This is a genomic window from Pseudoalteromonas sp. C2R02 (assembly GCF_018860845.1).
In the GTDB taxonomy this organism is placed as follows: Bacteria; Pseudomonadota; Gammaproteobacteria; order Enterobacterales; family Alteromonadaceae; genus Pseudoalteromonas.
Window position 1 is genome coordinate 239518 of the sequence record NZ_JAHKQC010000040.1, and the last position, 57671, is coordinate 297188.

General features: G+C 35.7%; 45 protein-coding genes and 2 pseudogenes (1 of these 47 running past the window's edge). 25 read left to right on the top strand and 22 right to left on the bottom strand.

The window, feature by feature from the left end:
- Nucleotides 1-127 precede the first annotated feature (127 nt).
- On the bottom strand, nt 128-742 hold the full coding sequence (locus KO527_RS19135; protein ID WP_216041859.1) for a LysE/ArgO family amino acid transporter: 615 nt from the start codon (nt 740-742) through the stop codon (nt 128-130).
- Nucleotides 743-848: 106 nt separating this feature from the next.
- Here KO527_RS19135 and KO527_RS19140 point away from each other — a divergent pair, with 106 nt between their 5' ends.
- The 5 genes from KO527_RS19140 (at nt 849) to KO527_RS19160 (ending at nt 9315) form a co-directional block, all read left to right on the top strand.
- Complete coding sequence (locus KO527_RS19140; RefSeq protein WP_216041860.1) at nt 849-1745, top strand: LysR family transcriptional regulator ArgP; 897 nt, start codon at nt 849-851, stop codon at nt 1743-1745.
- A 186-nt stretch (nt 1746-1931) separates the two neighbouring features.
- Entirely contained in the window at nt 1932-2519 is a 588-nt protein-coding gene (locus tag KO527_RS19145; protein WP_216041861.1) for a TetR/AcrR family transcriptional regulator, read from the top strand.
- A 307-nt stretch (nt 2520-2826) separates the two neighbouring features.
- Nucleotides 2827-3972: an efflux RND transporter periplasmic adaptor subunit gene (locus KO527_RS19150; RefSeq protein WP_216041862.1), complete on the top strand. Its 1146-nt coding sequence runs from the start codon at nt 2827-2829 to the stop codon at nt 3970-3972.
- Nucleotides 3972-7304, top strand: a complete 3333-nt coding sequence (locus KO527_RS19155) for an efflux RND transporter permease subunit (protein WP_216041863.1) — start codon at nt 3972-3974, stop codon at nt 7302-7304. Before KO527_RS19150 ends, KO527_RS19155 begins: the two co-directional genes overlap by 1 nt.
- A gap of 136 nt (nt 7305-7440) precedes the next feature.
- Nucleotides 7441-9315, top strand: coding sequence for a DUF885 domain-containing protein (locus KO527_RS19160; protein ID WP_252733878.1), 1875 nt, complete (start codon nt 7441-7443; stop codon nt 9313-9315).
- An 82-nt stretch (nt 9316-9397) separates the two neighbouring features.
- Here KO527_RS19160 and KO527_RS19165 read toward each other — a convergent pair whose 3' ends face one another.
- Nucleotides 9398-10327: a hypothetical protein gene (locus KO527_RS19165; RefSeq protein WP_216041865.1), complete on the bottom strand. Its 930-nt coding sequence runs from the start codon at nt 10325-10327 to the stop codon at nt 9398-9400.
- A gap of 202 nt (nt 10328-10529) precedes the next feature.
- Between KO527_RS19165 and KO527_RS19170 the strand changes: the two genes are divergently transcribed.
- Genes KO527_RS19170 through KO527_RS19180 form a run of 3 tightly spaced genes read left to right on the top strand, consistent with a single transcriptional unit; the run spans nt 10530 to nt 13829 of the window.
- Entirely contained in the window at nt 10530-11285 is a 756-nt protein-coding gene (locus KO527_RS19170; RefSeq protein ID WP_216041866.1) for a flagellar basal body L-ring protein FlgH, read from the top strand.
- 10 nt (nt 11286-11295) lie between these two features.
- On the top strand, nt 11296-12480 hold the full coding sequence (locus KO527_RS19175) for a flagella assembly protein FlgT middle domain-containing protein (protein ID WP_216041867.1): 1185 nt from the start codon (nt 11296-11298) through the stop codon (nt 12478-12480).
- Between the two features lie 32 nt (nt 12481-12512).
- Nucleotides 12513-13829 (top strand): hypothetical protein, encoded by a 1317-nt coding sequence (locus tag KO527_RS19180; RefSeq protein WP_216041868.1) that lies wholly within the window; start codon nt 12513-12515, stop codon nt 13827-13829.
- A gap of 48 nt (nt 13830-13877) precedes the next feature.
- Here the strand turns inward: KO527_RS19180 and KO527_RS19185 are convergent, their stop codons facing one another.
- Both KO527_RS19185 and KO527_RS26460 read right to left on the bottom strand, forming a co-directional pair.
- Nucleotides 13878-15107 carry a hybrid sensor histidine kinase/response regulator gene (locus tag KO527_RS19185; RefSeq protein ID WP_216041869.1) on the bottom strand — a complete coding sequence of 410 codons (1230 nt, stop codon included), beginning with the start codon at nt 15105-15107 and terminating at the stop codon, nt 13878-13880.
- Nucleotides 15100-17478, bottom strand: a complete 2379-nt coding sequence (locus KO527_RS26460; RefSeq protein WP_216041870.1) for a response regulator — start codon at nt 17476-17478, stop codon at nt 15100-15102. The genes KO527_RS19185 and KO527_RS26460 overlap by 8 nt, the downstream gene beginning before the upstream one ends.
- A 205-nt stretch (nt 17479-17683) precedes the next feature.
- Between KO527_RS26460 and KO527_RS19195 the strand changes: the two genes are divergently transcribed.
- Together KO527_RS19195 and KO527_RS19200 are read left to right on the top strand one after the other, a co-directional pair.
- Nucleotides 17684-18427, top strand: a complete 744-nt coding sequence (locus KO527_RS19195; protein ID WP_216041871.1) for a transporter substrate-binding domain-containing protein — start codon at nt 17684-17686, stop codon at nt 18425-18427.
- Between the two features lie 68 nt (nt 18428-18495).
- Nucleotides 18496-19113, top strand: a complete 618-nt coding sequence (locus KO527_RS19200) for a LysE family translocator (RefSeq protein ID WP_216041933.1) — start codon at nt 18496-18498, stop codon at nt 19111-19113.
- Between the two features lie 403 nt (nt 19114-19516).
- On the opposite strand, the gene KO527_RS19205 is transcribed toward KO527_RS19200, so the two are convergent.
- The gene (locus KO527_RS19205; protein WP_252733899.1) at nt 19517-21277 is read right to left on the bottom strand and encodes a DUF885 domain-containing protein; all 1761 of its coding nucleotides are present in this window, start codon (nt 21275-21277) and stop codon (nt 19517-19519) included.
- A gap of 196 nt (nt 21278-21473) precedes the next feature.
- Between KO527_RS19205 and KO527_RS19210 the strand changes: the two genes are divergently transcribed.
- Nucleotides 21474-22310 (top strand): mechanosensitive ion channel family protein, encoded by an 837-nt coding sequence (locus tag KO527_RS19210; RefSeq protein WP_216041873.1) that lies wholly within the window; start codon nt 21474-21476, stop codon nt 22308-22310.
- A gap of 216 nt (nt 22311-22526) precedes the next feature.
- Here the strand turns inward: KO527_RS19210 and KO527_RS19215 are convergent, their stop codons facing one another.
- Nucleotides 22527-23786: an outer membrane protein transport protein gene (locus tag KO527_RS19215; RefSeq protein WP_216041874.1), complete on the bottom strand. Its 1260-nt coding sequence runs from the start codon at nt 23784-23786 to the stop codon at nt 22527-22529.
- A 220-nt stretch (nt 23787-24006) separates the two neighbouring features.
- Between KO527_RS19215 and KO527_RS19220 the strand changes: the two genes are divergently transcribed.
- Entirely contained in the window at nt 24007-24357 is a 351-nt protein-coding gene (locus KO527_RS19220) for a hypothetical protein (protein ID WP_216041875.1), read from the top strand.
- Here the strand turns inward: KO527_RS19220 and KO527_RS19225 are convergent.
- The 9 genes from KO527_RS19225 to KO527_RS19265 form a co-directional block, all read right to left on the bottom strand.
- A complete protein-coding gene (locus KO527_RS19225; protein ID WP_216041876.1) occupies nt 24296-25528 on the bottom strand; it encodes an HD-GYP domain-containing protein in 1233 nt (410 codons plus the stop codon). The genes KO527_RS19220 and KO527_RS19225 overlap by 62 nt on opposite strands.
- 250 nt (nt 25529-25778) lie before the next feature.
- On the bottom strand, nt 25779-26114 hold the full coding sequence (gene rraB, locus KO527_RS19230; protein ID WP_042146478.1) for a ribonuclease E inhibitor RraB: 336 nt from the start codon (nt 26112-26114) through the stop codon (nt 25779-25781).
- A gap of 41 nt (nt 26115-26155) precedes the next feature.
- On the bottom strand, nt 26156-26857 hold the full coding sequence (locus tag KO527_RS19235; RefSeq protein WP_216041877.1) for a 1-acylglycerol-3-phosphate O-acyltransferase: 702 nt from the start codon (nt 26855-26857) through the stop codon (nt 26156-26158).
- A 168-nt stretch (nt 26858-27025) separates the two neighbouring features.
- Complete coding sequence (gene parC / locus KO527_RS19240) at nt 27026-29320, bottom strand: DNA topoisomerase IV subunit A (protein ID WP_216041878.1); 2295 nt, start codon at nt 29318-29320, stop codon at nt 27026-27028.
- A gap of 87 nt (nt 29321-29407) precedes the next feature.
- Complete coding sequence (gene parE / locus KO527_RS19245) at nt 29408-31297, bottom strand: DNA topoisomerase IV subunit B (RefSeq protein ID WP_216041879.1); 1890 nt, start codon at nt 31295-31297, stop codon at nt 29408-29410.
- An 85-nt stretch (nt 31298-31382) separates the two neighbouring features.
- Nucleotides 31383-31955 carry a YqiA/YcfP family alpha/beta fold hydrolase gene (locus KO527_RS19250; protein WP_216041880.1) on the bottom strand — a complete coding sequence of 191 codons (573 nt, stop codon included), beginning with the start codon at nt 31953-31955 and terminating at the stop codon, nt 31383-31385.
- Complete coding sequence (locus KO527_RS19255; protein ID WP_216041881.1) at nt 31948-32736, bottom strand: metallophosphoesterase; 789 nt, start codon at nt 32734-32736, stop codon at nt 31948-31950. The genes KO527_RS19250 and KO527_RS19255 overlap by 8 nt, the downstream gene beginning before the upstream one ends.
- A complete protein-coding gene (locus KO527_RS19260) occupies nt 32723-33181 on the bottom strand; it encodes a DUF1249 domain-containing protein (protein ID WP_216041882.1) in 459 nt (152 codons plus the stop codon). The genes KO527_RS19255 and KO527_RS19260 overlap by 14 nt, the downstream gene beginning before the upstream one ends.
- Nucleotides 33178-33792, bottom strand: coding sequence for an NUDIX domain-containing protein (locus KO527_RS19265; RefSeq protein ID WP_216041883.1), 615 nt, complete (start codon nt 33790-33792; stop codon nt 33178-33180). Before KO527_RS19265 ends, KO527_RS19260 begins: the two co-directional genes overlap by 4 nt.
- A gap of 191 nt (nt 33793-33983) precedes the next feature.
- Between KO527_RS19265 and tolC the strand changes: the two genes are divergently transcribed.
- The 3 genes from tolC (at nt 33984) to KO527_RS19280 (ending at nt 37024) form a co-directional block, all read left to right on the top strand.
- Nucleotides 33984-35309 carry an outer membrane channel protein TolC gene (tolC, locus tag KO527_RS19270; protein ID WP_216041884.1) on the top strand — a complete coding sequence of 442 codons (1326 nt, stop codon included), beginning with the start codon at nt 33984-33986 and terminating at the stop codon, nt 35307-35309.
- 117 nt (nt 35310-35426) lie between these two features.
- Nucleotides 35427-36353, top strand: a complete 927-nt coding sequence (gene lpxL / locus KO527_RS19275; RefSeq protein ID WP_216041885.1) for an LpxL/LpxP family Kdo(2)-lipid IV(A) lauroyl/palmitoleoyl acyltransferase — start codon at nt 35427-35429, stop codon at nt 36351-36353.
- A 92-nt stretch (nt 36354-36445) separates the two neighbouring features.
- Entirely contained in the window at nt 36446-37024 is a 579-nt protein-coding gene (locus KO527_RS19280; protein ID WP_216041886.1) for a TcpQ domain-containing protein, read from the top strand.
- A gap of 64 nt (nt 37025-37088) precedes the next feature.
- Here KO527_RS19280 and glnE read toward each other — a convergent pair whose 3' ends face one another.
- Nucleotides 37089-39953 carry a bifunctional [glutamate--ammonia ligase]-adenylyl-L-tyrosine phosphorylase/[glutamate--ammonia-ligase] adenylyltransferase gene (gene glnE, locus KO527_RS19285; protein ID WP_216041887.1) on the bottom strand — a complete coding sequence of 955 codons (2865 nt, stop codon included), beginning with the start codon at nt 39951-39953 and terminating at the stop codon, nt 37089-37091.
- A 58-nt stretch (nt 39954-40011) separates the two neighbouring features.
- Between glnE and KO527_RS19290 the strand changes: the two genes are divergently transcribed.
- The 5 genes from KO527_RS19290 to KO527_RS19310 all read left to right on the top strand — a co-directional run bounded on the left by KO527_RS19290 (nt 40012) and on the right by KO527_RS19310 (nt 46371).
- Entirely contained in the window at nt 40012-40899 is an 888-nt protein-coding gene (locus tag KO527_RS19290; RefSeq protein WP_216041888.1) for a hypothetical protein, read from the top strand.
- A gap of 63 nt (nt 40900-40962) precedes the next feature.
- The gene (locus KO527_RS19295) at nt 40963-41565 is read left to right on the top strand and encodes an XTP/dITP diphosphatase (RefSeq protein WP_216041889.1); all 603 of its coding nucleotides are present in this window, start codon (nt 40963-40965) and stop codon (nt 41563-41565) included.
- A gap of 2 nt (nt 41566-41567) precedes the next feature.
- The gene (gene hemW / locus KO527_RS19300) at nt 41568-42734 is read left to right on the top strand and encodes a radical SAM family heme chaperone HemW (protein WP_216041890.1); all 1167 of its coding nucleotides are present in this window, start codon (nt 41568-41570) and stop codon (nt 42732-42734) included.
- Between the two features lie 189 nt (nt 42735-42923).
- Nucleotides 42924-44753 (top strand): DUF885 domain-containing protein, encoded by a 1830-nt coding sequence (locus KO527_RS19305; RefSeq protein WP_216041891.1) that lies wholly within the window; start codon nt 42924-42926, stop codon nt 44751-44753.
- 103 nt (nt 44754-44856) lie between these two features.
- The gene (locus KO527_RS19310; protein ID WP_216041892.1) at nt 44857-46371 is read left to right on the top strand and encodes a diguanylate cyclase; all 1515 of its coding nucleotides are present in this window, start codon (nt 44857-44859) and stop codon (nt 46369-46371) included.
- A 9-nt stretch (nt 46372-46380) separates the two neighbouring features.
- On the opposite strand, the gene KO527_RS19315 is transcribed toward KO527_RS19310, so the two are convergent.
- Genes KO527_RS19315 through KO527_RS19325 form a run of 3 tightly spaced genes read right to left on the bottom strand, consistent with a single transcriptional unit; the run spans nt 46381 to nt 48402 of the window.
- Nucleotides 46381-47247 carry a DUF1835 domain-containing protein gene (locus KO527_RS19315; protein ID WP_216041893.1) on the bottom strand — a complete coding sequence of 289 codons (867 nt, stop codon included), beginning with the start codon at nt 47245-47247 and terminating at the stop codon, nt 46381-46383.
- Between the two features lie 40 nt (nt 47248-47287).
- Nucleotides 47288-48007, bottom strand: coding sequence for an SIMPL domain-containing protein (locus KO527_RS19320; RefSeq protein ID WP_252733880.1), 720 nt, complete (start codon nt 48005-48007; stop codon nt 47288-47290).
- A gap of 20 nt (nt 48008-48027) precedes the next feature.
- Entirely contained in the window at nt 48028-48402 is a 375-nt protein-coding gene (locus KO527_RS19325) for a cupin domain-containing protein (protein ID WP_216041894.1), read from the bottom strand.
- Nucleotides 48403-48592: 190 nt separating this feature from the next.
- Between KO527_RS19325 and KO527_RS19330 the strand changes: the two genes are divergently transcribed.
- The 4 genes and pseudogenes from KO527_RS19330 to KO527_RS26465 all read left to right on the top strand — a co-directional run.
- Entirely contained in the window at nt 48593-51265 is a 2673-nt protein-coding gene (locus tag KO527_RS19330; protein WP_216041895.1) for a bifunctional acetate--CoA ligase family protein/GNAT family N-acetyltransferase, read from the top strand.
- A 90-nt stretch (nt 51266-51355) separates the two neighbouring features.
- Entirely contained in the window at nt 51356-52189 is an 834-nt protein-coding gene (gene purU, locus KO527_RS19335; RefSeq protein WP_216041896.1) for a formyltetrahydrofolate deformylase, read from the top strand.
- A 20-nt stretch (nt 52190-52209) separates the two neighbouring features.
- Nucleotides 52210-52305: pseudogene (locus tag KO527_RS26070) on the top strand (formyltetrahydrofolate deformylase); the annotation flags it as partial.
- Between the two features lie 20 nt (nt 52306-52325).
- Nucleotides 52326-52421: pseudogene (locus tag KO527_RS26465) on the top strand (formyltetrahydrofolate deformylase); the annotation flags it as partial.
- A 175-nt stretch (nt 52422-52596) separates the two neighbouring features.
- On the opposite strand, the gene KO527_RS19340 reads toward KO527_RS26465, so the two are convergent.
- Together KO527_RS19340 and acs are read right to left on the bottom strand one after the other, a co-directional pair.
- Nucleotides 52597-53247, bottom strand: coding sequence for a response regulator transcription factor (locus KO527_RS19340; protein ID WP_216041897.1), 651 nt, complete (start codon nt 53245-53247; stop codon nt 52597-52599).
- Between the two features lie 83 nt (nt 53248-53330).
- A complete protein-coding gene (gene acs / locus KO527_RS19345; protein WP_216041898.1) occupies nt 53331-55271 on the bottom strand; it encodes an acetate--CoA ligase in 1941 nt (646 codons plus the stop codon).
- Nucleotides 55272-55587: 316 nt separating this feature from the next.
- On the opposite strand from acs, the gene KO527_RS19350 reads away from it, so the two are divergent.
- A complete protein-coding gene (locus KO527_RS19350; protein WP_289847719.1) occupies nt 55588-56781 on the top strand; it encodes a DcaP family trimeric outer membrane transporter in 1194 nt (397 codons plus the stop codon).
- Nucleotides 56782-56844: 63 nt separating this feature from the next.
- Here the strand turns inward: KO527_RS19350 and KO527_RS19355 are convergent, their stop codons facing one another.
- Nucleotides 56845-57671, bottom strand: the 3' portion of a protein-coding gene (locus KO527_RS19355; RefSeq protein ID WP_216041900.1) for an ABC transporter substrate-binding protein. The gene runs 289 nt beyond the window's last position; only the last 827 of its 1116 coding nucleotides appear in the window; the start codon falls outside the window, past its right edge; its stop codon occupies nt 56845-56847.

A 57671-nucleotide genomic window follows, 5' to 3' on the forward strand; every position in this document is an offset into this window, starting at 1 on the left:
TCAAACTCAATCATTTTTTTATTATCAGATAAGGCAAAGCACATTAGTATGCAAAGTCTTAAAATTGATGGTTACCCCGAAATTGAAAGTATTTAGGTCGATATATTAAAACCATTTGAAGTCAGTCTTAAAATTGATGATTAAATAAAGAATAAGCCACTAACCACATTATGCTACCAACTAAGATATCTATCACTCTTTGCACTTTAGGTTGTGCTAACCAAGGAGCCATTTTTGAAGCGCTAGTTGCTAAACTATAAAACCATAAGATAGACGCTAACATAGTACCTACTGCAAAAGCGATTTTCTCATTACCATCAAACTGCCCGCCTACACTGCCTAAAATCATAACCGTATCTAAATAAACATGTGGATTTAATAAAGTCACCGCAAAGGTAGTGCCAACAACAGCTGCTTTGGTTTTAATACCCTTTTGACTGCCAAAACCTTGATATTTATTTTGCCAAGCAGTTTTAAAAGACATTGAACCATAAATTAATAAAAATGAAATGCCCCCCCAAGTGATAGCTAATAATAGCCATTCACTACTGGCTATCAATTGTCCTCCACCAAATACTCCTAAGCCAATTAATAATACATCACACACCATGCAAATTGTTGCAGCTAAGATATGGTGATTACGCTTAATGCCCTGTCCTAATATATGAGAATTCTGTGCGCCTATCGGAATGATCATGCTAGCGCCTAAAACCAAACCTTGAAACATTGCTGAAATAGCCATTTACTACTGCTCATTGAAAATTGATGGAGTAAATTTAATACTTAAATTAAAATAAATAAAATTAATAGTTTTTATACTTGATAAGTTTTACTTATATTGAGGTGACATGAATCAGCTAGATTATAAATTATTGCACGCTTTAAGTGTTGTGATTAAACAGCAAAGTTTTGAAAAAGCAGCTGATGTTTTATGTATAACACAACCAGCGGTTTCACAAAGAATCAAACAATTAGAGCAACTCGTTGCCCACCCTGTTTTAATACGTGCCCAACCTATTGTCGCAACTGAACTAGGTAAAAAATTATTAAGCCATTATCATCAAGTACAACAACTTGAGGCTGAACTATTACCGAAAATTTTATTAGACCAACCGGAATCCACTTTAACAGTTAATTTAGCAACCAATGCCGATAGCTTAGCGACTTGGTTGATTGCTGCATTAACGCCTTTAATAAACCAACACCCAATTGAGCTTAATTTAATTGTTGCCGATGAATCCCGTACATTAGATAAATTAAAAGATGGCGAAGTATTTGGTGCAATCAGCTTAATTGATAAAGCGGTATCAGGCTGTGAAGTAACGCAACTGGGGACTATGGAGTATATCTTAGTTGCTTCACCTGAATTCAAACAAAGATATTTTGCCAATGGCATTAATCAACAAAGCTTAAAATATGCGCCAGGTGCCGCTTTTGATCAGAAAGACGATATGCATATTAAATTCATTGAACAACACTTTGGCTTAAAAGGTGGCAGTTATCCATGTCATACAGTGCGCTCATCAGAAGCTTTTGTCGAATTAGTAAAACAAGGGGCAGCTTACTCTTTGATCCCACAATTACAAATAAAAAATGAGCTTGCCTCTGGTGAAATCATTAATATTTTACCGAGTATAACACTCACACAAACCTTATATTGGCATAGGTGGGCTTTAGTAAAAGGTGTTTATAAACAAATATCTGAAACAATTATTTCAACAGGAAAAAGTATTTTAAACGCATAAAGTTACTTTTTTGAAAATTAATTATTGTCTCATAATTAAGTTTTAATTGACTTTAGAGACCCCTAGAATCTAATCCAGCAATACAGCTCAAGAGCAATTTAACTTGAGTTTTAATTGACTTTAGAGACGACTGGTCCAATAATATTCAACGGATAAACTTAAATAACCCAATCCGAGACAGTTAAAATGATTAAACAAGATACCAAAGAGATGATCTTGGCGGCTGGCCATTCTCTGATAATTGAAAAGAGCTATAACGGATGTGGCCTTAAAGAAATACTCGATACAGCAGGCGTACCTAAAGGGTCTTTCTATCATTACTTTAAGTCTAAGGAAGACTTTGGTATGGCACTTATAGAACGTGCTTCAGATGAAAATAGTGAATTTATGCGTGATATTTTCCGCGATAGAAAATTCACTCCATTAACCAGAATTAAAAACTTTTTTGCCCGTATTCAACAATATCATGATGAGGAAGGCATTGATTGCCAATGTTTAATTCCAAAATTAGCACTTGAGCAATCTAAATTAAGCGAAACCATGCGTGGTGCCTTAAAGTGCTCGCAAGATTCGATGAATGCCCAAATGGCTCAAGTTATCACGCAAGCACAAGCTGAAAATGAATTAGCTGATAATATTCACCCGCAAAAAATGGCTGGATTCTTATTTAGTGCTAGCCACGGCGCATCAATACAAATGCAAGTTGAGAATAGCGCTCAGCCATATAATGACTTTGTAGAAATTGTTTTCCAAAACTTACTGATTAAGCCTTAAAGCTAAGATCTCAAAATACAAAAACATCGTAGGCGTGACTTCAGTCGCGCTTTTTTATGCCTTAAACTAAAGCAATCCCAATAGACTGCAATCAATATACATTTCACACACGCATAAAAACCCATTTTAGAAACATCCCGTTGCAAAATTTATTAATCAAACCCCTTATATAACTGAAAATTTAAAATAGAATAAAAAAAACATAAATTCGAACTTGCATCTGATCGTAAAATAATCAAAAATACACACCTAGACGACTGGTCTAATAATTTACAAATATTCAACAACAATATTGTCGGGGGATGATATGCGCCAAAATTCATTTTCAAATTTATTAAAAGAATCTATTTTAAGTATTCTTTTAATTATGAGTGTTGCTTCACTCTTTTTCTCATATAACGTGTCAGCCAATCAAGTTGTACGTTTTTCTAGTGTTGCACTGCAAGACTTACAATCACATAAACGTGTAACCGGTACTTTAAAAGCATTAACACAAACTCATATTGCATCTGCAGAAGCGGGTGTTGTGATAAAAGTTTTTGTAAATGAAGGCGACTCAGTAAAACTTGGTCAAGTATTGTTGCAAATAGATAACCGTAAAATGTTAGCTGAAAAGTCACGATTAGAGGCCGAATTAGCACTTGCACAAGCAAAGCATGCTTTAGCGCAAGCTGAGTTTGATTTAGCTGAAGACGATTATATTGCTTACAAACATTCTGCAAATAAAAATGCGATTTCAGAACAAAGGCTTCGCCAAAGTAAAACTGCCGCTTTATCTGGTCAAGCCAATGTGATTGCTGCCCATGAAGCTATTAAGGCATTACAAGCACAATTAAATATTGCTGAAGTACGCTTAGATGATATGGCAATTAAAGCCCCTTTTAATGGACAAATTACCCAAAGATTCGCGGAACCTGGTCAATGGTTAGGCGCAGGGGATAATGCACTTACTTTGACTTCTCAAGGAAAGTTAGAGGCTTGGTTAGATGTGCCTGAGCGTTTTGCTCATACCATGACATCAATTCCAACTAAAGTAGGTCTCAGTGTAGGCGATAAAATGCTAAGTGGTTTTAACATTAAAGTCTTACGTAATGTAGATGCCAGAGCCCGTACATTCAAAGTTGTTAGCCAAGTTGAGTCTCAAGGTTTAATGCCTGGTATGTCAGTAGAGGCTTGGTTACCTGAGGGCGCTAAAACGCAATACTTAACAGTACCAAAAGATGCAATAGTACAACGTGGTACAAGTACTTTAGTTTATAAAGTAAATCAAAAAGATGAAAAACAAATGGCTGAAGCAATTCCTGTATCTGTTGTATTTCATCAAGGCAATATCGCAGCTGTATTGAGCCCGATGCTAAAAGCAGATGACAAGGTAATCACTGAAGGTAACGAAAGATTAATGCCTGGTCCTGTTATGGCTGTTGCTGATGAAACAAATACAAAGGCATTATAATGAAAATTGTTGAAACGGCTGTAAAGCAGCCCATTAGCGTCATTGTAGGTGTTTTACTTTCTATCATGGCGGGGATCTTAGCGTTTAATCAAGTACCAGTACAAATGACACCTACTGTTGACTCTGTTGTTGTAAGTGTTCGCACATTCTGGGAAAACGCTTCACCTGAAGAGATTGAATCCGATGTGGTTGCTGAACAAGAAAAAGTACTTAGCGATGTGACCGGTCTAATTTCAATGACTAGTATTAGTCAAACATCAGCTGCCCAGTTACGTTTAGAGTTTGAAACAGGCACTGATATCGCACAAGCGCAAGCTGAAGTAGTGCAAAAGCTAAATGAAGTTCCTGCCTATCCTAACGGTGTAAGCGAACCAACCGTTGAGGGCATAGATCCTATGTCGGTTGATTATATTGCTTGGGTTGGTTTGGCAGCAACAGATCCAACATTTGATAATACAACTTTATATGACTTTATGGAGCGTCGTTTACGTCCTAGATTAGAGAATATTGAAGGTGTATCAAAAGTAGGTATTTTAGGTGCCCGTGAACGTGAATTACAAATACGTTTTGATTCTACTCGATTAGCTAACTATGGCATCAGTTATAGTGAACTTGTTGATGCAATACAGCTAACTAATAGTAATTATTCTGGTGGTAAATTACCTGACGGTAAAAATGATATTCGAGTACGTGCTATGGGTCGTTTTAGCGATGCACAAACTGTTGCCAATACAGTTATTCGCCGTGATGTTAATGGCCCTGTTTATTTAAAAGATGTTGCCGAGGTTGTAGAAACTTACAAAGAAATGACTGACTGGGTACGTGCACGTGGCGTGCAAATGCCATTTTTCAATTTCCAACTTGCTAATGGTGCCAATCTACTGGATACCATGAATAAGCTAAAAGCTGAGTTTGCTGAGCTAAATGCGCCTGGTGGTTTATTAGAACAACACGCTAAAAAACTGGGTTTAACAGGTACATTTGAAATGGTACTGACTTGGGATTCGTCAAGTTATGTTGAAAATGCGATTTCATTAGTACAAAGCAATATATTAATAGGCGGATTACTTGCTGTATTAACCTTATTATTATTCTTAAGATCATTAAGAACTATCGGCGTAATTGCTATCGCAATACCTATTTCTATGGTGGGTTCTATTGTTGTTTTAGTGGCTTTAGGTCGCTCTATTAATATCGTATCACTGGCGGGCATGGCCTTTGCTGTTGGTATGGTCGTTGATAATGCAATTGTAGTAATCGAAAATATATTCCGTCATTTAGAAATGGGTAAAAAACCATTAAAAGCTAGCGTTGAAGGTACGCAAGAAGTAGCCGGTGCTGTATTTGCATCAACTTTAACAACGCTTGTAGTATTCATTCCAATTTTAACAATCCAAGATAGTGCAGGTCAGCTATTTAGAGATATCTCTTTAGCGATTATGGCTGCGGTTTCTATCAGCTTTATTGTTTCAGTATTAGTAATACCCGTTGCCGGTGCGCACTTATTAAGAGCGCGCTCTGAGAGCAAACAAGTTCAAATTAATAATCCGATTTTAAATAAACTATCTGCAAAAGCGCAAAAAGTACCATCGCAAATTGGTGACTTTGTTTATAAAATTTCTGGCAGCACTAAAAAACGATTAACTGTTATTGGCAGCTTTGCAGTAGTTACCTTAGTGGGTATCGCCATATTAATTCCACCTATGGATTATTTACCTAAAGGTAACCGTAACTTTGCTTTTGGCTTTATGGTGCCACCACCTGGCTATAACTTAGATCAAATATCAGAAATTGGTGATCGTATCGAAGAGAAACTTCGCCCTGCTTGGGAGATATCTGGTGATAGATTTTCAGCTGAAGCTAATTTACGTAACGGCCCTTTATCAACTGTCGATAACCGTCCTGATGTACATTTAATGGATGGCTCTGTCATTAAAGCGCCTAAAATCGATCATTACTTTTTAGTCGCTATGGGTGGTCAGGTATTACATGGCATGATCCCTATGAATGCTAAAGAAACAGTTGATGCCGTTGATTTATTAAATCAAACATTAATGGGCGTAAATGCACCAGATGTAATCGGTTTTGCTTTCCAATTCCCACTATTTAATACAGGTGGCACAACAGGTTCAGCGATTCAAATTGACTTGGTAGGTGATGATTTACCACAAATCACTCAAGGTGCCATGGCGTTACTATTTAAGTTAATTGGTAATTATGGCCCTTATGCCACTTTACCAGAACCTGCTAACTTTTTATTACCAACACCTGAGCTTGCAATCAAACCAATTGATGAAAGATTAGCTGAATTAAATATGTCGCGTCGTGATTTAGGCTTAGCAGTACAAGCAAATGGCGATGGCATTATTTTAATGAATGGCTTTGAAATTGGCGGTGAGCTAAAAGATATTAAAATTGTGAGCAATGCACAGCAAACTGATTTTCCGATTGATGAGTTGTTGCAAACGCCTTTAGCCACACCTGAAGGGCAAGTAGTTGATTTACAATCTTTAGCTGTATTAGAGCGCAGTCAAAGTGCAGATCAAATCAAACATGTTGCGCGTCAACGTGCTGTTACTTTGCAGTTTACGCCACCAGCTGGCATGCCGCTAGAGCAAGCAATTGCTTCTATCAATAGCATGGTTGAAGAGCTAAGAACACAAGGCGCAATCTCGCCTTTAGTTGAAGTTAATCTTGCTGGTAGCGCGGGTAAATTAAATGATATTAAAGCCGCGTTATTAGGTGATGGTACTTTTACTGGCATGTTAGGTTCTAGCTTTTTCTTAGCTATGTTGGTTATCTATCTCGTTATGGTCGTATTATTCCAAAACTGGAAATACCCATTAGTGATATTAGTAACAGTACCACTGGCAACATTAGGCGGCTTTATGGGTCTTTCTGGTGTGCATTGGGCTAGTGTTATGGATAGATATACACCAATTCAAAACTTAGATGTACTGACTATTTTAGGTTTTGTGATACTTGCGGGTGTTGTGGTAAATAACGCTATTTTGATTGTTCATCAAACTTTAAATATTTTGAAACAAAAAACAATCAGCCCACGTCTGGCAATAAAGCAGTCTGTTGAGAGCCGAGTTCGCCCTATTATGATGTCGACTTTAACCTCTGTAGGCGGCATGTTACCTCTAGTTCTGATGCCTGGTGCCGGTAGTGAGCTTTACCGAGGTTTAGGTGCCGTAGTTGTTGGTGGCTTAGTTGTCTCAACCGTATTTACTTTAATTCTAGTGCCTATCATATTAAGCTTTATGATAACTGAGAAAGATTATCAAGACCGCAAACTTGATGATCCGCAGTTAAAGGAAGCCGCATAGTGTAAAAACTTTGCATGATATGGATATCATTTGATGACTGACAAAATCCCAGCTTATGCTGGGATTTTTATTTTAGACTGAATTTATATATAAAGTTGTATACAATCTTACTTCATCTTTAAAGGTTGGAATGCAAATGCAACACTCATTACTAAAAAAAAGCTTGCTCGCTTTAGCTATCGCAACAACATTAGTTGCCTGTGATAAGCCGACAAATCAAAAAACAAATCAAATACAAGTCGAAGAAAAAGCACCTATTACTCGCGCTCAAATTGATAAAACTATCAATACTTATACCCAAGACTTTATGACCTTACAGCCAGGCTTGGCAACATCATTAAAATTACCGAATGAAATTGCTGGTAACTATCAAAACAAATGGCCTGATTATTCAGCTAAAGGCATGACTCAATTACAGTCAACAATGAAAAATTCTTTAAATGCACTAAATGCTTATGATCTCGCATCTTTAAGTGATGCTGATAGATTGCATTTAGAAGTAAACCAAGTGATTGCGCAATATTACTTAGGCGATGAAAACTTTAAAGGCGGATATGTTGATACTTGGGGCGGCCACTTACCTTATATCGTAAGTCAAATTGCAGGCCCTTTAATTGATATCCCGAACCTGTTAAAAGATCAACATAGTATTGAATCAGTAAAAGATATTGAAGATTATTTAATACGTCTTGCCGGATTAGTTGATTTAGTTGGGGCAGTTAAAAATAAAGTTTTAGCTGACGCTGATAATGGTATTATTTTACCTAAAGCGTTATTTCCAAATACTTTAGGCTATTTAACAAATTACACTGCAATGCCTGCAGGTGAGCACGCTTTAGTGACTAGCTTATCAGCTAAAATGAACTCAGTGAAAACCCTAACAGAGCAACAAAAACAAGGTTTTATAAATACAGCTATCAGCATTATTGGTGAAAAGCTTTACCCTGCCTTTGCTGATATTAAACAGACTATGGTTAAGCTTGAAGCCAAAGCGCCAACAGAAGATGGTATTTGGGCACAACCAAATGGCGCTGAGTTTTATAAACATGAAATTTTATATTTAGCAGATTCAACTTTAAGCCCAGATAAAATCCATGATATTGGCTTAGCTGAAGTGGCACGTATTTCAAAAGAAATGGATGCGATTTTAAAAGCACAAGGCATGAGTGAAGGCACTATCGGTGAACGTATGGCTAAACTTGGCAATATGCCTGAGTTTATCTATGAAGATTCAGATGAAGGTCGTGCTAAGTTATTAGCCGATTTAAATACTGAAATCGACAATATTATGGTTAAAGCCCCTAGCCTATTTAGTACGATTCCTAAATTTGAAGTATTAGTACAACGTATTCCTGTGGTATCTCAAGATGGTGCCGCTGGCGGTTTTTACATGCCTCCAGCACTTGATGGCTCTCGCCCTGGTGTATTTGCTATCAATCTAAAAGATATGAAAGCACAACCTAAATTTAGTTTAAAAAGCTTAACTTACCATGAAGCCGTACCAGGTCACCATTTTCAAATATCATTAAACATGGAACAAACTGATATTGGCATTATGCGTCAAAATGGTCAGTTTAATGCTTATGTAGAAGGTTGGGCACTATATTCAGAGCAAGTTGCTTATGAAATGGGCATGTATGACAATGATCCTTGGGGAAACTTAGGTCGCTTACAAGCTGAAGTATACCGTGCAGGTCGTTTAGTTGTAGATACTGGTTTGCATCATAAACGCTGGACACGTGAGCAAGCGATTGAATATTTCCATAATGCCACAGGTACTGCGATGAGCGATGTAGAAAGTGCAATTGACCGCTATATGGCATGGCCAGGTCAAGCATTAGGCTACAAACTCGGTATGCTTAAAATATTAGAATTAAGAGATGAAGCGAAATTACAACTAGGTGATAAATTCGATATCAAAGCATTTCATGATTTAGTATTGTTACCAGGCGCTCGCCCACTAACTATACTTGAAGCTGATGTAAAACGTTGGGTTGCACAAGTTAAGTAAACTCATTATTAAAGTAATATAAAAAAGGCTTGTTATGAACTTTCATTTCAAGCCTTTATCATTTATAAAGTAATATAAATTTTTAGCGGAATGGGCTTAACGGCTGGCTTACTTTAGGAGCAGGAGCCTGTGCTACAACATCTACATCTTTTGGTACGCTGCTTTTAGCTGCTGCGTCTTGAGCCACTTTATCTTCAATCATTTTGTCTTCGGTAAAATCAAACATTTTAGAATATTCAAAATTTGCGATCTTTTCATTTATCGATGAGCCAGAATAACTATCCACAGCTAAATCTAAACCCGCAAATGCCATACCTAACGCGCCGCCATATAAAAAGCCACCCGCTAATTTTGATAAAGCACTGACTTGCTCTTGTCCTGACGCTTCTTGATATACGGCTGACACACCGGGTATATGATTTAAAACATTAATAATGTCAAAACCATCGTTTAACTCTAGGCCATTATCTCCAAATGTCAGTCTCTCTAAACTTTTAGCGTCTGAGTTAACTGGAATATTAACATTACATGCTGTGACAGTATTATCATGTGTATGTGATTCATTTACATGTGAATGGGTATGACTGCCATTATGAACATGGGTGCCATTAGTTCCAGTACCAGCACCATTCGTTGCGTTACTTTGTGGTGTCGGTTTAGGTGACAATAAACTCATTTGTAATGCAGTTAATAAGGTCGCTTGTAAAGCTTCTATAGATGAATCACTTGTCAGTTTCTCTAGCATATCCCCACCACTTTCGCCGCCAGCAAGACCGAGTGAAGAAAACAAACTTTGTTGAGGGTTTGAAATATTATTAACACTATTGGTAGCGGCTACTGGATGGGCATTTTTCCCAGTGAGTTGCTGAGCGTTAAGAACAGATGTAAAAGTATCACTTGAGCCTGACTGACTACCAGAAGCTTGCTGCCTAGCATTCGCTGAGTGACTTTTATTTATGTTGCTTGTTAACAATTGTGACGTCGAACTTAAATTAGATTCTGAAATAGCCATAACTTTGATACTTTATACAATATTAATTCTATTTTCTGATTAAATTTTGACTAATTCAAGCGGGATTACAAACAGTTACACCGATAACAAGTTACTACAATTAATTCATACTTCGCCCGTTACATTTTACGATCTTTTACAGTAGTTATTACCTATCACTGGCAAAATAATGACCAATTAATTTATTAGATATAAAAATAGTATGCGTCCTATAAATTTCACATTATTAATTTTAAGCTTTTTTTTAACGGCCTGTAGCACTACAGCTCCTATAGATGAAGAAGTTGTAGCCAATGCGCCTACTCACCCAAAAGTCAGTCAACGACCTGTTTATAAAGAAAGTAAAAAAGATAAAGATATTGAACCTGGCGACCCTAGGTTTAGCCCGGTAAGAAATGCATCTGTAGAAACAGTTCAAATGCCTTCAGGTTCATTATTTAATCCTTATAACGCTGTCGATATTTATCAAGCAAGTAGCCAATATCGCGTTGGTGATATGGTATTAGTTCAGGTAGAAGAAAGCACTTCAGCCGATAAATCAATCAATTATAAATCAGATAAAAAAGGCAGCTTTGAATTAAAACCCGTTGCGCTCAATATCGGTCCTATTGGCCTAGGTGAGAATGATTTAAATGCGGATTATGAACAAACAAAAGACTTTAACAGCGAAGCAAAGGCAAAACAGAAAAACTCTTTAAAAGGTGATATTACTGTTTATGTCACTGAAGTACGTAAAAATGGTAACTTATTGGTTGCAGGTGAAAAGTGGATCACACTAAATACAGGTGAAGAGTTCATTCGTTTTTCAGGTGAAATCAGATCAACCGATATTAGCTTACATAATACTATCAGCTCTGTAAAAGTTGGTAATGCCCACATTGAATATAGTGGTGTAGGCGAAATGCAAGATAATCAAAACCCTTCATTAATTGGTAAAATTTTTAGCATTCTTGATTAATAGGGACTTTATGATCTTTTCACTCAGATCAATACTTAAAAGCGCAATTGTATTTTTAGTACTATTTAGCAATCAAAGTTTTGCAACTTGGTATCAAGGAAGTGCCCAGCAATCTATAGGCACTTTTAACTTTGAAACCATACGAACAGAAACAATAAAACATGCCATCGCTAATGCTGCTATGCAAAGTAATAGCTACATTCAAGTTGAAGATATTGTTTTAGATGGTTTATTAGAAAGTAGTAAAACTGTGCTGCGAAGCGAAGGAAATATTCGACGCGTCAAAATATTAAGCGAATCGATTAACAACGATATTCTCTCTATTATTGTAAATGTCGATATCAAACCCATATTTGGCTGTCAAAACGATCCTTACGCAAAGTCACTTTTATTGACTCAGTTTCCCCTGTTAAAACCTAATCAAGCAGTTCAAGGTGCGATTTTCGATATTGGTATTCAAGCAAGTCGACGCTTTGAAATGCAGCTTAATACACAAGAAAGTGTTTATGTCAGCTCACTACTTAATAAAGCATTTATGCCTGATGGCTCACTTGGCACTATTAATACACGATATTTAAAAGATGTCGGCAGCTATTTGGCAACAGAGCACGATAGCCAGTTTATTTTATTTGGCGCTATCAGAGATATCAGCTTATTTGAACAAGTAAAAGATCAACTGTTAATTGATGATGTTTTATTAAGACGTAACTTTACCTTTCAAATATATTTATATGATGCAATTAAAGGCAAGCTGATAATCCAAAAAAGCTATCATGGAGAATCAAATTGGCAATATAAAGAAAACCATATGGTCGATACCGATAATAGTGTTTTTTGGCGCTCAGATTATGGCCGCACCGTATTACATACAATTAATAGTGCCGTAATTGATATTAATGACGAGTTAAGTTGCCAACAAAGCCTGCCACAAATTATTCACAGTGATAATGGTAAATTAGTCATTAACATAGGTGAAGCGCAAGGCGTAAAAGTAGGTGACAAATTTGAACTGGTGAAACAACAATTTATGCAAGGTATTAAGGGTAAATCGTTTGTGCTTAGTTCAGTTGATACATCAAAAGCACTAAAAGTAATTCAAGTAAATAATCAAACGGCTGTATTAACAAGTGATTGGTTAAGTACGCTAGACGGTAGTCTAATTCAGAATTTGGTTCGCCCCAAATCATCATTTTAAATATATACATTACCCCATTTTAAGGCTGTTAAATGTTAAAGCATTCCCCAATAATTTTAGTACCTTTATTGCTTATCCAAGCGTGTGGCTCAAGTTCTAGCTCAGATAAAACACCAGAACCTGCTGAATACCAATTTAACTTATCAGCAAAATTAACTAATACATGTGGGCTAGAATCTTCTTTTGATAAATATGAAGTACATTTACAAGATGATAATTGGGAGCTAATTGCTAAATATTCTGCAAATGTGGATGGCCTAGTTAGCTTCACAACAGATCAAAAAGAAATTAACTATACGATTGTAGCTAAAACACAGCAAGATGAAGCTGCTGAAGGTTTAGATATTGTAAGTTATTATCAAGTGCAAACTACTACACCAGCAAGTTATAGCGCTACTTACGATAGCTTACAAGATGATGCGAGTTGTGAGTGTAATACTCAAGATATTCAGCTGGCACACAGATATTTTAATGAAATAAAATCTGTAGCAACCTCTTTTAGTTATGATGATTGGCAAATTATAGACCCTAAAACAACTTACTTTTCTGGTGTTGAAGTTTGTAGAAAAAGTGAAGACCTATGGCCTGTACAATCAATCGCAGTGAGAGGCTTAGATATAAACAATAATACAAGTGTTGCTGCAAGCTTATTAAATGACTTTACCGATAATGAAGAGCAATTATGGCAAGCTTCAGCACTTGAAGATTATTATATTGCTGACTTACCTTTAGAGCATGCAAGTTTTGAAATGAATCAAATGTTCTCTGACGGTGAGCATTTTCATGTAGCAGTAGATGTAAATGATGAGAGATTACCTGTTTTTAGTAGCCATGAATATATCTCTGAATCTCGATACCACTCAAATTCAAATCATATCTTTGAAATTATAGATTCAATGTTCCGCTACTCTGTTTTTGGTAGCTACCATCAAATACATTCAACTATGTTTAATGATGCATTTACTGTATCTGCAGAATTAGAAGAACCTGACATAGATAATGAAAATTTTTCGGAGTTAGCAGCTGATGGTACTTATGATTACAGCGCAGTTTCTGGCTATCCATTAATAGAAGTCGGTTTCGATTATGATACTGAAGCAACAACTGACGCCCCTGCAGTATTTTGGACCTTATATGGTCCAACTAAAGGAAAACTACCTTCTTCTGTTCAACTTGAAGGCTATGAAGAAATAGTAACGCCTGATAGTGATATTAAAACCACAGATATTAGAATAATTAAAAGCGGAAGTACCAATAAATATGATGATTATATTGAATATTATCAAGGAAATTTGGATGATGAATTCTCGGATAATTTAAAGTATTTTCACCTAAAACTGAAACTATAAAATACAGATTAAAAGCACATAACTGTTTAAGCTTTAACGCTTAAACAGTTATTGTTTTTTATAAGGTAAGTAAATATAAAAACACGCTCCTTGTGGTTTATTACGCTCGTATTTAATTTCACCATGAAGTTTTTGCTCAACTAGCTTTTGAGTAATAAACAAACCCAAACCACTACCACCTTCCCCCATCCTTGTAGAAAAATATTTATCAAATATTTTATCTTGGTTTTCATCATTAATGCCTTTGCCATTATCGCTCACTTTAATAATTACAGTATCTAATTTAATTGATACATTAATGTGAATAATACCTCTCACTTCATCACTAAATGCATGATTAAGCGCATTATTAATCAAGTTAATTAATACTTGAGATAAAGCGCCGCCTTGGGTATCTAAAATAATATTACTCGGGCTATTTATTTCAATATTATGAGGGCTGCGCTTTATTTTTGGCATCATCAAAAAGAAGATATCTTCTAAAAAATGTTTTAATTCAAACTTTATTTTTGCTTCACTGAATTCACCAACAACAATCTCTTTAAAGCTTGTGACTAACTGATTGGCATACCTGACATTTGATAAAGAAATATCAAAGCTTTCACGTGATAGTAATAAGTATTTTTCAAGTGCAGATTTAGATAGTTTTTGTTGTTTAACATCATTTTCTAATTCTGAGTTTTTTTCTATTACTGTGGTTACAGCTGTGTTGATTATACCTAAAGGCGTACCAAGTTCATGAGTTAGCTCACCTACAAGCTCGCCTAAGTGACTCATTTTTTCAGTCTCTTCTAGCTTTTTATCTTTAGCAGTCGCAAGCTCTTTTAACTCTATAGTCTTATCTCGTAATTGGCCAATCAAGTCATCTCTAATGGTAAAAAGTCGGCGTAACTTTATATGCGTTGCAACACGAACCACTATCTCTTCATGCCTAATAGGTTTAGTGACATAATCTATCGCACCAAGTTTAAATCCTTCCACGATATCGCTAATATCTGCTTTGGCAGTTACAAAAATAACGGGAATATCTCTTAAATCAGTAATTAATTTCATTCTCTGGCAGGTTTCAAAACCATCTATTCCAGGCATCATCACATCTAACAATATTAAATCTGGTAAAAATAAAGTGGCTATTTCAAGGGCTTTTAAGCCATCTTGCGCAAATGCAATATCATAGCCCTGCGCTTCTAAAATTTCAGTTAATAATTCTAAATTTTCTTTTTTATCATCCACAATTAAAATCTTAGCGCCTGATATATCAATATCCGTTTCAGTCATGATTTAGCTCCTTTATCGCACTAATAAGTCCATCCATATCATAATTATCAATATAACTAAGTAAATGCACTGCTAACGGCTTTTTATCTGGTTCGTCTTTTACTAAATCAGCTAATAAGTTTTTAACGAGTGATAAACGATTTATTTCAGCGGCTGTTTTGAGTTCATTAAAAAATGCTTCAGTTAAAGCGTAATCCGTTAATTTAAAATCAATTGCAGTAACATTAGATAATTCGTCTTCTGGGAATTCATAAATTGAATCAAAGTCACTGGGGAAGTATTGTAATATGCATTTAAAAAGCTCTGAGAAATGATAGGGTTTTGCAATAAACTGATTAAAACCAATATCGTGAAAATGTTTTATTTCATGGCTCAAACTAAATGCTGATATCGCAATGCAAATTAAATTTGTGAGCTTTAGCTCTTTACGAATGACTTCAATTGCTTCATCACCACGCATAACAGGCATTAACAAGTCTATAAAAGCCATATCAAACACTTGGTTTTTTAATTTTTCAACAGCCTCTTTACCATCACATGCTTCAACAACTTCAATATTACAAGAGTGTAATAATTTAGCTAAAACCTCTCGATTATTTGGGTTATCATCAACAGACAACACCCGAAGTTGCCTTTGAGGTTTACATATAATTTTAACAAGCTTGCGCTCCATTTCTGGTATTAATTTTACATCAGATTGCTCTAATTGAGTGGTAAAGGTGAACTTAGAACCCTCTCCTAAAGTTGATTCTACTTCTAAGTTGCCTCCCATTAGTTTTGCTTGTTTGAGAGAAATCACTAAACCTAAACCTGACCCGCCTTTATCTTCCCCTGCTTTACCTTGTGTGAATATAGTAAAAAGTGTTTTTAACTCAGAATCTGATATGCCAGGCCCAGTATCTATTACTTCAAATTTATAAATGCCTTGCTCATGGCTCAGCTGTAATTTAATTTCACCAATTTCAGTGAACTTAACCGCATTACTTAATAAATTGATTAATATTTGCCGTATTTTACCTTGGTCACCAACTACATATTCAGCTTGTTTTAACTGGTTTTCGAAATTCCAAATTAAGTTTTGTTGCTCACATCTCAAAGCAAACATTTGATTAATATCATTCACCAAAGCAATCAATTCAAAAGGCTGTTTTTTGAGTGTCATTGCACCGGCTTCAATTTTTGAAATTTCTAAAATATCATTAATAATTTCAAGTAAATGCTGTCCTGCTCGCATTATTTTATCAAGCGTATCGGCTTGATCTGAGTTGACGGTTTCAGATAATTTCATTAATTGGGTAAAACCTAAAATTGCATTCATAGGAGTGCGAATCTCATGGCTCATATTCGATAAAAATTGGCTTTTTGCTAAATTGGCTTGTTCTGCTTTTTTAGTTGCCTGCATTAACTCAAAGGTACGTTCTGATACTTTAGATTCAAGATCAGAGTTAATGACAGCTAATGATTCTTTAAGGCACACATTACTGCATAAAATGCTAATATCGTGCGAGAAGCTCATTAACATATTCTGCTCTTCAATATCACTCAACTCCTTATAACTCAACAAAAGTAAAATTTTCTCAGCTTCTTTTGAACTAAAAATATAATGAATTGAGTGTTCGTTTATAAATAAATTTTTATGAGTTTCATCAACTTGATTAATAAAATTTGAAAAATGACTAAAACAATGAGCTTCAAAATTGTCACTCTGTGCTAAAAAATGATCTTCATGTTGATTTACAACTAAAATAGCAAATTCAATATTATCTTTGGGGTATAGCTCTAATAGAGGTAACGCTGTAGGCAATGAAAGTGCTAAGACTTCAAAAAACTTATTACTAGATGCGACTGGTAATAAAGCATCCATGCAAAGTTTCATTTTAGCTAATCCACAATGAATACTTTCAGAGTCTAATAACTCATGATAAGAGCGTAAAGCAGATATAATACTGGTTTGTAATTTACTATAGGTGAGCTCAGTTTTGTTTTTATAGTCGTTAATATCGTAATTACGAATAACATCGGACTCTGGCGCAGTACCGGGCTGTCCCGTTCGTAAAATAATTCTAACTAGTTTTAAGTTAAGTTCTTCTCTTAAGTACTTTGCGACTTCAAGTCCTGCATGATTAGACTCCATAACAACATCTAATAAAATGACAGCAATATTGTCGACTTCAGATAATAGTTTTTTTGCCTCTAAGCCTGAAAAGCAATGTAAAAAAATGATGCCTTTATCTTTATATTGCAAACCACTTAGAGCTAACTTTGTCATTTCATGAATGTCAGGTTCATCATCAACAATTAGAACCTGCCAAGGTTCACCATCCGGAGCTTCCTCTTCAGGTTCATCTGTGAATAAAAAAGTATCAGTCACTATTTTTACCCAGTGCTATTTTATATCCCTAAAGTGTAGTAAAAATACTCAAGAATTCACTTGCGGAAAACAAATATTGACTGCTAGGATGAGTGGGTAACAATTACCCAAACGCTATTTCAACCTGTTTATACTAAAAATTTAAATAGAGAAACATAACAATTTGAGAGCTATCAATATTTTGCTAAAAATCTATAAATATCTTTTGTTATTACTTCCCTTTCTAGCAGTTGCCGGATCTCAAAAACATACTATTAATATTTATACTTATCATTTAAAACCCCCGTTTATTATTGACCAAAATAAACAAACTGGTCTGTATTATGATTTTTCTAACTTCTTAAATCAGATACAAAATGAGTACCAATTTAAAACTTTTTTAATGCCTAAAAAGCGTGTAGATAAATACTTAAAAACAAATCAATTTAATGGTGTTTTAATAGGGGTGAACCCAGCCTGGTTCAATGATAAAAATGAACAAAAATACAACTGGACCAAAAGCATATTGCACGATCAAGATGAGATAGTCTCTTTAAGTACGGCACCCATTACTTTTAAAGGTCCTCATTCATTAATAGGTTTATCATTAGGTGGTGTATTTGGTTTTAAATATGTAGGTTTAGATCAATTAACTGACGCAAAAAAAATTAAACGAATTAATACGATAGGAGATCAACAAGTATTGGAACTCATAGAAAAAAATAGAGTTGATGTCGGTATTGTAAGCAGCTCAACCATGCAATATTTAATCTCAGTTAATCCAGAATTAAAGTATAAGTTTTACATTTCGTATAATCCGCATTATGAATTTGAAAGACGGGTTTTATTTCCACAATCTTTCAGCAAGGTTTTTAAAAAAATAAACCCTCTTTTAATGCAACCCGAAAATCAAAAGCTTTGGTCAAAGTTTTTACAGAAATACAATTTAAAAAGCCCAGTACTCCAATAATTCTTTTTCTAGTAGATGCATTGATATCAATTCGTTACTATAGCTTTTTTATTACCGTTAATATCGATATGTTTGATTTAGCTATCTTAGGGGTTTTTATCCCGACTTTCTTTTTTGTTTCTATCACACCGGGCATGTGCATGACGCTTGCTATGACCTTAGGTATGAGTATCGGGGTGCGTCGTACTATGTGGATGATGATAGGAGAGCTCATTGGCGTAGCGCTGGTTGCCATTGCTGCTGTGTTAGGGGTTGCTAGCGTGATGCTCAATTACCCTGACATTTTTGAAATATTAAAATGGCTAGGTGGCGCCTATTTAGCTTATATTGGCATCAATATGTGGTTATCAAAAGGTAAGATGGCGATAGATGAGAATCAACAACATGATGTCAGCCGACAGTCCTTATTTACTCAAGGTCTAGTAACAGCTATCGCCAATCCTAAAGGATGGGCATTTATGATTTCTTTATTGCCGCCTTTTATAAACGTAGAACGAGAAGTTGCACCACAGTTAATCGTGCTACTTAGCGTTATTATGATCACTGAATTTACCAGTATGATGGCCTATGCCACTGGCGGAAAAAGCTTAAGACTATTTTTAAGCCGCGGTGATAATATCAAATGGATGAACCGTATAGCTGGCAGTTTAATGGTAGGAGTTGGTATTTGGTTAGCATTAGGCTAATACCAATCCCAATAAATATGTGATCAATCTAAATTGTCTCAATATACAATAGCTGCGTTGCCTGCATGGATGCAGGTACTTAGGTTTAGTCTGGAGCTATAAACCTGTACTTTCAATCCCAATAGCCTGCTATTGCTCAATTAAGCGCCTTGCCTATATGGATATAGGTACTTAGGTTTAGTCGGGAACTATAAACCTGTGCTCTTGAAAATTTATCCTAATTTATATTAGATCACTAACTTAATAGAATTGGTATAATACTTCCTTATCAAAAATAATCTATAAAAAACACCTCACTATCATCAATGACAATGAGGTGTTTTTTATTAGAACAATAACTTATTTTTCTAATTATTACGCTGCTACCAAGTAGCCTTAATAAATCCGCGAAGCAGGTTTATCTTTATACTTTTTGGCTTGCGACCCAACGTTTGATCTTCGCTTCTAAAATTGGCATAGGTAAAGCGCCATCAATTAGAATTTGAGTATGGAACTGTTTAACATCAAACTTATCACCAAGCTCTTTAGCACTATATTCTCTTAATTCGCGAATTTTGAACTGCCCAAGCTTGTAAGATAAAGCCTGACCTGGCCATGCAATATAACGCTCAACTTCAGATTCAATATCACTGGCAGCCATAGATGAATTTGCTTTCATATATTCAATGCCTTGCTCACGGGTCCAGCCTTTTGCATGAAAACCTGTATCTAGTACTAAGCGCATTGCACGTAATTGCTCATCAACTAAACGGCCGTACCACATATATGGATCAGTGAATAAACCTAGCTCTTTACCTAAGCTTTCGGCATATAACGCCCAACCTTCAGCAAATACGGTATAGCCACCAAATTTACGAATGCGTGGTAAGGCTTCAACTTCTTGCTGTAATGCGATTTGGAAGTGATGCCCAGGTGCTGCTTCATGAATCGATAAGGTTTCTAATAAAAACTTAGGTTGTGCTTTTAAGTTATGGGTATTGATGTAAAAGATACCTGGGCGAGAACCGTCTGGCGCAGGACCTTGGTAAGAAGCACCGGCAGCCGATGCTGCTCTGAAGTCTTCTACCGCTTTTACAACATAATCAGCTTTTGGCGCTATATCAAATAACTGGGGTAAGCTTGCATCTATTTTTTGTTTTACTTGTTCATAAGCTGCAATGAGCTCTTCGGGTGTATCATAATAAAACTCATCACTTTCTCTTAAATGAACAAAAAATGCAGCTAAGTCACCTTTAAAGTTTACTTGCTCTTTTACTTTTTTCATTTCACCTAAAATACGTGATACTTCACTTAAACCAATTTCATGAATTTCATTAGCTGATAAGTCTAGAGTCGTATTGGTTTTTATTTGGTATTCATACCAAGCTTTACCATTTGGTAATTCACTATAACCCACACTAGCACGTGTTTTTGGAATGTAGTCTTGCTCTAAAAATGTCACCATTTCTTGATATGCAGGCACTAAAGAGTTTAAGATCATATCTTGATAGTCAGACTTGATTTTTACTTGCTCTGACTCAGTTAAACTATCTGGCATAGCCGCAACAGGCATCCAAAAAACAGATTTAGTATGATCGGTTACAACATGCGCTTTAAATTGTGGTAATAACTTAAGCGCTAATACATTAGGCAATACCACGCCTTGCTCAGTGCCTTGTTTCATTGCTTCTTGAACGCTTTTAAGCCAAATAACAAAACCATCAGCTCTTAAAGTAAAATCTTTAAAGTCTTGCGCGGTTGTAAATGGCTGTGCACTTTGACCTGAACCTAACCCTGCAAATGTATTATGTGCGCCACCCATTTGATCAATTGGTAAAAGGTGGTCTAAAAATTTATCACCTTCAACTGCTAACGCTAAATCTCGAGAAAAAATCTCGTAAGTCAGTAATGCCTGACCTGTTAATTTATTAATATTTATTTTAGTAATTTTATCTTGATATTTCTTAACAAAAGCCAATTCTTTTGCGCGATTTTCAGCACTGATCGGTGGAGAGAATTGATCGTTATATTGAGGTTGGCCAACAAAAGTGCCTGATATTGGACTAAAGGCTAAACCCTCATCAAAGTATGCTTCAACGATGTTTTCTATTTTTTTATTTTCAGATAATTGAATTTTTTGTTCTACTGCCGCTGTTTCTTGAAGTTTTGACTCAACACAACCCATTAATGATGTGCATATAGCCAAAGAAAGTAAGGTTTTATTTTTCATGAGAGGCACTTTTTTAAAAGACTAATTTTGTACCAGAAATTTCTGGTATTCGTTTTTTGTCAGTGTATATTCTGTGTTAATAAAACGAAACCTATATAACCAATTAATTTGGATATATTTTCACTTGTGAATTAATAATTAAGAATGAAAAATGATTGAATCTGAAATAAAAGAATTTGAGCGCATGTATGCAATGGTTATGGAGTATTTAGTCACTTACAGCTTTCAAGTTGTTGCAGCGCTATTTATTTTATTAATTGGTATTTGGATAGCCCAAAAACTGTCTAAATTCATTTTTAAATTAATGCAAAAACATAAAATAGATATCACTCTAAGTACATTTGTAAGCAATGTTGTTAAAGCATTATTCATTACTATGGTAGTGATTATTGCCTTAGGAAAATTAGGTGTAAGTGTTACACCATTCGTTGCAGCCATAGGTGCTGCATCTTTAGGTGCGGGTTTAGCGCTACAAGGCATGCTATCAAATTATGGTGCTGGTTTGGCTATTATCGCAACTCGCCCTTTTAAAGTGGGCGATACCATACAAGTAAATGATGTATCTGGCTTAGTTAAATCGATTGAACTAGGTGTCACTATTTTATGTAACGAAGATAATGTAGAGATCACTGTGCCTAATAAGCATTTAGTGGGTGAAGTGATCAATAATTCATTTGAATATTCTTTAGTAGAAGGCGAAGTTGGCATTGCTTATGATAATGACCCACATAAAGCCATTAGTGTCATTGCACAAGTATTAGGAAATATCACTGCAGTTACACAAACACCAAGAGCACAAGTGGGTGTTGATAACTTTGCTGATAGCAGCATATCAATCAGCTATCGCTATTGGGTGCCAACGACAGATTTAATTGCCACTAAATTACAGGTTAATTTAGCAGTTTTTGATGCGTTAAAAGTTGAGAAAATTGAAATTCCTTTCCCTCAAAGAATCGTGACAATTAATAAAAATGAGCAAGAAGACTAGCTTCTAGCTTCTAGCTTCTAGCTTCTAGCTTCTAGCTTCTAGCTTCTAGCTTCTAGCTTCTAGCTTCTAGCTTCTAGCTTCTAGCTTCTAGCTTCTAGCTTCTAGCTTCTACAACCATAAAAATAATAAAAAGCCCTCTAAACAATCATGTTTAAGGGCTTTTTTGTCAAAATATCAACTCGCGTTTTTGATACTTTGACGACTATTTTTTTATGCTTAAAAAGCGTAGTTATACTGGGCTGCAAATATATAAGCGCCGCCTGATGTTTCAAAGCCCCATTCTTGGCCTAAATCATCAGTTTCAGTGAAGTTTTCTGTTCCGCCTTTAACGATAGTTACACCTAAATCTACAGATGAATTATCATCTAATAGGTAGTTCATACCACCACTCAACCAAATACGGTTAGTATCTGGAATTGAAATCGTTAAATGATTTGGATCTGTTGGTGTTTCATCGTAAGCAATACCAGTACGTAAAGTGATTTTTTCATTGTAATCATATGTTGCACCAATTGCATAACGCATCGCATTTGAAAAGTTTTCTTCTTTAGCAAATACAGGAGTATCAGAACCTTCAACAAAACCTTCTAGTTTTTCTACACTGCTCCAGCCTGTCCACATAATGCTGTAGTGTACCGCTACGTCTTTTTTCACTTGATGGAAACCTGAGAACTCCATAATTGCAGGTAATGTTAAATCTAAAGCGCCAGGTACGACTTCTCCACCTAAACCGCCTAAGCTTGGCGGTAAACCATTGCTATAATCGCCTTCAAAGCCCAAATCTACTTCACTACGGTAACTAAAGCCATAACGATTCTCATCGTTGATTTCATAGGCCATGCCAATATTCCAACCAAAAGACGTATCATCTCCTGATAAATCAGCTGCCACTGCCTCTCTAGGTAATGGAAGCACTGTTTCACCAAAGTTTCTAATTAACTCAGCTTCTGCGTACACTAAGTTAAGACCGCCAGCAACAGTAAAGTTTTCATTTACACGGTAAGATGCATTGGCATTAAAGTTAACTGTTGTGATTGATGTTTCACCACCGACTTGGCCTGCGGCATAATCTTCATCAAACTCTGTTGCTAAACCAAAATTAGAGAAAAGACCAAAACCAACACCAACATCATCGTTAATAGGCGCAATAAAATATGCAGCTGGAATAACAGCTTCAGGACCGATGTTGTCACTGTCTAACTCGCTTGGATCAGTATGTGCTGGTGCACTAGTGCCTTCTAATTGAACGTCAGGGCTAATGTAACTACCAGCAACAGTTAGTACCATTTTATCAAATTGAGCCATTAGCGCAGGGTTACGCGCTACAACAGAAGCATCTTCGGCTATTGCAGCTTCACCAGCAAATGCACGACCTAAACCTGCAGCACTGTGCTCAGCAAGCTGAAAAGCTGCACCAAAACTATTGAAAGATAAACAAGCTAAGCTTGTTGCTAATAAAGTCTTATTAAATGTCATCAATTTAAACCTATAGATATAATCTGTGTGAATCCTAGCCTACCTGATATTACTGACGGTAACTGTAACTTAAAGTGACCGAAAGCCCTGTTTTGTTAAAAAATAGTGTATTTATCCTAATAAAAAAACACCAAATGATAATAATTATCATTTACAAGTTGGTTTTTATGTAATATTATTAACACTCATTTTCATTCAGAGATAAAAGGAAGCTTTAGTCATGGATATAGTCATTTTATTGTTTGCCATAAGTAGCAGTTTAGTTGCTGTTCATACTTTTAAAAGAAGTATTTATTACGCAACAAGAGAATTATTAGATCATGATAATCGAATGACACGTTATTGGTTTGTTGGTATCGCGTTTACTTGTTTTTCTCTGGCTGCGTTTTCGATTAGTTTAGGCAGTGCTTTTGGCACTTTATGTTGGTTACTTATGATAGGTTCTCATTTAACAGCTATTTTCTCTTTACCTACTTTATTTTCAACAAATAAAAAGATAAATAAAGCAGTTAAGCAATCAGCTGCTCTTTCAAAAGGCGACTCAAATTTATTTGATGATCTTGTGGTCTAATGCCTGATGTTATTTTTAAAGATGTATCTTCAGCAGCTAAATGTACATCTTTACTTGTTATATAGTGATTGTGTTTTGCATTATAAAACACTTTCACTTTAGGGCGAATTGGATTACTTTTATTGCCTTCAATCACGATAGCAAGTCTATCTGATGTTAATTTTACAATTGAACCTACCGGGTGAACGCCCATGCACTTTATAAACTGTTGCACTAGTACTGTATCGTATTTATCTTTTTGACCTAATAAATGTCTTAAAACACTAATTGGCTCTAACCCCTGCTTAAACACTCTATCAGCTGTCATAGCATCATAAGCATCAACAATTGCGATCATACGTGCTGTTTTACTTAATTTATCTTCTTTAATGCCTCTAGGGTAACCACTACCATCCAATCTTTCATGATGATTGATGATCATATCTAGCATTACTGGGGTGACCCCTTTTTGCCCTTTACATAAATTGAATCCTTGTGCCACGTGCTTTTTCATGGCTTTAGTTTCAAGTTCATTGAGTTTGCCAAGTTTATTAATAACACCTTGTGGTACTTTTGCTTGACCTAAATCATGCAATAAAGCCCCCATAGCCAATTGAAATACAGCTTGTTTTGAATACTTCAAATAACGTGCAAAAACAGAAATAAGTATGGCGGTATTAATCGTATGACGCCAAGCATAGGCATTTTTATCTCTTAACCTAGTAAGTACAGCCATTGCATCTTCATTTCTAAATACAGAATCAATAATGTCATTAGCTACATCATTGAGCATATTGATATCAACTTGCATACCTGCAGCAATATCTTGATGTATGGTTCTAACTTTATTTAGCCCTTGATCATACGCAATACAGGCCTTTGAGAACTCTTTATCTAAGCTAATATCTTCTTGGATAGGTTTCTTTTTTGATTTACGGTTTTCTTTGCTAGGCGCTGCTTTGATGTCAGATTCTGATGTTTTATCTATATCTGTTTCAGTGTTGTCTTGTGCAATTTCAGATTGAGTAAAATCTACAATCACCTCAAGAATGCCTTCATTTTTGAGCTTGTCTATTAATGTTTGGCTACGTACCCAACCATGGGTTTTAATCTTTAGCTTTTTCTTTTGTTTACTTACATTTTTTACAAACATCCCTGGACGTAATTCAGATATAGATAAGGCTTTAAGCATAAACGACTTCTATTAAAGGAATGAATTTTCAATTAATGAAACACAAAAAATTTACCCGAATTTAACATTGAGAATGGGAACTGTCTAGTATTCAAACTAAAAATGAGACTTTAGTATTGGTTTTATAGAGGGATTAAAGGTGAGAAAGATTCATTGAGCAACAAGATATGTTGCTCAATTTAAATATACAAATTCTGATGAGTTAATGATCAAATATTAATCAGCATGTATTTATTAGAATGGGTATCGATTACTCTTGGAAGTAAGTGCCCCAACCATCGTATTCTACATCCATTTCTTTGGCTAATGCTGACAGTTTATCAACATCTTCCATTATTACATCTACATTTAGTTCAGCTTCAACTACGATATCGAAACCCCACACTTTACCGCCATCTTCTAGCTCAAGTTCAGCTGGATCTTCAACGTCATAACCAAATTTAAAAGCTTCTAATGCAGCTGTTTCTAGACGTTTAAAGTCATCACATACAAAGTGATGTTCTACTTCATAAAGTACTTCAGGATCAGAACCATCTTCCAATAATGAATCTACGATGTCTTCACTTATTTCACGCCAGTTTTCCATTTATTTCACTCTTATATTTTCAATTTATTTTCAGCTATTGATTACAAAGCATCAAGCTGTTTGATCTTACTATCCATGATAGCATGAACTTCATTTGCTTGCGTGCGTACACTTGATTCTTTATTTAAATTAATAGGATCAAGAAACTCAATATAGATCGTACCATTATTCCAGCGATTCAAATTAATTTTTTTATGTGTGGTACTCATACATACTGGTACTACTGGTACTTCAGCTTGTAAAGCGGTATGAAAAGCCCCTGTTTTTAAAGGTAATAAACCTCTACCGTAACTTCTCGTACCTTCAGCAAACATCCAAACCGATAGATTTTTTTGTTTTATTTTGTTGGCAGCTTTACTAATTGTACCCGCTGCTTTTGTTCTATTTTTACGATCTATTAAGATATTACCTGATAACCAATATAATTGGCCAAAAAACGGGATCCACTTTAAGCTTTTTTTACCTATACTTACCGTTCTTTGTGGCACAGCACCTGTTATCGTGAAAATATCATAGCTATTTTGATGATTTGCAACATACACTACTGAATTACTTTTTGACTCATCAGGTGCATTAATGATTTCAATTTTAACGCCTAATAATTTAGCAATTTGGCTATACCAAGTGGCACAACGATGAACATGATTTGGGTGAAATGGCACGATAATGCACATTAATAACCCCAGTAACCCACTTATTAATATAAATAAAGCAATTAATAATAATCGAATAGCAGCTAACAAATGAAAACCCTCAGCAAAAAGTACAAATAAAATATTCGCGGGCAGTATACCCTATTTAATAAAAAAAGCATGTTTTAGCTTACAAGTGTAAGCTTTAGACCAAAATTTTTAGGCAAATAAAAACCCCTTGCGGGGTTTATAATTTATTAAGTGTTTTGAAAGGAGACACTATTTATCGTCAGTTACTTCAGGCTCATTTGTTTGTACCTGCAGTTGCTCAATTTCAACTGCGTCTACACGTTGTAAACCTCTTGGTAATTTATTACCTCTGCGCCCTCGATCACCGTAATAATGTTCAAGATCTGTTGGTTTCAGTGTAAGTTTTCGCTTTCCTGCTAGTAAGGTTACATGGCTATTTGGTGGCACTACAGCAAGCACTTTTACAAACTCTTCGCGGGTTTTAACTCTGGCAGTGGGTATTGAAATAATTTTATTACCTTTACCTTTACCTAATTTAGGCAAATCACGTAATGGAAATAACAACATACGCCCTTCATTCGAAATGGCCATACACATGTCAGTAGCAATATCATTCACTTTGTTTGGCGTCATTAATAATGCAGCTTCAGGAACACTCACAAGTGCCTTTCCGCTTTTATTTTTACTCACTAAATCAGTAAAAGACGTTACAAAACCATAACCGCCATCAGAGGCCATTAAAAACATGCTTTCGTTCTCAGCCATTAATACATGTTCAAAATTCACGCCTGCGGCAAGATTAAATCGCCCTGTTAAAGGCTCTCCTTGACTACGCGCAGACGGTAAACCATGGGCATCTAAAGTATAAGCCCGTCCAGCTGAATCTAAGAATATTGCAGGCTGGTTACTGCGCCCTTTAGCTGAAGCCCTATATTCATCACCTGAGCGATAATTCAGTCCTTGCGCATCAATATCATGACCTTTAGCACAACGTGCCCAGCCTTTATCTGAAAGCACTACAGTGACCGCTTCTGAAGGGATTAAATCTTTTTCGCTCATTGCTTTTGCTTCATGACGTTCAATAACTGGTGAACGTCTGTCATCGCCGTAAAGCTCAGCAGCTTCAATGATTTCTTTTTTGATTAGAGTAGACATGCGACGCTCAGAACCTAAAGTCAACTCTAATTTATCACGCTCTTTTGCTAACTCGTCTTGCTCACCTGTAATTTTAAATTCTTCTAACTTAGCAAGGTGGCGAAGTTTTAATTCTAAAATCGCTTCAGCTTGAATATCCGTCAGATCAAAACGCGTCATTAATACTGGTTTTGGTTTATCTTCTGTTCGAATGATCTCTATGACTTCATCAATATTTAAAAATGCGACTAATAAAGCTTCTAAAATATGTAAACGTGCTAATACTTTATCTAAACGGTATTGTAGTTTCCTACGCACTGTTTCACGTCTAAATACCAGCCATTCAGATAAAATAGTTTTTAAATCTTTAACTTGTGGGCGACCATTTAAACCTAACATGTTTAAATTAACACGATAGCTTTTTTCTAAGTCGGTTGAAGCAAATAAATGCGACATTAAAGGCTCAACTTTAACGCGGTTTGAGCGTAACATGATCACAATACGTGTTGGATTTTCATGATCTGATTCATCACGTAAATCTGCAACCATAGGCAGCTTTTTAGCTAACATTTGTGCTGCAATTTGCTCTAAAACTTTACCACCAGAACATTGATGCGGTAAAGCTGTGATCACTATGTCGCCATCTTCTTCTTCATAAACAGCGCGCATTTTCACAGAACCTTTACCTGTTTGGTAAATTTTCTTGAGATCTGCTTTTGGCGTTATAATTTCAGCATCAGTTGGATAATCAGGCGCTTGAACTAGCTCTAAAACATCATCAAGTTCAGTTTTAGGTTTATCTAATAATAAACAACATGCTTGTGCGACTTCTCTCACATTATGCGGTGGTATATCAGTTGCCATACCAACAGCGATACCTGTAATACCATTAAGTAAGATATGTGGTAAACGTGCAGGTAAAACAACAGGTTCTTTCATGGTACCGTCAAAGTTAGGCGTCCAATCAACTGTTCCTTGGCCTAATTCTTTCAGTAATACTTCAGAAAATTTAGATAAACGCGCTTCGGTATAACGCATAGCAGCGAATGACTTAGGATCATCTGGGGCACCCCAGTTACCTTGCCCATCAACTAATGGATAGCGATAAGAAAAAGGTTGCGCCATTAAAACCATAGCTTCATAACATGCACTATCACCATGAGGGTGAAACTTACCTAATACATCACCTACAGTACGCGCTGATTTTTTATATTTTGCAGCTGCAGATAAACCTAATTCACTCATCGCATATACAATACGACGTTGCACAGGTTTTAGGCCATCACCAATATGTGGTAATGCACGATCCATGATCACGTACATGGAATAATTAAGATAAGCGTCTTCAGTAAAGCGCGCCATTGATTGTTGTTCTATGCCTTGCAAACTTAAATCTGTTGCATCAGTCATTGTTATTTATTCTCTTTAACTTTTTTATTCTGAGTACTAAAACACAAAACGCCGCTCTGTGATCTTTAATAAAGCTGTACAGCTAATTTATACTTCTGCTCGATCGCCACTAGATTCAAGCCATTGTTTTCTGTCACTAGCGCGTTTTTTCGCTAACAACATATCCATTAATTCAATGGTATTGCCTTCGTCATCTAAAGTAAGTTGTACTAAACGACGGGTATTTGGATCCATGGTTGTTTCTCTTAACTGTAATGGGTTCATTTCACCCAAACCTTTGAATCGCTGCACATTCACTTTTCCGCGTTTTTTCTCTGCTGCAATGCGATCTAATATGCCATCTTTTTCATCTTCATCAAGGGCATAATAAACTTCTTTACCAATATCAATACGATATAGCGGAGGCATAGCAACATAGATATGGCCTTTTTCAAGCAAGACCCTAAAGTGCATCATAAATAACGCACATAATAAAGTGGCGATATGCAAACCATCTGAATCTGCATCCGCTAGGATACATATTTTACCGTAACGTAATTGTGATAAATCAGTTGAATCTGGATCCATGCCTATGGCTACAGAAATATTATGTACTTCTTCTGATGCTAATATTTGGCCAGAATCGACTTCCCACGTATTTAAAATTTTACCTCGAAGCGGCATTATCGCTTGAAAATCACGATCTCGAGCTTGTTTTGCTGAACCACCAGCAGAGTCACCTTCCACTAAAAATAGTTCAGTTCGTTCAACATCACTGGCTGAACAATCGGTTAACTTACCTGGTAATGCAGGGCCTGATGTAATTTTTTTACGAACAACTTTTTTAGCTGCTCGCATACGTTTTTGCGCATTTGAAATACATAATTCAGCAAGTAAATCAGCTTTATCTGTATGTTCGTTTAGCCATAGGCTAAATGCATCTTTTACAACACCCGCTACAAATGCGGCACACACACGAGATGACAGTTTCTCTTTGGTTTGCCCCGCAAATTGCGGGTCTTGCATTTTAACCGACAAAATATAATTACATTTATCCCAAATATCATCAGGTGTTAGCTTTACACCGCGCGGTAATAGGTTTCTAAACTCACAAAACTCTCGCATCGCCTCTAAAAGACCTTGGCGTAAACCATTTACATGTGTACCGCCTTGCGCAGTTGGAATTAAGTTTACATAACTTTCAGCAATCCCTTCTCCACCTTCTGGTAACCAAACAACAGCCCATTCAGCGCCTTCAGTCTCACTATTAAAGTTACCAATGAAAGGTTGCTCAGGTAAACAATCAAAACCTTTAACAGCCTCTTTTAAATAATCTTCTAAGCCAGCGGCATATTCCCATTCAAGCGTTTCTTTGGTTTGTTTATTGATAAAACGAATTTTCAAACCTGGACATAAAACAGCTTTTGCTTTTAGTAAGTGTGTTAGTTTTAAAACAGAGAAATTAGCAGAATCGAAGTATTTTGGATCAGGCCAAAAATGTACGCTAGTACCTGTATTTCTTTTTCCTACAGTGCCTGTGATTGATAAATCTTCAACTTTATCACCATTCTCAAAGGCCATTTGATATTGATTGCCTTCACGCTTTACAGTTACTTCAACACGCGTCGATAAGGCATTAACTACTGAGATGCCTACCCCGTGTAAACCACCTGAAAACTGGTAATTTTTATTGGAAAACTTACCACCAGCATGCAATTTAACAAAAATAAGCTCTACAGCAGGAATACCTTCTTCTGGATGAATATCAGTAGGCATGCCTCGACCGTCATCCACAATTTCCAAAGAATTATCAGTATGTAAAATAACATCAATTTTACTAGCATGCCCTGCGAGTGCTTCATCAACACTATTATCGATAACCTCTTGACCTAAATGGTTAGGTCGCGTGGTATCGGTATACATACCAGGTCTATGTTTTACTGGATCTAGGCCATTTAATACTTCAATTGACCCTGCGTTATAATCTTGTTCACTCATAATTGCTATATTCTTACTTATTATGTTTTGATTAATTATTTTGATTAATTATTTTGATTAATTATTTTGATTAATTGTTTTATTTTTAAGCTATTTCTAAAAAATTAGCAATACTTTCAAAGTGACGCTCAAACTTTATAAAGCTATGATCGCCACCAAATTCTACTGTTTGTCTGCCATCAGCATAATACTTTACTGCATCTTGATAATTTAAAACTTCATCAGCTGTTTGCTGTAATAAATAAACTAATTGAGGCTGATGCAATTTTGCAATATGTATCTGCTTTAATTGCGTAACATGTCTCATCTCAAGTTGATAGCTATAATCTTGGTACGGATTATATTGCTCGCCTAAATATGTTGTCATTAAATTAAAAGGCATAACTGCAGGATTAACTAAAACTGCTTTAATACCAAATTTTTGCGATAAATAGGTAGCAAAAAAACCACCTAAAGAACTACCAATTAAAACCGTTTTATCATTAATTAATGATTCTAATGTAATTAATGCCGCTAATGGCTCATGATTTAAACATGGAACTAGGTATTCTACTCTATCATTAAATTTTTGTTTAAGATATTGACCAAATTGCTTAGCTTTAAATGATTCAGGTGAACTATTAAACCCATGTACATATATAACACGTGCTTTAGTCATGGATTTTCACCCAAATGACTTGTGTATTGAGCTCTCCTTGCTCGTTTATGTTAATTAATCTATAGCCAGATCCTAAATTTTCTTGCTGCCAATCAGTTGTATTTTTTTTAAATTGAATTGATGTTGCTGGCGTTGCATAAATATCGATACCTTTATAGCTTCTGTCATATTCATTATGCACATGACCATGCACATACAAAGGCACTTTATGTGTTTGACTCAACTGAGTTAGTAATTGCTCACCATTGGTTAATATGTGCTTATCTATATAACCTTTGACTTTTAATGGGTGATGATGAGCAAAGATAATAGTCGGCTTTTCACTGCTATTTACCTGTTTTTTAATTTCCATTAATTTAGTGTTACTTATAAACCCTGATGGCGTTTCACTTTTACTATTAAGTAATAAAATTTGAAAATGTACCGTATCAATGCATTTATGATTCAGTAAATTACTCTGATCTTTAAATGCCGCTGTAAACATTTCTAATTCATCATGATTACCTGGCAACCAAAATACCGGAAAATCCAATTCTTCACTTTGAATTAAATCAACAAACCTCTCATAAGACGCAATAGTATGATCTTGGGTTAAATCACCACCAAAAATCGCTAAATCGGGTTTGTTAGTTTTGATATCTTTAAGCGTTTGTTTTAATGCTTGTGATGTATTTACAGCAAAGTACTCACCACTATTGTGAGCAAATAAATGACAATCCGTAAAATGTGCAATTGTGATACTTGATTTATTTATTTGATAACGATCATCAAACCAATCCATGATTTACATCCCACAAACAATTAGCACGGCCATGAGTAATACAATGATCCAACCAATCTAATAAAAATGCATTCACCTGATATTTTTCATCTTTTTGATGCATTAATGGGTTTGGATATTCATTCGAAGGTTTAATACGCTTTAAGTAATCAGGACTAATCACTTCAGCCATTCTGGCATCATGGTAAACACGCACTAAAAGTTTAGGGTTAATAAAGCCAATCACATTGCTACTGATTTGTTTAAATATGATATCAGTTGTAAATCTAGAGGTAGCAGTTATCTCGAGTTGGTAACAAAATTTTTCAACATCTATCTTGCTAGTATCGCCAACAGTTTCTGTTTTGGGCATTAATTTCATAACTCGAAAATAATTTTGCTCGCACACAGTCATAAATGCTGGCAAATTAGGTATATATTTTTGAGATTTTAATAAATGAGTCATGATTTAAACTTATCTAAATTCAATGCTAACCATTGTAAACTAATCACAGTCGCAGCGTTATCAATTATGCCATTTTCAAGGTATTCCATCGCTTGTATTCTTGGCATTACATGTACCTTAATATCTTCATCTTCATTATCTAAGCCAAATAATCCGCCAGCTTGGCTTAAATCAGTTTGTGCCATATAAAGATAGAGACGCTCAGTTGTACCGCCTGGACTTGATAAGTAAGACATCATAAAGGTTAAATCATCGAGTTCTAATCCAGCCTCTTCTTGTGCTTCTCTTATTGCAACTTGTTGATAATTATCAGAACCATCAGCCATGCCAGCGATACATTCTAATAACCAAGGTGATTTATCTAAAGCAGGATCTAATGCGCCAATACGTACTTGTTCAATTAATAAAACACTATCAGTTTTAGCATCATAAGGTAAAACAGCAACCGCATGGCCTCGCTCTAATATCTCACGATAAACAACATCCGAATAGCCGCCAGCAAATAACTTATGACGAAATCCATAGCGTTCAATTTTAAAAAAACCATCATATACTGCTTCTTTTTCAATAAGATCGATGTCTTTGCTCTTGAAAATTGAGATATTGTTCATATATAGACCTAAATAACTATTGCACGAATCTATATTAGTGTACCTTTGTTCCAGAAAATTAAATATATTCTGTTACACTTGAATACCTTATTTTACGTATTAGTTTTTAAATTTCACGTAAAAACAGTTTAACATCTCTGCAATTAAATAAAGAAAAATTGATAACGGACGCTACTCACATGATGCGAAAAATGAATAAAACAATACTATCAGCCTTAATCGGTTTAAGTTGTAGCTTTGCTGCAAGCAATACTTTCGCCGAAGATTTACTACAAGTTTTTGAAATTGCAACGGCAAACGATCCTACAGTATTAAAAGCAAAATCGACTGCTGATGCACAAGCATATGGCATTGACCGTGCTATGAGTAGCTTATTACCGTCAATTAACTTTACTATGGGTTATGAAAAATCAGATAGTAACGGTTTTGAATTTAATGAAGATACTTTACAGTTTGATTCAAAAAACACTGAAGGAGATGTTTTTACAAGAGGTATCTCTCTACAACAATCATTATTTGATTTAGGTGCTTGGAAAGGCTTAGACATAGCAGAAAAGCAAGCTATGCAATCTAAAGCAAGCTATGACCTTGCACAGCAAACATTAATCGTGCGTGTATCTAACGCCTACTTTGATGTGCTAGGTAATATGGATGATTTAGAATTTGTTCAAGCTGAAAAACGTGCCATTGAACGTCAATTAGAACAAACTAAACAAAGATTTGCTGTTGGTTTAACTGCCATTACTGATGTACATGAAGCTCAAGCACAGTTTGATAACGCAGTTGCCCGTGAAATTGTAGCTAAAAATGATGTTGAAACATCTCGAGAGCAATTACGTGAAATTACAGGTAAATATCACGCAAAACTAAACCCACTTAATACCACTAAGTTTTCTACCGTTAGCCCAACTAAGCAAAGTAATGATTTCATCAAAGTAGCTGAAGATAAAAATATCGAACTTCAAATTGCTAAAGTTTCAGTTGATATTGCAAAAGTACAAATTGAAGAGGCTAAAGCGGGTCATTACCCTAAATTAACTTTAAATGCGTCTTATGGTGATTCTTTAAATGATTCTCCAATGCCTAGAACTGATGGCACAAGTGTTGGTTTAAGTTTTGCTGTACCTATTTATTCTGGTGGCGCAACACAAGCTGCAGTTAATCAAGCAAGTGCATATTTTGTGGGTAGCAGCGAAGATTTAGAGGCAACTCACCGCTCTGTAACACGTAATGTGCGTACGTCTTATAACCAAGTTGTATCAGATATTGCAACTTACAAAGCATTAGAGCAAGCAGTTGTATCAGCACAAAGTGCGTTACAAGCAACTGAAGCCGGTTTTGAAGTTGGTACGCGTACTATCGTTGATGTGTTACTAAGCACACGTAATTTATTTGATGCTAAACGTAACTTATCAGCTGTTCGTTATCGCTATGTTGTATCTACTTTAAGCTTAAAACAAGCCGCGGGGACACTGAATAAAGCTGATATTGAAGCGATTAATCGCGGCTTAAACTAAGCTATATCACAAAGGAGAGCGCACTCGCTCTCCTTTACTTTCAATAAACTACTTTCAATAAACTACCTACCTCGCTTATAATCTTGCCTTTCTTATTACCTAACTTTGAGTTGCTTTGTGGTAAACGATCCTAAATTTAAATTATTCTTTTTACATCCTAAGTTTTGGTTAACTTGGATTGGCACAGCTATTTTATACATTATATCTTGGCTGCCATTTAAGTTACAAATAGCCATGGGCAAGGGCCTTGGCCGTTTGTTACATAAATACTTTAAAAAACGCCGCCATATCGCAGAGCGAAATATTGAACTGTGCTTTCCTGATATGCCAAAAGAGCAGCAAAAACAATTAGTGCTAAAAAACATGGAAAATACTGGCATTGCTATGTTTGAATCTTGTATGGCTTGGTGGTGGCCGCAATGGCGTGTTAAGCGTCATCATGGTGAAATCAAAGGTTTCCATCATATAGAAAACATTCAAGCATCAGGGAAAGGTGTATTGATGCTAGTACCCCATATGTTACACCTTGAGATGGCTGGCCGTATGATGGGCGAAACACAAAATGGTGTTGGTTTTTATCGCCCTCATAATAACGCTTTAATTGAATACTTTATGACTAAAGGCCGCTTAGGTTCAAATGAGTATTTGATAGGTAAAAAAGATGTCAAAGGTTTGCTTAAAGCATTGAGTAAACAAAAACTATGTTATTACCTGCCAGATCAAGATTATGGTCGTAAACGCTGTGAGTTTGTGCCTTTTTTTGCAATGACAGAAACAGCAACTACTACAGGCACAACATTATTTGCATCAAGTAAAAACTGCGAAACTGTTGGTTTTAGAAGTAAACGTACTGCTGAAGGTAAATACGATATTGAAATTACACCTGTGTTTAAAAACTTCCCTTCAGGTGATGAAGTGCAAGATTTAACTCGCGTTAATCAACATATTGAATATGCGGTCAATAATGCCTCTGAACAATATATGTGGCTTCACAGACGTTTTAAAACACGCCCTGACAAAGATACTCCCTCTCTTTATAAATAACAAACACTTAAGCAGCCTAAACTCTATAGAGGATTGATTGACATTAAAATAATGTTAGTATAGTTAATATCTTTATAGAGTCGGTTCATATTATGTGGTTTTGGATTAAACATTTATCATTAGCAATTGTATTAATTCTTGCTGCAGCTTATTTTTTATTGGCTGACGGCCCTATCTATACACCTGCTAAAGAAACAAAATCAAATGCTGCGGCTGACGGTCTCTCTAGTTTTTATGCTTCGATTCGTGGTTCACTAGATAATATGACATCTGATAGCGAGTTTGTTCAGAATATAAAAGTACCTACCACAAAGCTAACAACTGTATTACAAGAACGCGCTGAAATAGTAAAACCTTCTACTGCAAAATGGAAAGGCACAGTGCAAAGCAGACGTTTTGAGTCAGGTCAAACACTTAAATCTATCATGAATCAATATGCTAAAGATGAAGGCATTGCATTTTATTGGTACTTAAATAAAGACTACAAAGTAAAACATAACTTCAGAGTTGAAAATAACTTTGTTTCTACTTTATACCAGGTAGGTAAAGCCATAGACAGTGACTTTGAATACGATGTTAAAACATTTTTTTGTTATAAGCATCGCGCTGCAGTGATCACTGAAAAACCTTCTCAGTTTGTCAGAGAAAACTGTATTAAAGCGACGATGTGATATCCCTATTTATAAGTGAGAGGCTCAATCACCTTTGCCTCTCAGCCCGCAAAGTCCTGATTATTTACTTCGCTATAATCTCTTGCCACGCTTGGTAAACATGCTGTTTGTGCTGTTGGATCTCAGTTTTACTCACTAACTTATCTTGTTGGCGTAAACTCAATAAATGATATTGATCTCGATAGTCACAATAAGCACTTATTAATTGCTCCCCCTGCTCTTGAGAAATCAGACCCAACTTACTTGCCGTTTTAAAAATGCGAATATTATCTGGGTAAAACATGATTCTTTCTTGTTCATGACTGTTTGCTAATACCAAATACTGCGCAATAAACTCAATATCTGCCATACCACCTTTATCTTGTTTTAAATCGAATAGCTCATTATTACCCTTAGCCAAATGTTTGCGCATTTTCTCTCGCATTTTGGCCACTTCAATTTGCAATTCATTTTTATCTCGGCTGAGACTTAGTACCTGATTGCGAATTTCAAAAAACCTATTTTGCAGAGATTTGTGACCAAAGATCATACGCGCTCTCACTAAAGCTTGATGCTCCCAAGTCCACGCTTCTTTTAATTGATAATCGCTAAAAGTTTCAATATTTATTGCTAACAAACCAGAAGCGCCCTCAGGTCTTAATCGAGTATCTAATTCATATAAAATGCCAGAGGCAGTACGCGTATTAAATAAATGCATTAACCTTTGTGCCAGTTTTAAATAAAACTGACGGGAATCTATTTGCTTAGCGCCATTGGTTAAGCTGTTACCTATACAGTTATGTAAAAATACTAAATCCAAGTCAGAGCCATAACCGAGTTCAATCCCCCCAGCCTTACCATAAGCAATAACGGCAAACGCTTTATCTTCATCTGTTGCACCTTCTGGATAGCCAAATCGCTCAACCATTTGTTGCCAAGCGAGCAATACGCTTTGCTCTACAATGGCTTCAGACAGTGCGGTTAAATGATTACTGACATTAGTAATATCAAGTACACCTGTTGCATCTGCGGCTGCAATTCGTAATTGATAAGCCTGCTTAAACTGCCTTAAAGCTTCCATTTGCAACTCTAAGTCATGACTATCTATTCGTAAAAAGTATTGACGAATTTCATCTTTATAGGCATCTAAACTGAGCGGTTGATACAAAATAGCAGGATCTATCAACTCATCTAATAAAATTGGATAACGCGCAATTTGCTCTCCAATCCATTTACTATGACTACATAACAATACAAGCTGCTTTAATGTGCCTTGATTTTCAAATAATAACTCCAAATAAGCAGTTCTTGATGCGACTTTTAACAGTACTTGATTGATCATACGAAAAACTCTGACATCTATTAACTGCTCTGTACTTACTAGCATTAATTGCTCTAATAGTTTTGGCATTAGCTTATCCAAGGTATCCCGCCCTCGACTACCAATTTTTATTTTAACTAATTGTTGCTTAAACTCTGCTAATTCTTTTTCCCAATGTGTTAAAGCTTCATCAGAAAAATTTACATTTTCTAATAAACTAAAATCTGAATTACCCCATAATGCTTCATATAAAGCCGAGTCATCATCTACCTCTTCTTTTTCGGTGCCTACCATCAAATCAAATTCATCATGAATCTTCATCATCACTTCAGAAATTTCAGCGAGTACTTTCTCGTAACTTTCAAAACCTAACAAATGTGTCAGCCTTTGTTGATTTAAATTTTCAAAAGGTAAAGTTTGTGTTTGTTCATTATTAAAGGCTTGTAGATATTGCTCTACTTTTCTTAAATATAAATATCCAGCCCTTAGTTGTTGGGCATTTTTAGTTTCTAAAGCGCCTAATTCAACTAACTGTTCAAGCGCTTTAAGTAAAGATTGTGTTTGCAGGCTGACATCCCTCCCGCCTCTGATCATTTGAAAAGCCTGTACTACAAATTCAGCCTCACGAATACCACCAGCACCCAGTTTTATATTACCTGTTAAGCCTTTTCGTCTCACTTCTTGCGCTATCATAGCTTTCATTTTACGAAGCGACTCAACAACAGAAAAATCGATATACCTACGATATACAAAAGGTTTTAATAAAGTATAAAACTCATTTCTATATTGCGTTTCAAATTCAATTTCTTCAGCTTCACTACACTGGATCAATCGCCCTTTAAGCATGGCGTAGCGCTCCCAGTCTCGACCTTGCTCTTGATAATAATCTTCCATCGCACTAAAGCTAATTACTAAAGGGCCGCTATCACCAAAAGGTCTTAGTCTCATATCTACCCTAAATACCTGACCGTCTGGCGTTATTTGATTTAAAGCTGCTATTAATTTTTGCGACACCTTAGTGAAAAATACTTGCGCTTCAATACTGCGCCTACCTCCTTGAGTTTCACAATGCTCTGGATAGCTAAAAATCAAATCGATGTCTGATGAATAATTCAACTCAAAACCGCCAAGCTTGCCCATGCCTAAAATTAACATAGGTATCGCATCACCGCTTTTATTAAGTGGTTTACCATTAATTTTAGCGACTTGCTCATAAGCCCATAAATAAGCACTGTGGATCAAAGAGTCTGATAATTTAGAAATATATTTCATACTATCTTCAATTGGGTTTTTCTTTACTAAATCTAAAAAAGCCACTTTTAACCAATAACGGTTTCTATAATCTCTTAAAGATTTAAAACACTGTTTATCCGTTTCAGTCTTAATTTGTTCGGATGTTAAAGCGGGTATTATTTGGGTAGTTTGTATTTCTTTGTGATTTAATAACCAAACCCCTAATTCAGGAGATCTTAATAAGATTTGATAAGCAAAATCACTTAAACACAGTAATTTTACTAATGCATAATTTTCACAGTCTGCAGTGATATTATCGTTAACTTGCTCAGGGTAAATTTCTACAAATCTTTTCATACCTAGTTGGTATAAAACTTCAGACAAGTTAATCGACATATATTTCTCCAAAAAATTCATATAAAATCTGTTGATTCAATCACTATAGCGCAACACTATGGATTATATCACTCTTTCAAATCAAGCCTTTATCGCGCTTGGTAGCTCTTTTATTCTTGCTCTTCTGGTTATTTTAATTGTTCGAACAATAATGAAAAACAAGTCACCGAACGGTTTACGAAAGGAACTTGCGCAAAAAGATAACTTTGCCATGGGCATAAGTTATGCTTCAACTCTCTTTACAGTCTTAGTGGTAACTGGTTTTTTATTTAAAAATCTAAGTTTTACAGACATTAGAGCCGATACTTTATATGGCATTTTACTGATGTTATTTGCTTTTGCGTATATCCATGTTGGCAAAAATATCCATGCTAATTTCATATTAAAAGATTTTAACGAAGAAAAAGAGATTCAGCATAAAAATATATGTGCTGCTTTAGTTGAATCTGGTGTGATGATAGGCAATGGCATATTAATTTTAGGTTTATATAACTGGTCACATGCGCAAAGCTTAGATGGGTTGCTGATATTAGCAGTTACCTTTATTTTGCTTCAAGTTTTTATGTATTTAAATAGTCGCTGGCAAGAATATGCTTTTAGTAAAGCAAATCAAGGAAGCTCATTACAAAATCAATTTAAATTTGAAAATATTTCCCTTGGGTTACGTTATGGTGGGCAAACCCTAGGCACTTGTTTAGCCATTTATGCTGGTTTAGCAAGTGCGGCATACTTCCCTGGTAAAATGGTTGAAAACTTAATTATGGTTGCAATGCAATGTGGTATTTTAATTATTTTGCAGCAATTTTTAAGCGCTTTAGCAATTCGATTAGCATTGCCAAAAATAAATACGGAATCGGAAATCGACCAGCAAGATAATATTGGTATCGCAAGTATTGAGTTAGCGATTTATATTGCTGTGGGTTTATTGCTCGTAAAACTATTTTAATTCGCTTTTTTGGGATTAGTCAGTATGATCTAGCTAATCCCATATAAAAGTGTAAACATTTTCATGAATAAATTAGTACTGGCAACTGGTAACTTAGGTAAAGTAAAAGAGTTAAGCGATATGCTGAGCTCTTTAAATATTGAAGTTGTTCCTCAAAGTGAATTCAATGTATCTGAAGTGGCTGAAACTGGTACTACATTTGTTGAAAATGCCATTATTAAAGCCCGCCATGCCGCAAAAATAACAGGCTTACCTGTTATAGCCGACGATTCTGGATTGGAAGTAGACGCACTCAATGGCGCACCGGGCATATATTCAGCACGCTTTGCAGGTACTGATGCCAGCGATAAAGATAACTTATTAAAGTTATTGTCTGAGCTAAAAGATGTGCCTAAAGAAAAACGCACTGCGCGATTTTGGTGTGTATTAGTATTAATGCGCCACAGCGATGACCCTACCCCGCTCATTTGCCAAGGCTTTTGGGAAGGAAAAATAACCACTGAACCAAGGGGTGAAAATGGCTTTGGTTACGACCCTATTTTTTATGTACCAGAAAAACAAACCACTTCAGCGCAATTAGACAAATCAACCAAAAATGTATTAAGTCACCGCGGTAAAGCACTAAAACAACTTGTTGCTTTATTACAAACAAAGTTGCAAGCATAACCATGAAATTACCTGCACTTAGCTTATATGTTCACATACCTTGGTGTGTGCAAAAATGTCCATATTGTGACTTTAACAGCCATAGTCAAAAAGGCATTATTCCAGAAACTGACTATATCCAAGACTTATTAAATGATTTAAAACAAGATTTACATTATGTACAAGGTCGGCTTTTAAAATCTATTTTTATTGGCGGTGGTACTCCTAGCTTATTAACTGAAGCAGCCATAGGCAAACTCATCAAAGGGATACAAGCTATGATACCTTTTGAAGAGAATATAGAAATCACTTTAGAGGCCAACCCAGGAACAGTAGAGTCAGGCCGATTTAAAGGGTATGTTGATATTGGGATAAACCGTATATCTATTGGCATTCAAAGTATGCAAAATGATAAGTTAAAAGCGCTAGGTCGTATTCATGATGCCGATGAAGCAATTAAAGCTGCAGAACAAGCTCGTAATGCTGGTTTAAACAGTTTCAACTTAGATTTGATGCATGGTTTACCAGGCCAAAGCTTAGAAGATGCTTTAGGTGATTTACACAAGGTGATTGCTTTAAAACCTAAACATATTTCTTGGTACCAATTAACAATCGAAGAAAATACCCAATTTCATTCTCGACCGCCAAAACTGCCAGAAGATGAGGCTTTATGGGATATTCAAGAACAAGGCCATCAAATTTTAACTGATGCAGGTTATCAACAATATGAAATATCAGGTTATAGCTTACCTGATTATCAGTGCCAACATAATTTAAATTATTGGCGCTTTGGTGATTACTTAGGCATAGGTTGCGGCGCACACGGTAAAATTTCTTTACCGATACAAAATAAAATTGTGCGCACTGTAAAAATTAAACACCCAAAAGGGTATATGGCACCAAGCGAATCTGAACAGCCAAAAAGCTATTTATTTAATAGCTGGCAAGTTGAACAAGACGATTTACCCTTTGAGTTTTTCATGAATAGATTGCGATTATTTGAAGCTTTCGATCAAAGTGAATTTACTGACTATACTGGGTTACCCATTAATTTAGTTGCGCAATCTTTTATAAAAGCCAGTGAACAAGGTTTAATTTTACAATCAGTATCTAAAAATAACGCACAGCAGTGGCAAGTCACCGCAAAAGGTCACAGATATTTAAATGATTTGTTAGAATTATTCGTCTAAAAATGGTAACAATTGCCAACAAGCTAAAACATACAACAATTGATTAACCAAACCTATAAAAGCGCGTTATTAACTCAAATTTATAGACTAAAAAATTCGTTACAAAATTATACTGGGTTTTAAATTGTAACTATATACAATGTTCATAAAAGCACCCATAAAAATACTCTTGAAATAAAGGTAAATATAATGATAAAGCAAACACTTATTGCAACAGCAATTAGTACACTTCTACTAACGGGTTGTCAGCAAACGCAAACAACTAATGCGTCGGATACTGCGAATACGGTTGTACAAACAACGCAAACTGAATCTGAAAAAGCAAATGCATTTTTTGAAGAAACTTTTAATCGTAGCGTAATGCGTAGCCCTGTTTACCAAACTTACATGGGTATTAAAAAAGATTACGATAAGTGGGATGATGGCTCTGAAGCACGTGCATTAGAAGATTTAGCTTTAACTAAAAAAGATTTAGTAACATTAAATGCGATGAACTACGCTGCACTTGATGACAGCACTCAGGTTAGCTACAACTTGATGAAGCAAAATCTTGAAGATACAATTGCAGACTTCAAATGGCGCCATTATAACTACCCTGTAAATCAAATGTTTGGTACTCATTCTATGGTACCTGCATTTTTGATAAACCAACATCAAATTGCTAATGTATCAGAAGCAAAAGCGTATATTTCTCGCTTAAATGGCGTAACAGAAGTATTCTCTCAACTAGAAAAAGATCTAGAAGTAAGAGCACAAAAAGGCATTATCGCACCTAAATTTGTTTTTCCTCATGTAATTGATTCAAGCGAAAACATCATTAAAGGTGCACCATTTGAATCTGGTGAAGATTCTACTTTATTAGCTGACTTTAAACGTAAAGTGAATAAACTTGAAATTGAACAAAGCGAAAAAGATGCACTTATTTCACAAGCAACTAAAAGCTTAAAGGCATCAATTAAGCCTGCATACCAAAGCTTAATCACTTACCTTAAAACACTAGAAATGCGTGCCAATAATGAAGATGGCGCATGGAAGTTCCCTAACGGTAAAGCTTTCTACAATAATGCATTAGCACGTACAACAACAACTGATTTGACAGCAGAGCAAATCCATAAAACAGGTTTAAGCGAAGTTGCACGTATTCATAACGAAATGCGCGAAATTAAAGAGAAAGTAGGCTTTAAAGGCGACTTAAAAGCATTTATGCAGTTTATGAAAACCGATAAGCAGTTCTACAAGCCTGATACAAAAGAAGGTAAACAAGAGTACTTAGATGAAGCAGTTGCCCTAATCGACAATATGAAGCTACGTTTAGATGAGTTATTCATTGTTAAACCTAAAGCTGACTTAAAAGTAAAGGCTGTAGAAGCATTCCGTGAAAAAGCTGCAGGTAAAGCTTTTTACCAACAGCCAGCGCCAGATGGTTCTCGCCCAGGTGTTTATTATGCAAACCTTTACGACATGGAAGCAATGCCAACTTACCAAATGGAAGCGTTAGCTTACCATGAAGGTGTACCTGGTCATCATATGCAAATTGCAATTGCACAAGAACTTGTAGGTGTGCCTAAATTCCGTAAGTTTGGTGGTTATACTGCTTACATTGAAGGTTGGGGTTTATATTCTGAGTTAGTACCAAAAGAAATGGGTTTATATGAAGACCCGTATTCAGATTTTGGTCGCTTATCAATGGAATTATGGCGCGCTTGTCGTTTAGTTGTTGATACTGGTATCCACGCAATGAAGTGGACTCGTCAAGAAGGTATTGATTACTACGTAAATAATACACCTAATGCGACTTCTGACGGTGTTAAAATGGTTGAGCGTCATGTTGTAATGCCTTCTCAAGCCACAGCCTACAAGATTGGTATGCTAAAGATTTTAGAACTGCGTAAAGCAGCGAAAGATAAACTTGGTGATAAATTTGATATTCGTGAGTTCCACGATGTTGTACTAAAAAATGGTCCTTTACCATTAAACGTACTTGAAGACTTTGTAGACCAATACGTCGCTTCAAAATAATACAAACTAAATCAATACTTTAAAAAGGGCCTTTTGGCCCTTTTTTATTATAAAAAATCTACTAAGCTTATAAAATAAGAATAAAAAATTCCGAGAGTTGAGTTTGCCAAATATAAAAACGGTCGTTTATGCCGACTTTAATTGCCCTTTTTGCTACGTTTTACATCAAAGATTAGATAACCTTGGATTATTAAATAAAGTTGAATGGCGCGTTATTCAACATGCTCCTGGCGCCAATTCAAGCTCTAAAGATCCTAAACAATTAGAACTACTCAAAACGGAATACCAATTAGTTTTAAAACGCGCACCAGAAATAAAAATCATCAACCCTAGTATCATACCGAATACTGCGCTTGCAAATACTTACATCAATATCATTTCTGAGCAACAACCAGATAAAGCAGCAGCCTTCAGAAAGAAGATATATCAGTCTCTCTGGCTTGAAAGCCAAGATATTTCTAATGAAGATATTTTAAAGCAAATTTGCATCGAACTTGAAATCACGCCTATTGTTTTAGATAAACATCTGTCCAGCTGTTTAGATGCTTGGCAACAGCTGTGGCTGCATGGTGATTTTGATTTGCGCATACCCGCTTTAAGTGATCAACATGGCGAAGTCATGCTTGGCCTGCAAAATGTAAAAAGTTTAAATGACTTTATTAGTTTGGGCATTACCAATAAAGATGAAAATAGCAATGTATGTGGTTTTAAAGCCAAAGATCGCATAGATATATTATGCCTAAGTGAGAGCAAAAACATCTTAAATTTAGCTGCTGAAACTGAAGGCTTTGAGCTGTTTTTTCATAGTAAGATATCTGAATTATTTAAAAGTACTGAAGCGAATAACCCATGTTTAGTACTAGTTGAAAATCAGTTAGATATGTCATTTAGCTTATGCAATAGCATAAATGAAGAAAAAAGTAACACGATACCTATAGTCTACTTTCAACATAATCAACATCACAATCAAGAAATGCAGGCATTTAATATGGGGGCGTCAGATTATCTTCATTTGCCAGAACAAAGTACCAGCTTCTTTGAGCGATTAAAGGTTCATATTCGATATAAAAAGCGGCTAGATATTTTAGCTAATCACGCAACGCATGACCCTTTAACGGGCCTTTATAATCGCAGAGAAATTGATGACTTTTTAGAGCGAAGTTGGCGAAATGCCTGTCGCTATAAAACTGAGATTGGCGTATTAATAATAGATATCGACTTTTTCAAAAACTATAATGATTTTTATGGTCATATAGGGGGAGATGAGGCACTGATTAAAGTCGCTAATGCGATTGAAATGTCATTATTTAGGCCCGATGATTTAGCCGGTAGAATTGGTGGAGAAGAGTTTATAGTTGTCGTTAATAAAACCGATGAGCGGAGTTTATTTACATTAGCAAAGCGTATACACAAACAAATTAATGAACTTGATATTGTCCATGAACAAAGTGAAACATCAAATCAACTTACGATAAGCATAGGCTTAGCACTGACAAGAGCACATGCAGATAATAATTATCATATGCTACTAGAGTATGCTGATAAAGCGCTGTATTTTGCTAAATCAAACGGTCGTAATACCAGTGAATTAGCACATTTACCCACCCCTAGTTATTAATTATAACTATTAAGTTAAATAGCCATCTCCGGTTATCACCTTCATGCCATTATCAGATAATGCAACTTGGTGTAAATGATAAAACATTAAGTCTTGATGTAAAATGCATTCTTGTGTATCTATATCGACTAAATCTCGCATTAGCTCTAAGATAGACCAAAAGCTTAAATCTCCCATAAAAGGGATTTCTTCTAGCTGCTGGTTTTCACCAAACAGTTGTGCCAATGACAGTGGTTTAACAGACAAAATATCTAATATTTGCCACTGCGTCCGAGATAGTTCAGGTTTAGGCGGTGTTTCTTCTAAAAACCGTGTAATCGCCAGTTTTAAACTAGGCCAATATTTAAATTCTAACGCTAAACATTGATTAAGCTTAGTGCTTTGAAGTTGCTCCGGAAAAATTAAAGCTTGCCATACGGTATTTGCTAAATCATAAAAGGCTTTTTCTGGAGTGAACCTTGTTTGAAAATAACGCTGAACATGCTCTGCGTTATGTTCTCTGGGTGGTAAGTGATCTGGCAGCATCACGATTTTTAAGCTGTTAGACTCCATGTGGGAGCTTTTAAACCAAGCTAAAAACTGCAATCCAATCAAACAATCAAATAGTTCAGGGGTAAGCCATAATACAATTTCATCGGTCGGGTCTAATGCAAGTAATGCATCATCTCTTTGTTTAAATTTGGCTTTTACATCAGGCAAAGCAATGCAAAAAAAATCAGCTAGAAATTCACTTCGATATTCACTTATTTTTATTAAGTCTGTTTGTTCCGTAATAGGGCCATGATGCAAAACATCGTGCCATGCTTGAAATTGACCTTGAATGCCTATTTTCTTTAAATAGCTATTAGCACTATCACCATTGGTAATATGGATCATTATTAACCTATCATTTATAAAAGTATTTTTGAAAAATAACTTAATCTGATAAATAGTATTCGATTGTTGAAACCACACGCACTTTTTTAATATTTGGCGTATTTGAATCACGATCTAAAATACTAAATTGCCCTTGTCTTGCAGATTTAATTTTACCTAGTTTGGAATCAGAGTCTTTAGCAAACTTTAGCGCTACTTCTCGGGCATTTTGTGTCGCAGTTTGCACCATTTTAGGTTTTATATCGTTAAGTTTAGTAAATAAAAACTGTAATTTATTATTATATTCTTGTCTTAGCATTACAATATTTTGTTTTGCTAAATCACTTATTTTTGAGCTCGCATTTAATACTTTATCCGGTGAATGAGTATATACTGATAAAGATGATTCGACGGTATAACGATATTTAAACTTTTGATTATTAGAATATTCTGTCGCAAGCTTATCATGTACCGATTGTGTGCCTATTGTAATTTCATTATCATCAAAGCCATGTAACTTTAAAAATGCGATGATGCTCTGATTTTTTGTTTGCACCTTTTCCATTAGCTGCGTTAAATCATTGCCTGCATCGGAAAACTTAATTGGCCAAATAGCCGTATCAGCATTCACTTCAAGTTCAGCAAGCCCTTTAACAACCACTGAGCGCTCCATTGACTTAAATGTAAGCAATCCACTTTTAATTGATAAACCTAAACCAATTAAGCCTATTATTAATGAAGCGCCGACAATTAAACTATTTATACGAGAATTCTTTTGCAAAATTTAACCCTTTATATGATTTATTCAACTAAGTGTTTATCTAAACCTTTATATTGTGGTGTTTGTACTGAAAGTACTTTTAAAGGATTTGAGGATGTTACTGTTACACCGTGCTGGGTATTTTCAGGTACGCGTATATAGTCGCCTTTTTTAATCTTAACGACTTTGTCATTAATAGTCATATCACCTGTACCATCCAAAATATAAATGATCTCGGTATGATGTTTGTGGATATGTAAAGGCACCTGATCTGCTATAGATATTAAAAATTCACTTGCATGTTTATCACTGCCTAATTGAGTCACAGATAATTTGCTTGCATCCTCTTGAGCAACTAATGTGTCTAAATTAAGTATTGATGTGCCTAATGCAGCACAAATAAACATGAGCGTCATAATTTACCTTTATATTTTTATTATTTTTGTTCCTGATCTGCGAATAGGATACCTAAGAATTGTTCCAAATCAAAGCTTATACATTATTAGTCGACTAAACGTATATTAGACTAATGGATTAGCCATAAATGTCGCATAATAAACACAGGATCGATAAAGTACTAAAATTAGCATAAGGCAAAGATCATATATGACAGTTAAGCGAATTAGCCAATTTTTCAATCCAAAATCAGTTGCCGTTATTGGTGCATCAAATCAAGAAAACCGTGCAGGTTTTGTGGTAATGAGAAATTTATTACAAGGTGGCTTTAACGGCCCTGTTATGCCTGTTACTCCTAAGTACAAAGCTGTTCATGGTGTGTTAGCTTATCCAACTATTTCTGATCTGCCTCAAGTACCCGATCTCGCTATTGTCTGCACAAATAAACATTTATCATTTAAGCTCATTGAAGAGTTAGGCGCCAAAGGATGCAAATACGCTATTTTAATTGCTTCAGGCTTTAAAACTGAACATAAACATCAGCTAAAAGAAGTGGCAAAAGTTGCTGGCGTAAGTATTTTAGGACCGAATTGTTTAGGCTTACTGATCCCCAGTATTGGTTTAAATGCCAGCTTTTCACATACTGTTGCATCTCAAGGTAAAATCGCTTTTATTTCGCAATCAGCAGCAGTTTGTTCAACCATATTAGATTGGGCACAAAATAGAGGCATCGGGTTTTCATACTTCGTATCTATGGGCGATTGCATCGATATAGATTTTGCTCAGTTAATAGATTTTCTAGGTCGCGATGCCAAAACTCAAGCTATCTTGCTTTATATCGATAATATAGAAGATACTCGTCGATTTATTTCAGCAGCAAGAGCCGCGGCTATTAGTAAACCTATTATCGCCATTAAAACAGGTAAAACTCAAGCAGGTGCAATAGCAGCGCAACAACATACTGGTGGCAATACGAGTTCAGATGCAATTTACGATGCCATGTTTCAACGCGCCGGTATGCTCAGAGTAAATGATTTACGCGAATTATTTGCAGCAACTCAGACCCTAGCACTACACCCTAAACTGTTAAAAGTAGAGCAACTGACCATCTTAACGAATGGCGGTGGTCCTGGCGTTATGGCTGTTGATAGTTTAACGCAAACATCTGGAAAGTTAACCCAGTTAAGCGATGACACTATCGCATTATTAAACAAAGTTTTACCTCAAGAAGATATGGCAAATAATCCTATTGATATTTTTGGTGACTCAGATCCATCGCGATATAAAAAAGCACTTGAAATTCTGCTTAAAGCGCCTGAAGTTGAAAACTTATTAATTTTACATAGTCCGTCAGCACTGGCTCCAAGTGAAGATTATGCAAAAATAATTGTTGAAACTGTTAATAATATTCCAAAAATGCAGCGCCCTTATGTATTAACTAATTTTATGGGTGAAGAAGCCGCTTTTAAGGCAAGAAAAATATGTACTCAAGGTGCGATACCTACTTATAGAACACCAGAAGGTGCAGTCGGTGCATTTATGCACTTAATCCAATATCGCAGAAACCAAAAGCATTTAACGCAAACACCAGAGTCTTTATTGGAATCATCTAATCACAACCCAATCCAGATTGAGAATATAATAAATGATCACATCGCTAATAATGAACATTATTTATCTACTCATCAATCTAAGCATATTTTAGATCAATATGGGATCAATACCATAGATACAAAAGCAGCTTTAACACCCACTGATGCGAGAGAGCAAGCGATAGAAATGGGCTTTCCCATCGCTTTAAAACTCATTAGCCCAAGTATTTCATCAAAATCAGATGTAGGTGGTGTAGTCCTGAACCTTAATGACCCCGATGAAGTTGAACAAACCGCTTTTGCCATGTTATTAAGGATAAAAAATACCTATCCAGATGCCAAAATCGAAGGCTTTTCATTACAAAAAATGGCGCCCAGAGCAGGCTCACAAGAGTTACGTATCGCTGTAAAAACCGATCCTAACTTTGGCCCTGTAATCTTGCTTGGCGAATCTGGTACAGGCTTAAATTATGAGCAAGCTGCCGTTGCATTACCGCCTCTCAATATGAACTTAGCCAAATACTTAATCGCAGCAGCACAAGATAAAGGTTTAATTAAAGAAAAGCACTTACCTGATAAAATAGACAAATATACTTTATGCGCCCTACTAACCCGCGTATCACAACTGATTGTTGAACAAAGTAATATTAATAGTATTGAGCTCAATCCTGTACTGGCAAGCGGCGGAAAATTTTTAGTACTAGATGCTGTGATTCAACTGAAAAAGTACCAACCTAAAATTGGCTTTAAACGTTTGTCTATTCGTCCATACCCAAAGGAGCTTGAGAGGCAGATCATACTTAAAAATGGCGAAACAGCGCTTTTAAGACCGATAAAACCAGAAGATGAAGAGTCTCATAGGGCTTTTGATCTGGCGCTAGATAAAGAGGATAGATACAAACGATTTTTTGGTGAATTACCTGAATTTAGTCATGATCAATTAGCTAAAATGACACAAATAGATTATGACCGAGAAATGGCATTTATCGTCACACAAAAACTAGATGGTAAATCACATACTTTAGGCGTCTCTCGTGTATTAATGGATCCCGACAACCTTGAAGCAGAGTTTGCCATAGTGATCCGTTCAGATCAAAAAGGTTTAGGGTTAGGTCGCGTGCTATTACAAATTGCGATAGATCATTGTAAACATCAAGGTGTTGGTTTAGTTTCAGGTATTACCTTGCCTGAAAATACCGGCATGATTGAACTGGCTCGTAAACTGGGTTTTAAAATCGCCCGAGATTTTGAAGAAGGCACAGTGACAATGAATTTAAATTTAATGAAATAAATACTTCCAATCTTGTCCCCTTTGTCAAATAATGATGAGCTATTTGATTCAAGTAAACAGCAGTCTACTTGGACATTAAAGGGGAATGAGATGAAAAAAGTATTACTAACAGACTGCCCAGATGAAAAAGGTTTAATCGCCAAAATCACCGGGCTTTGTTATGAACATAAATTAAATATCATAAAAAATAACGAATTTGTTGATAATATCAATGAAAGATTTTTTATGCGCACGGAACTTCAAGGTGACTTTACCAAAGTTAATTTTCTTGAAGAATTAAAAGCCCAACTACCAAACGATTGTAATCTAGAGTTGGTTGGTCAAGAAAAAATGCGTGTGGTTTTATTAGCAACTAAAGAAGCCCATTGCTTAGGCGGTGTTTTATTAAAGTATTTTGAAGACGCGCTCAACATTGAAGTTGTTGCTGTGATCTCAAATTATGAAACACTAAAACCACTGGCTATCGGGTTTAATGTACCTTATCACTTTATTAGTCATCAAGATCTAACGCGAGTAGAACATGATGAAGCGGTTGCCAAACAAATAGAATTCTATCAACCTGATATTATAGGCTTAGCAAAATATATGCGTATTTTAAGCAGTGATTTTGTAAAACGTTTCAGCGGTAAAGTAATCAATATTCACCATTCATTTTTACCTGCTTTTATTGGCGCTAAACCTTACCAGCAAGCCTATGAACGTGGTGTTAAAATGATAGGTGCGACTGCCCATTATGTAACTGATGAGTTAGATGAAGGCCCTATTATCATGCAAGATGTCATTCATGTGACTCATGATGATGACGCTGAATCTTTAGCTAGATTAGGCCGAGATGTAGAAAAGACTGTGTTCTGTAAGGCGCTGCAGTTAGCCAGTGAGCATAGACTGTTTGTTAATGGTAATAAAACAGTGGTCTTTAAGTAGGTTTTGATTAAAGCTTTATAGATGTAGAAAAAATCAATATATTCCGTAAGGCGCTGCAGTTAGCCAGTGAGCATAGACTGTTTGTTAATGGTAATAAAACAGTGGTCTTTAAGTAGGTTTTGATTAAAGCTTTATAGATGTAGAAAAAATCAATATATTCCTTAAGGCGCTGCAGTTAGCCAGAGAGCATAGACTGTTTGTTAATGGTAATAAAACACTGATCTTTAAGTAGGTTTTGATTAAAGCTTTATAGATGTAGAAAAAACCAATATATTCCGTAAGGCGCTGCAGTTAGCCAGTGGGCGTGACTGTTTGTTAATGGTAATAAAACGGTAGTGTTTAAGTAAGAGAATGTAATAAATATATCCCCGATTAAAGTTCGGGGATAATTAAACTTTAGAACATTTTTAAGCTTCTACAGGAGACTCTAATTGTAGTTTAGAAGCAATCAATACGGCTTGAGTGCGATTATAAACACCTAACTTTCTGAAAATAGCAGTAATATGCGCTTTAACCGTTGCTTCAGAGATATTTAATTCATATGCAATCTGTTTATTCAATAGACCTTCATGCAAATAACTCAACACTTTATATTGTTGTGGTGTTAAAGATGCAACTTGTGTCGCCACTTTAACTTCATCTCCTGATAATTGATTAACCTTATCTTTCATTGCCTCAGGCAACCAAGTTTCGCCTTCTAAAATTTCATTAATTGCAGCAGCAATCTCTACCGATGATGAGGATTTAGGGATAAAACCCAGAGCACCATACGCCATTACTTTAGATACAACACTGATTTCTTCACTGCCTGATACTACTGCGATTGGCAGATCAGGATGATCTTCGCGGATCCTAATTAAACCATATAAATCATCATTACCCGGCATATGTAGATCTAACAATAAGATATCTAGATCATCTTCTTTTGCTAAAATTTCAAGGGTGGATTTAAAGTTATCGGACTCAAATACAGCCAGCTCACTAAAAGCGTTCTCAAGCGCTCCTTTTAATGCTTCACGAAATAAAGGGTGATCATCCGCTATCAAAAACTTGCTCATAGTTTACTCCTAAAAAAATGGCTGTTATCCCAGTTAGACAACAGCCATTATATTACTCATTTAATTAATACTTAAGCAAGCTATTAACGATTAAGACGGTTTTCAATTAACTCTTCAACTACCGTAGGATCTGCAAGTGTTGAAGTATCACCTAATTGTTGATGTTCATTTGCAGCTATTTTACGTAAGATACGACGCATAATCTTACCTGAGCGGGTTTTTGGTAAACCAGGTGACCATTGGATCATATCTGGTGATGCGATTGGGCTAAGCTCTTTACGTACATGATTACGCACTTCTTTAGTTAGCTCATCTGTAATTGATACACCATCATTTGGTGTTAAGTAAACATAAATACCTTGGCCTTTAATTTCATGTGGGTAACCTACAACTGCAGCTTCAGCTACGGCCTCATGTGCTACAAGCGCACTTTCAATCTCAGCCGTGCCTAATCTATGACCTGATACATTTAATACATCATCAACGCGACCTGTGATCCAGTAATATCCATCTTCATCACGGCGACAGCCATCACCCGTAAAGTAGACGCCTGGATACGCAGAGAAATAAGTTTGCTCAAATCGTTCATGATCACCATAAACTGTACGCGCTTGTGCTGGCCAGCTATCTAAAATAACTAAGTTACCTTCAGCCTCACCCTCTAATGCATTCCCTTCCGCATCAAATAATGCTGGTGCGATACCAAAAAATGGTCTTGTTGCTGAGCCTGGTTTCATTTGTGTTGCACCAGGTAATGGCGTGATCATCATGCCGCCAGTTTCTGTTTGCCACCAAGTATCTACGATTGGACATTGGCTATTGCCAATCTGTTCGTAATACCAGCTCCAAGCTTCAGGGTTAATCGGTTCACCTACCGAGCCTAAAATACGTAAACTTTCACGATTTGAACTCGCTGTTGGTTCATCACCTTTAGCCATTAATGCACGGATCGCTGTAGGTGCTGTATATAAGATTGATACTTTATGTTTATCTACCACTTCGCCCATACGACCCGCTGTAGGATAAGTTGGTACACCTTCAAATAATACTTGTGTGCAACCATTTGCAAGTGGTCCATATGCAATATAACTATGACCTGTGATCCAACCTACATCGGCACTACACCAAAAGACATCATCTTCTTTTAAGTCAAATACGTACTCATGAGTTAGTGATGTATAAACTAAATAACCACCAGTGGTATGCACTACGCCTTTAGGTTGGCCTGTGGAACCTGAGGTATATAAAATAAATAATGGATCTTCTGCATCCATTACTTCTGGCTCACAAGATGTTGGTTCATCAGCAACTAAGTCATGCCACCAAACATCTTTTTCATTCCAATCAACTTCTCCACCCGTTAATTGATGCACGATTACATGCTCAATAGAGGTAACTGAATCTTGTGATACCGCTTCATCAACATTTGCTTTTAGTGGTACTACGTTACCTGCACGTCGGCCTTGATCTGAAGTGATCACAACTTTTGCATTTGAGTTTTTGATACGATCAGCGATTGCTGAAGGAGAGAAACCACCAAATACAACTGAATGCACAGCGCCTATACGCGCACATGCTTGCATTGCATAAATTGCTTGTGGTGTCATTGGCATATATATCGCTACACAATCGCCCTTTTTAACACCTAGCTTTCTTAATCCATTTGCTAGCTTACACACTTCATCATGCAGTTTTTGATACGTAATATGTTCAACCGATTCTGGATTATCACCTTCCCAAATAAGTGCAACTTTATCGGCTTTATCTTTTAAGTGACGGTCGATACAGTTATAAGAAGCATTTAGTTGACCATCTTCGTACCATTTAATATCAACATGGCCTTTATCAAAAGAAGTATTTTTTGCAGTAGTATAAGGTTTAAACCAATCCAGTCTTTGACCTTGCTCTTTCCAAAAAGCTTCAGGGTCTTCAAGAGACCATTTATAAAGCTCTAAATACTTCTCTTCATTAATAATTGCAGACTCTTTTACTGAAGATGGTATTGGGTAAATACTCTGTGTCATAACTGTTTCCCTAATTTATTTGCTTCTTGCTTGCAGCAAGAATTACTCAGCTACCAAAGTTAAAACATTAGACTTTAGTATGAATCTCTAATTTCTTCATTAAAGATCAAGTTGTTAAGTTATAATTAAACTCTAGACTCTATGTAATAATTTCAAAATTCAGATATAAACCTTAACATTTAAATAACATTTTTTCTTTTTAAAAGTAAAAAATTAAGTTTCTGCCTGCAGCTTGTTACACCTTAGTCTTATAGACCAAAAGATAATTGAGCAATTACTGCTCATAAATGAATCTAGTGTTAACAACAAGTGATATTTGTTTAAACGGGATACAACAATGAAAAATATAAAATTAATGAAATCTCTCACTGCTTTAGCGGTTTTATCTGCTATCAGTACATCTGCATATGCCGCTAACCTTGACAATACAGAAGTAAAATATGGTGGTTATGTAAAATTAGACTCTATGTGGACTGATTATTCTGACGCTTCTTCTGATGGCAGTGTATATGATGGTCTTGGCCGTGACTTTTATGTGCCAAGCACAACACCTGTAGGCGATGGTACTAATAGCCCAGATGCCGTTTTTGATATGCATGCTCGCCAATCTCGTTTTAACTTTGCGACACTGACTAAATTAGACAGCGGAAAAACAATCAAAACTAAAATCGAACTTGATTTTATTGTATCACCTGGTGGAAATGAGCGCGTGTCAAACTCTTATGCTCCTAGAATACGACAAGCATTTGTTACTTATGATGGTTGGTTATTTGGCCAAGCTTGGTCGAACTTTCAAAATGTAAGTGCATTACCTGAAACTTTAGATTTTGTAGGTCCTGCTGAAGGCACTATATTTGTACGCCAGCCACAAATTAGATATACCACAGGTGGTTTATCTTTCTCTGTTGAAAACCCTGAAAGCACAGTGACTGTAAATGGCGCTCGCATGGAAACAGATGATGCAAGTCTTCCTGATTTTAATGTTAAATATACTCATAAAACAGATTGGGGCCATATTGCTGTAGCAGGCTTAGTAAGACAGTTAACCTACAAAACAGCAAGTTATGATGCCGATGAAAGTGCTTATGGTATAAGTGTTTCTGGTCGATTAAATATGGGCAAAAATAACTTTAAGTTTATGCTAAATCAAGGTGCAGGTTTAGGGCGCTATGTTGGTTTAAATGTCGCTCATGGAGGCGTATTAACAGATGATAATAATATAGATACTATAGATTCAACATCTGGTTTTGCAGCTTATCAACATCATTGGAGCGACCAGTTTAGATCTACCCTAATGTACTCTTTTATTGACATAGATAATGATCCTGATTTACTGAACTTAACAGGTAATCCGACTAAATCAAGCATGAGCTACAGTGCTAATTTACTTTACTCTCCTGAGAAAAAACTCACATTTGGTATTGAACTAAAACATGCACAGCGTGAAGTTGAAAATGGTGTAGATGGTGATATGAACCGATTACAATTTTCAGCTAAATACGCTTTTTAATCATATTTAGCCCCCTAAAGCGATCTATTTAGGTCGCTTTTACTATTATTCTGCCAACTTAACTTAGTTTGTATTTGTTTTTTTTGTTGTATCTGTTGTATTTACTTTCAATATATCCGTTAATTTAAAGCTGCTACTAGTTTGAGTAGGTGAATGAAACAAACTAAGCCGTTTGAAATCAACCTCCATTAAAAACTTTTGATTAAATAAAGCTGAATAAGCTGCAATATTATCACTTTCTATCAATTCTAATTCGAAAGTACTTTCATTTCCTTTTTTAAGTCTATCAATGCCAAACTCTTTATCATAAATAGCTAATAGCCCCCAAGCTCCCATCATAAAGTGACCTCCTACAGAAGCAGTCATTTCATTTTTTTTGATGCTGTTGATACCTTCTTTAATCCAGTCAAAACCGCCTACAAAAATATCTTTTCCTGGTTTTAATCCCATTCTTTTTATTGCATTAATAGCCCCTAAAGCCATTTCATCTGATGCACACCAAAGAATAGATATATTTGGATACCTTTTTAATAATTTAAATGTTTTAGTATAAGCGTCTTCTCTAGACCACTGTGCGTAGACGATTTGTTTTAATTCAGCTTGGTAAGAATCAACAACAGCAACTAAGCCACTATTTCGTATCGCTGATTCAGAACCAAAATGGCCACTGATCCCAGCTACAATTAAAGGTTTACCTTTCTTTTTTGCCTTTTCAAACAATCTACTGGCTAATAATTGCGAAGCTTTTTTATTATCATGAAATATTTCACCAACCCAATTCTTAAACTTTCCATTAGGATGTCCAATTGATTTTTTTTCTTTACCTGAGATAGTTTGTTCTAAAGTAATAATTTTAACTGGGTATTTCGCAAGAAAATCAAATGTATTTA

Excerpts from the sequence above, each read along its gene's own strand:
- KO527_RS19135 (WP_216041859.1), bottom strand. The coding sequence starts at position 742 with ATGGCTATTTCAGCAATGTTTCAAGGTTTGGTTTTAGGCGCTAGCATG.
- KO527_RS19140 (WP_216041860.1), top strand. The coding sequence starts at position 849 with ATGAATCAGCTAGATTATAAATTATTGCACGCTTTAAGTGTTGTGATT.
- KO527_RS19145 (WP_216041861.1), top strand. The coding sequence starts at position 1,932 with ATGATTAAACAAGATACCAAAGAGATGATCTTGGCGGCTGGCCATTCT.
- KO527_RS19150 (WP_216041862.1), top strand. The coding sequence starts at position 2,827 with ATGCGCCAAAATTCATTTTCAAATTTATTAAAAGAATCTATTTTAAGT.
- KO527_RS19155 (WP_216041863.1), top strand. The coding sequence starts at position 3,972 with ATGAAAATTGTTGAAACGGCTGTAAAGCAGCCCATTAGCGTCATTGTA.
- KO527_RS19160 (WP_252733878.1), top strand. The coding sequence starts at position 7,441 with ATGCAACACTCATTACTAAAAAAAAGCTTGCTCGCTTTAGCTATCGCA.
- KO527_RS19165 (WP_216041865.1), bottom strand. The coding sequence starts at position 10,327 with ATGGCTATTTCAGAATCTAATTTAAGTTCGACGTCACAATTGTTAACA.
- KO527_RS19170 (WP_216041866.1), top strand. The coding sequence starts at position 10,530 with ATGCGTCCTATAAATTTCACATTATTAATTTTAAGCTTTTTTTTAACG.
- KO527_RS19175 (WP_216041867.1), top strand. The coding sequence starts at position 11,296 with ATGATCTTTTCACTCAGATCAATACTTAAAAGCGCAATTGTATTTTTA.
- KO527_RS19180 (WP_216041868.1), top strand. The coding sequence starts at position 12,513 with ATGTTAAAGCATTCCCCAATAATTTTAGTACCTTTATTGCTTATCCAA.
- KO527_RS19185 (WP_216041869.1), bottom strand. The coding sequence starts at position 15,107 with ATGACTGAAACGGATATTGATATATCAGGCGCTAAGATTTTAATTGTG.
- KO527_RS19200 (WP_216041933.1), top strand. The coding sequence starts at position 18,496 with ATGTTTGATTTAGCTATCTTAGGGGTTTTTATCCCGACTTTCTTTTTT.
- KO527_RS19205 (WP_252733899.1), bottom strand. The coding sequence starts at position 21,277 with ATGGGTTGTGTTGAGTCAAAACTTCAAGAAACAGCGGCAGTAGAACAA.
- KO527_RS19210 (WP_216041873.1), top strand. The coding sequence starts at position 21,474 with ATGATTGAATCTGAAATAAAAGAATTTGAGCGCATGTATGCAATGGTT.
- KO527_RS19215 (WP_216041874.1), bottom strand. The coding sequence starts at position 23,786 with ATGACATTTAATAAGACTTTATTAGCAACAAGCTTAGCTTGTTTATCT.
- KO527_RS19220 (WP_216041875.1), top strand. The coding sequence starts at position 24,007 with ATGGATATAGTCATTTTATTGTTTGCCATAAGTAGCAGTTTAGTTGCT.
- KO527_RS19225 (WP_216041876.1), bottom strand. The coding sequence starts at position 25,528 with ATGCTTAAAGCCTTATCTATATCTGAATTACGTCCAGGGATGTTTGTA.
- rraB (WP_042146478.1), bottom strand. The coding sequence starts at position 26,114 with ATGGAAAACTGGCGTGAAATAAGTGAAGACATCGTAGATTCATTATTG.
- parC (WP_216041878.1), bottom strand. The coding sequence starts at position 29,320 with ATGACTGATGCAACAGATTTAAGTTTGCAAGGCATAGAACAACAATCA.
- parE (WP_216041879.1), bottom strand. The coding sequence starts at position 31,297 with ATGAGTGAACAAGATTATAACGCAGGGTCAATTGAAGTATTAAATGGC.
- KO527_RS19250 (WP_216041880.1), bottom strand. The coding sequence starts at position 31,955 with ATGACTAAAGCACGTGTTATATATGTACATGGGTTTAATAGTTCACCT.
- KO527_RS19255 (WP_216041881.1), bottom strand. The coding sequence starts at position 32,736 with ATGGATTGGTTTGATGATCGTTATCAAATAAATAAATCAAGTATCACA.
- KO527_RS19260 (WP_216041882.1), bottom strand. The coding sequence starts at position 33,181 with ATGACTCATTTATTAAAATCTCAAAAATATATACCTAATTTGCCAGCA.
- KO527_RS19265 (WP_216041883.1), bottom strand. The coding sequence starts at position 33,792 with ATGAACAATATCTCAATTTTCAAGAGCAAAGACATCGATCTTATTGAA.
- tolC (WP_216041884.1), top strand. The coding sequence starts at position 33,984 with ATGAATAAAACAATACTATCAGCCTTAATCGGTTTAAGTTGTAGCTTT.
- KO527_RS19280 (WP_216041886.1), top strand. The coding sequence starts at position 36,446 with ATGTGGTTTTGGATTAAACATTTATCATTAGCAATTGTATTAATTCTT.
- glnE (WP_216041887.1), bottom strand. The coding sequence starts at position 39,953 with ATGTCGATTAACTTGTCTGAAGTTTTATACCAACTAGGTATGAAAAGA.
- KO527_RS19290 (WP_216041888.1), top strand. The coding sequence starts at position 40,012 with ATGGATTATATCACTCTTTCAAATCAAGCCTTTATCGCGCTTGGTAGC.
- KO527_RS19295 (WP_216041889.1), top strand. The coding sequence starts at position 40,963 with ATGAATAAATTAGTACTGGCAACTGGTAACTTAGGTAAAGTAAAAGAG.
- hemW (WP_216041890.1), top strand. The coding sequence starts at position 41,568 with ATGAAATTACCTGCACTTAGCTTATATGTTCACATACCTTGGTGTGTG.
- KO527_RS19305 (WP_216041891.1), top strand. The coding sequence starts at position 42,924 with ATGATAAAGCAAACACTTATTGCAACAGCAATTAGTACACTTCTACTA.
- KO527_RS19315 (WP_216041893.1), bottom strand. The coding sequence starts at position 47,247 with ATGATCCATATTACCAATGGTGATAGTGCTAATAGCTATTTAAAGAAA.
- KO527_RS19325 (WP_216041894.1), bottom strand. The coding sequence starts at position 48,402 with ATGACGCTCATGTTTATTTGTGCTGCATTAGGCACATCAATACTTAAT.
- KO527_RS19330 (WP_216041895.1), top strand. The coding sequence starts at position 48,593 with ATGACAGTTAAGCGAATTAGCCAATTTTTCAATCCAAAATCAGTTGCC.
- purU (WP_216041896.1), top strand. The coding sequence starts at position 51,356 with ATGAAAAAAGTATTACTAACAGACTGCCCAGATGAAAAAGGTTTAATC.
- KO527_RS19340 (WP_216041897.1), bottom strand. The coding sequence starts at position 53,247 with ATGAGCAAGTTTTTGATAGCGGATGATCACCCTTTATTTCGTGAAGCA.
- acs (WP_216041898.1), bottom strand. The coding sequence starts at position 55,271 with ATGACACAGAGTATTTACCCAATACCATCTTCAGTAAAAGAGTCTGCA.